Raw genomic sequence first — 55907 nt, 5'->3', positions numbered from 1 at the left:
GTGCCCCTTGCTGGGCAGCAGAGATCCGACGGACAACAGATGTGCTGGGACGGAACTGTCAGGTGCCATGTGCGACGGCGCACCGCAGGGCACTATCTGAGCGTCTCGACCATAGGCGGTTCGAATACGTCCCGCGGTGTAGCGGGAGTTGGTAGCCAGCGCCGTGGCCTCGTGCACTGCGGCTCGATCCGTCTGCCGCTCCATCCGGCGAAGGCCGGCGTACATCGCCCGCGTGGTCGGGTTCAGGCTGGCCATCAGTTCGGGTTCGTAGTCGATTCGACGCGGTTCGTCGACGTACCGGACGATCGGTGTCGTGGTGACAGAGAGCGGCACGGCGCCGCGCAGGACGGAGTCTGGGTTGGCGAAGATGATGTCGGCTCCGGCATGCTCGGCCATCTGGCCGAGCGCACGCCAAACTGCCCTCAGGTGGCGAAGGTCGAGGACCCGCTGCGGGGGTCGCAGCAGTAGAGGCAACTTGGGCGCGCGTACGTCCAGCGGCAGCACATAGGGTCGTGCCGTCACCGGAACTGAGGAGCCGGTGGTGAACTCGACCACCTCGACGCCTGCGTCGTGCAGGGCTGTGGCCTGCTCCATCAGGCGTCGCCAGGCACCGCCCTGGGTCAGGTTGTGCAGTACTGCCATCCTCACAGCGCCCTCCCGGCGATCGCATAGATACGGTCGAGGTCTTCTGTCTGGAGCAGCCATGTATGTCGCATGGCGGCTACTCGGGCGGCCTGTGCCCCGAGCTGGTCTCGCAGTTTGTCGTCAGCGATAAGAACGTTCAGCGTGTCGGCCATCGCGGCGGTGTCGCCGATCTCGACCAGACGACCGGTGATGCCGTCTTCGATCAGGGATTCCATGGCGGTGACTCGGGTAGCGAGGATGGCTCGTCCCTGCACCATCGAGCGGACGAGGATTCCGCTCGCCGGGTTGGAGCTGCGATACGGCAGTACTACCACGGCGGCGTTGGCGATCAACTCGTCGAACGCATGATCGTCGAGGTATCCCAGCCACTCGGGTGGGTTGGGGAAGGACGCGCTTCGATCGCGTAGTCGTTGAACCCAGGCCGCATGCTGACGGGACGCGGTTCCCGCAATGAGCAGGCGATAGCCCCGCCGGTCGCCGATCGTGCTCCAGGCGTCGAGTAGGTCTTCGAGACCTTTCGCCGGGCTGAGGAAGCCGCCGAAGACGATTGTGTCCGAGGCCGATGGTGCCTGTCCCGTCAACGGAGCGTCCGCCCCGTGGCCGATGATCCCGACGCGTCTCATGCCGGCGGTCTTGCAGCGCTGCGCAGCCGTCTCACTGAGCACAGCCACCGCGCCGGCTCGGCGGCGGACGAGGCTTGTCACGGCGTTATTGAGCAGCGGCGCAGCAACTTTATGCGCAATAGCGTCGCGCCAACCAACTTTCGCGGGCATGACAGCGGCGCCGGGCGCGTCGACCAGCGTCGGTGCGTCGTGCGCGACGAGTACGACGTCGCCGCGAATCAGTACCGCCAGCGCCGCGAACCAAAACGGAGCCGTTGCGGTTCGGCCGAACTCGATGTGCACCACGCTCGTTCGTTTGATCTGCCGGTATGCCTTGGCCGCGGCCCACAGCCCGGTCCAGGCTGGTGCAGCCGTTTCGGCGAGCACGATTTCACGCACGTCGCGCCCTTGGCGCCGGAACTCCCGCGCAACCTTCGTGGCGACATGAGCCACACCGCCCTCGGCAGGCAGCACGAGCAAGATGGCTGCGCCCATCACCATGTCTTGCACCTGCTTGCCGATCGGCCGATTGGTACCTGGCTCACAACCAGGTGTTGGCAGACGATGACCTTCTTGCCAGCGGCGGCAGAACAAGGGTGAAAAATCGGACTCACAACAGACTCCGATAGTGCTCAAGTGTCTTGTCGACCATGAGGTCGAGCCCGAACGCCGCCGCGTCTTTGCGCCCGTTGTCGGCGAGGCGACGTGCGTAGTCCTGGTCGCGCACGATGCTGTCGATCGCCGTGGCGAGGTCCATCGGATCGTCAGGTTTTACCAGCAAGCCGGAGCGCTCGTGAGTGAGAAACTCTTCGACACCATCGACACGAGTTGCGACGACAGGTATTCCCATCGCCATAGCTTCGAGAGCCACGTAGGCAAAAGACTCCCACCTTGATGGCAAGCACACGACCGTCGCCCGCTGTATCAAACCTGCAACGTCGTCGACCCAACCGCGCAGTTCGACGCGTCCAGGCGCTGTGTGGGACGCCAAGGTTTCCAGCGCGGCGCGTTGGGGACCCGACCCGGCGACCACGACCCGCCAGTCCTGCTGGGCTAGCGCGACGGCGTGGATCAGAACGTCGTGTCCTTTCTGCCGAATCAGCGAACCCACAGCGACGACTGTGCGGTCATGGTCCGGCGTGATCGGTGACGTGGCGGCTGGCCGGAAGTGGTGTAGGTCGACGCCGTTATGGATGGTGACAATCCTGCGCGCTGGCAACGTGTAGCGGTGCAGCTGAAACTGACGCGACCCCTCGCTGACGGCGATGATTGAGTCAACCAGGCTCAGTTGTATTCGTTTGAATACAGTCTTGGCTATGCCTGCCCCAGGTGTTCGCCGATCACTGGTGAGAGTGCGGTCGGAAGCATTGTTGCGGGGGAGGTGCTCCGTGACGACGAGGCGGCGTGCCACTCGGCGGGCACGCAACAACGCCGGCAGACTTGTTCGGTCGTACGTGTCGGCCAAATGAAGGTGCCAAACATCTGCCCGGATCGCGCCGTCCTCGAACGCTAGGAATCTGGCGCCGAGATCGGCTGCCACCGTGGCGATCTGTGACTCCCGCGGTGCCGCGAATTCCACGGTGATACCGCGCCTGATCAATCCGGCGCCAAGGTCGTGCATATGCCGGCCCACTCCGCCGGCCGTGCGTGCATCGGTCGCGAGAACCACCTTCATCGTGCACCCGCCATCATGAAGTGTCGAAGGCGGGCTGGAAGGAGGTGTACGAATTCATCGGGCCAACCGTGCAGCGCCGTCAGTACAACTACGTACAAGACTGCCGAGAGCGCCAGGGCGAGCCATGGTCGGTCGATGAACATCACGCCGACACCTACGGCGCCCGCACTCGCCAGCAGCGGTAGGAGGCTCACTCGAAGAAGCCCACCGACCGGAATTCGGTCGCGTAGCACCAGCCAGGAGCCAACGCACACAACGGCTTCGGTCAAGACTGTGAGCCACGCAGCGGTCATGATGCCGTAATGCGGTGCGAGGACAAGATTGCCCACGACGTTGACCACCAAGGCGACGGCGTTCTGGATGATCAGCCATCGAGCCTTCGCGGCGGCCATGAGCGGAACACTCAGCAGATTCACAAGCAACGCTATGGCGCCTGACAGAATGAGCACACGAAGTAAGCCGCCTACGGATGCGTACTCCGAGCCGAAGAGGATCCGCATCACGCCGGCCGCGTTGATGCCCACGCAGACGAGCGCCGGCATCACCAGGCTTACGAACCAGTGCCACAGACGGGTCATCAACGCCCCGAAGCGTGCCGGATCGCTCCAGTCGGCAGCAATCTGCGGTAACGCGACTGACATCACGAGGACTGGGAATATCGTCAGAATGCCGAGCACCTTTACTGCACTCGCGTAGTGGCCGACCTGGGTAGCTGGAAAGAGGGCCGAAAGAATGGCGATGTCGATGGAGGTATAGGCGGTGGACAGGAACGACGCCAGCCCGATCGGGTACGCCTCCCTGATGAGGCCACGCACGGTACCGGACGAAGTTCGACCCATATGCAACCAGCGTTGAGCAGCCAACAACACGAGCAAGCTGTTGACCACTGAAGTTGCCGAGGCGGCGGCCGCCAACAGTACGGCAGGAGCGTCGGCCAAAGCTGCGAACACGATCACAGAAGTGGAGGAAAAAGCGGTGATCAAGTCTATCTTCGCCATGCGGCCGACCTCGTGTCGGGCGTAGAAGAATTGACGTACAACGCTCGTCCCAGCCAAGGCAATAGCGGGCACCAACACGAGAAGAGTGCCACCACGGATTGTGTCCATGGCGAACAGCGCCGCTACGCCTACTCCGGCCGCCGCAACCAAGCACGACCAGATGGCACTGACCTTTAGCACAAGGCGGGCATAGCCGGCCTCATCTGCGCGGCCGCGCCCAATGGCCATACCGAGCACTTGGCCGAAGCCGAATTCGGTGAGGGCCGTGAACAGGTAGAAGGCAGACATCCCTGCGGCGTACTGGCCGAAGTGATCAGGCCCGAGGCATCGCACCACGACGATAGAGGAAACGGCCGACATGGCAGATCCCACGATCTTGCGAGCGATCATCAAACCGGCCGAGCCGGCGAGACTCTGCGTGGCAGTGGCAGGCCCCTTATCGCTGTCCATACCGTCGGCCGCGATGACAGACAGATCTTGAACCTTCGGCGGTGTGCCATCTCCGTCAGTCATCGCTGCCCTGCCCGGCCAGCCCGGTGATGATGCCGAGAATAGGGGCCAACGTCGCTGCCACCGGTACGTATTTGAGAATCACAATGTCTGTGAGGGCTGCCACGGCGAGGGCGGCAACCGCACCGATCAATCCGGTGGCGAGCAAGGGAGCCTTGATGTAGGCGCGGCGAAGGTCTACGGCCAGCCCAGCGGCCAGAAGGGCCAGCGCGCCGAGTCCGAGAGCGCCAGACTCGGCGAAGATCTGGAAGTATGTGGAGTGAGCGTGGGTGAATTCGCCGCTGTCCGGAGCGTCGGCCAGAAGAATGGCGTTGAGATTACCCACGCCAACCCCGGCCACTGGACTCCCACGGCCGGCCTCCAGGGCGACGTGCCAGTAGGCCTCGCGATCACGGTCACCGTCCGCCGTGGCTACTCCTTGAGCCGTGGGATCGGAGATGGACGATGCGCGCTCGATCAACGACGGGCCCCCGACGATAAGGGCACCCGCCATGAACAAGAGAGCCATCGTGCCGACGATTTGAGCGACACGCAGGCGCGATCTGGCTGGGGTGAACGCCACCACCACGAGCAGGGAAGCCAGCGCGCCCAGGGTCGCCATGCGCGAGAGTGTGAGCGCCAGGCCGAGGCCTATGGTGCCCACTGCTATCGTCGTGATTCCTGCGAAGACCCACCTGCGGCGACGCAGCAGAAGGTACAGCGCGGCTACACCGATGGGTACGGCGACCGAGAGACAGGTGCCCAAAGAGATCGGGTCGAAGTACATTCCTGTCGGCCGTGTCTTGTCGGCGAAAGCAAAGAAATAGTCGGTGCTGCGTGCGGCGACGCCCGAGTACGCGTCAAGCTCGCTACCTGTCATGTACTCCCAGATAGCGATACCGGCTTCCAAGAGCAGGGACGCGAGTCCTGCGCCCAGCAGTACCGACACGCCGCCGGCCATCTGTGTGGCGCGGGCGCAGATGACGGCAACGGCCAGTGCCGTGATCGCGACCTGGATTCTCGGCCAGACTGCATTGCCGTGCGCGAATGACGGCGCGGCCAACACGGCGGCGAACGGCACCGTCCGCCCCAGTGCGGACCAGCCAACTCGAGGCGTCAATCCGAGCAGGATCGGAACGGCGGCCAGCAGGCATACCACCGTGAGAACGCTGAAGCCGACGCCCGCGAAGCTGGCTGAAAGCGTGGCCACCGGCGCCGCGACGACAACTACAGCAGCAAGAACGAGGAATCGTTGCCTTACGATCACGAAGCCGGCAAGCAGGAGCGGCACCGCGACAGTGAGTGAGTATTTGATGGGCGACGGCGTGGAGAACGCCAGGCGCTGCGTCCAGCCAGACGCTCCGAGAAGCAGCAGCGGCGCCGCCAGCAGCAGGACGACGAGCTGCTGCGGCCCGAGCCGCAAGCGGGAAGTCGCCTGATCTCGGAAGGCGATCAGGCCGTTGGAAGCGGCGGTCATCAGCCCACCAGGGACCCACGACGGTGGATGATCGGGCCGGACTTGCGGCGGCCGCTTACCACCGCCAGTTCAGTGACCAGCACGAGGGAGGCGATCAGGGCGACGATCGTGTAGAGAATCGGTTGTGGCGACACCTTGTCGGCGACCGGTGAGACGGTCAGGGCTGTCAGTTTGACGCCAGCTCCAGTGCTGCCCTTACTGGTCTGATTGACCACGTCGATCCGCTTCAAGGTCAACGATGTGATCTGCTGCAGCGCGTTGCTGAGCTGGGTGTTGATGGCTTGTGCCTTCGAGGAGCCGGGCGCCGCCGCCCCCAAGGCCTTGGTGAGACGAACGACGTCGGCCTGGGAGGCAGCCAGCAACTTGTCCAAGTCGGCCAATTGCTGCTGCTCACTCTTCCCGGTGGACCCGAAGATCTTCTGAGTCTGAGCGACGAGGGCACTTGAAACCGCCCGGGCGCCCTTGCTCGCCTCGTCGGCCGAGTCGGCCTTCACCGTGATCCGCACAATGTTGGTGTTGGCTAGCGTGACGGCGGTAGTCCCGGCCGCAAGCCGGTCGGCCGGAATACCCGAGCGGCCGGCCGCATCAGTCGTCACTACCGAGGTTCGCGCGAATTGGGCATACTGCGAAGCCAGGTCGTTGGCACCGTTGACCGAGTCCACGCTTGTGACCGAGGACGTGCTGGCAACGAGCACGTCGCTGGTCGCGGAGTAGGTCCCTGGTAGCACCAGACTGATGCCGTAAGTGAGAGCTGCGACGACCAGCGACACGCCGATGATGGTGAATCGAGCTCGCCAGATGAGCTGAGGCCTCGTGGCTGACCTCGGCAGAATGATTTCTGCTGTTTGTTCAACTCGGCGCGTCGGATAACTCGTCATCTTCTCGTCTCTAGGCGTCGTTACAGGCTTTGTCCCGGTCGGCTTGTTCGGGCTGCGCACAGGACCAGCCTTCGGTGGCGAGTAGCTGCCGGTCGGCGGGCGGTAGCCCGGTGAACCCCCCATCCTTCTGAGGTCTCGAGTGGTATCTGGCTGCACGCTCTGCTGGCGAGCCGAAGCCAAGGAGCGGTGGCGGCCGGTCGAAAACGGGTCGGTGTCCTGTCTCATCGCCGTCGCTGCGCTGTCGCTGAATGCCTCCGAGACGTGAAGGACCTCAGTCGCTGCCGGGTCGCCGGTAGGGAAGGTGGCGGTCATTAGGACGAAACCTCTGCTTCGTGGGTCAGCTGCCGCGGGCGCCGAAGGCCTGACTGAAGGTCCAAATGAGAACCTTCATGTCCAGCCACAGGCTCCAGTGGTCGATGTAGTAGTTGTCGTGGCGGACGCGGTCGTCGATGGAGGTGTCGCCGCGCAGGCCGTTCACCTGGGCCAGGCCGGTCAGGCCGACCGTGACGCGGTGGCGGGACTGGTAGTCGGGGAAGATGGCGCTGAACTGCTCGACGTAGTGGGGTCGCTCGGGGCGCGGGCCCACGAAGGTCATGTCGCCGCGCAGGATGTTGAACAGTTGCGGCAGTTCGTCGATCGAGGTCGCGCGGATGATGCGTCCGACCCGGCCGACCCGGGAGGCCGCGACGTCCGACCAGGCCGTGTCGGAGTGGTCGGCGGGGACCGGGCGCATCGAGCGCAGCTTGTACATGGTGAAGAGCCGGCCGTCGCGACCCACCCGGACCTGCTTGAAGATGGGGTCGTGCCGGTCCTCGACGAGGATCGCGGCGACCACCAGCAGCATGAGCGGCGCCAGCAGGATCAGCAGGGCGGCGGCCAGGACGATGTCGAACAGCCGCTTGCTGAATCGCTGCCCGAGGCTCCAGCCGCGGCTGATCCGCAGGATCGGCACGCCACCGATGTGGTCGCCGATGGCGCGCGAGCTGTCCAGCGGCCACGACCGGAGGAGCAGAAACGTCGCCGGCATGCTGGAGCGGCTGCGGAGGCCGTCGAGCAGCCGGGGCCGGTCCACCGACATCTCGTCGATGAGCAAAACGCTGATCTCGTGCTTCTCGACGATGCGGGGAAGGGCGGCGAAGTCGCCGAGGTAGTGCCAGCCGCCGGCGGGGTCCTCGGCGTGGACGGGGGAGTCGGCGACGTAGCCGACCACGTTCAGTCCGTACGTCTTGTGCCGGCTCAGCACGCCGAGCACCTTCTGGGCGTGTGCGCCGCCGCCCAGGATCAACGTCGGGTGGCAGACCAGACCGGCGCTCCGGCCGATCCTGATCGCCGTGAAGATCAGGCCGCGGGCCAGCAGCATGCCGCCGATCATCAGCGCCGCGCCGGTGACGTGCCGGCGCAGCTCCAGGCCGACGCCGAGCATCGCCGGCGCGGTCAGTGCCACGCTCATCGCGACGACGAACTGGCTCACCAGCTGTGGCAGCTGGTCGAGGAGGGTGAGGTGCAGCCGGGGCCGGTAGAGGCCGGAGGACGCGTACGAGGTGACCGTGAGCAGCCAGCCCAGCAGCAACGGCCACGTCCACTGCACCCACCAACCGGCGAAGCAGGCGGCGACGACCGCGTCGCCCAGGAACAGCACCCGCCCGGTTTTGAAGTGCTCGCCGAAGCGTCGCCACGCCGACTTCGCCGGTGCGGCGATCCGGCGGTCACGGCGGGAGAGGACGTCGATGGTCGTCTTCTCCCAGGCGTCCGACCGGGCGTCCGACCGGGCGTCCGGCCTGGCCTGCGGGCGAGCCGCGACCGGGCGGCGTGGTCCGAGCTGCCGCCTGCTGCTCGACTCACTCATTCGCTTCTGCTCCTCGGTGGGGAGAGCGACGGTGTGGGTTCCGCCCGCGTCGGAGCTCATCGCCAGTCTTTCGGTGGAGTCGGTCGGCGTACGGAAATGGTGATTCCCGCAATTCAGGTCCCCATTCGGCCGCGATGCCGTGCACGGGACGAAGGAACCTTAAAGATCGCTGAAACAGAACGGCGTCAACCGTTCGGCCGATCCCAAGATCCGGCAGGTCCGAAACGGGCCAACGCGACCTTTGTGTTGCCCGCGCTTCAGGTGGGGGCATAGGCGTTCAAGCGCGCGCACCTTCGGCCGTGCTAATCGGACAAGTCCGATACGGCGCCACGTCGGCGGGAGGGCTTGTGAGCCGCGTGATCTGTCGCACCTGGAGTTTGAGCTGCTCACGGCTGTGTCGAGTGCAGGCGAGAGCGGGGAGCCTGAAAGAGGCTTACTAGTCTTCGGCTCTTTCTGGGTTTTTGGTTACGGCGGGGTTTCGAGGACTACCCCAAGGGGGCCGAACGGAGGATGCCGCCGACTTGACCGCTTTGGCGAACGACGCAAGGGTGTGGGCATGGTTTTGGCGTCCGGCTCTGGTGAAAACGAACAGCCGAGGCATCGGCGCGGACGTTTCGGGCGTCTGCCGGGATGGAAGAAGGCGCTGGCGATTCTCGCCGGGTTGCTCGTTCTGCTCGCCGGTGGAGTGGCCGGCGGCGGCTACTACCTTTACCACCGGTACGACAAAAAGGTCAGCCGTGAGGCGTTGCTGCCCGACGACAGCGATCCGGGGGCGAAGGAGCAGCGCGAGGAGAACTGGAAATCCGGGCCGCTCAACCTGCTCCTGCTGGGGTCGGACTCGCGGGCCACCGAGCCGGGGGGCAAGAGCCCGATCGGGGAGCGCTCGGACACGATCATGCTGGTGCATGTCGCCCGGGGGCGGGACAAGGCGACCATCGTCTCGATCCCGCGGGACAGCTACGTCGAGGTTCCGGCGGCCGGCGCGTGGAAGGGCGGCAAAAACAAGATCAATGCCGCCTTCGCGTTCGGTGGGGCCAAGCTCACGGCGACCACGGTCAAGCGGCTCACGGGGGTGTCCCTGGACGGCGCGATGATCGCCAACTTCGCGAGCATCCACGAGATGGTGTCGGCGGTGAACGGGGTCGACGTCTGCGTGCCCTACGACGTGCGGTCCACGTTCTCGGAGCGGGTCTGGGCGAAGGGCTGCCACGACATGGACGGCGCCGAGGCCGAGGAGTTCATGCGGCAGCGCTACGAGGTGCCGGGCGGCGACTTCGGCCGGATGTACAACCAGCAGCTGGTGGTCAAGGCGGTGATCGCCAAGGTGTCGAAGGGCGACCTGCTCAGCAACCCGATGAAGTTCGACAACCTGCTGGTCACGGCGGCGGAGGCGCTCACCGTGGACAGGAGCCTGGACGTACGGGAGCTGGCGCTCGCCGTGCGCGACATCAAGCCCGACGCGATCAGGTACGCGACGGTGCCCTACACGTCTGCCGGCCTCAGGACGCCGGCCGGCAGCGCCGTGCAGCTCGACAGGGCCAAGTCGGCGGCGATGTTCGCGGCGATCCGCAACGACACCATCGACCAGTGGCTGGCCGCGCACCCGCAGAAGGCCCCGGGCAGCTGATTCCCGGCCGGCGGGCGGCGTTAATCACGGGGCGATACGGGGCCGATCCGCCTATTCTTGCTGCGCGATGTCGACAACACCCGAACTCCGTAGCCGCCTGGCCGATCTCCTTCCCCGTGACGAGCACCGCCTCGGGCGGCGGCTGGAGGGCACCCGCCGTATCAAGGACGAGGCGGCGCGGGATGCTGCCCTGAAGGAGATCTCGGCGGAGATCGACCGGGCGGCGGAGCGGGTCGCGGCCCGGGTGGCGAGCGTGCCGCCGATCAGCTATCCGCAGTCGCTGCCGGTCAGCCTGCGCAAGGACGACATCGCCGCGGCCATCCGGGACCATCAGGTCGTCGTGGTGGCGGGCGAGACGGGCTCGGGCAAGACGACCCAGATCCCGAAGATCTGCATGGAGCTGGGGCGGGGGATCCGCGGGCAGATCGGGCACACGCAGCCGCGCCGGATCGCCGCCCGTACGGTGGCCGAGCGCATCGCCGAGGAGGTGGGGCGGCCGCTGGGCACGACCGTGGGCTACAAGGTGCGCTTCACCGACCAGGTCGGCGACGACACCATGGTCAAGGTCATGACCGACGGCATCCTGCTGGCCGAGATCCAGAACGACCGCAACCTGTACCGGTACGACACGCTCATCATCGACGAGGCGCACGAGCGCAGCCTCAACATCGACTTCATCCTGGGCTATCTGCGCGAGCTGCTGCCGCGCCGGCCCGACCTCAAGCTGATCATCACGTCGGCGACGATCGAGACGCAGCGCTTCGCCGAGCACTTCGCCGACCGCGACGGTAAGCCCGCGCCGGTGATCGAGGTGTCGGGGCGCACGTTCCCGGTCGAGGTCCGCTACCGGCCGCTGGTCACCACCTCGGAGGAGGACGAGACCGAGGAGCCGATGGACCAGGTCGACGGCATCGCCGAGGCGGTCGACGAGCTGGGCCGCGAGGGCGGCGGCGACATCCTGGTGTTCCTCTCCGGCGAGCGCGAGATCCGCGACACCGCCGACGCGCTGGCCAAGCGCAACCTGCGCAACACCGACATCGTGCCGCTGTACGGCCGGCTGTCCGCCGCCGAGCAGCACAAGGTGTTCGAACGACATTCGCAGCGCCGGGTCGTGCTGGCCACCAACGTCGCCGAGACCTCGCTGACCGTGCCGGGCATCCGGTACGTCATCGACCCGGGCACGGCCCGCATCAGCCGGTACTCGCACCGGCTCAAGGTGCAGCGGCTGCCGATCGAGCCGGTGTCGCAGGCCAGCGCCAACCAGCGCAAGGGCCGCTGCGGCCGGGTCGCCGACGGCATCTGCATCCGGCTGTACTCGGAGGAGGACTTCGAGGCGCGGCCCGAGTTCACCGAGCCGGAGATCCTGCGGACGAACCTCGCCAGCGTCATCCTGCAGATGACCAACCTGGGGCTGGGCGACCTCGCGAAGTTCCCGTTCATCGACCCGCCGGACCGGCGCAACATCACCGACGGCGTGAAGCTGCTCGAGGAGCTCGGCGCGCTCGCCGAGCGCAAGCTCACCCCGCTGGGCCGCCAGCTCGCGCAGCTGCCCGTCGACCCGCGGCTGGCGCGCATGGTCATCGAGGCCGACCGGCAGGAGTGCGTCGCCGAGGTCATGGTGATCGCGGCCGCGCTGTCCATCCAGGACCCGCGCGAGCGCCCGGCCGACAAGCAGCAGCAGGCCGACGAGAAGCACGCCCGGTTCACCGACAAGGAATCGGACTTCTTCAGCTACCTCAACCTGTGGCGCTACCTGCGCGAGAAACAGCAGGAGCTGTCCGGCAACCAGTTCCGCCGGCTGTGCCGCAGCGAGTTCCTCAACTACCTGCGCGTACGGGAGTGGCAGGACATCTACGCCCAGCTGCGCCAGGTGGCCCGGACGCTCAACCTCTCGATCGCCGAGGACCGCGAGGAGATCGCCGAGGGCCAGCACGTGCACACCGCGCTGCTGTCCGGCCTGCTCTCGCACATCGGGCTCAAGGACACCGACAAGCGCGAGTACCTGGGCGCGCGCGGCGCGAAATTCGCGATCTTCCCGGGCTCGGCGCTGTTCAAGAAGCAGCCGCGCTGGGTGATGTCGGCCGAGCTGGTCGAGACCAGCCGCCTGTGGGGCCGGGTGAACGCCCGCATCGAGCCCGAGTGGGCCGAGAAGCTCGCCCCGCACCTGGTGAAGCGCTCGTACTCGGAGCCGCACTGGGAGAAGAAGCAGGGCGCGGTCATGGCGTACGAGAAGGTGACCCTCTACGGCCTGCCCATCGTGCCGCGGCGCAAGGTCGGCTACGCCAAGGTCGACCCCGTGGTCTCGCGCGAGCTGTTCATCCGGCACGCGCTCGTCGAGGGCGACTGGGACACCCACCACAAGTTCTACGCCGACAACGCCAAGCTGCTGGCCCAGATCGAGGAGATCGAGAACAGGGCGCGGCGCCGGGACATCGCGGTCGACGACGAGACGGTGTACGCCCTCTACGACGCCCGCATCCCCGCCGACGTGGTGTCCGCGCGGCACTTCGACGCGTGGTGGAAGAAGGCCCGGCGCGACGACCCCGAGCTGCTGACGTTCACCCGCGAGCTGCTCGTGAACGCCGGCCGCGACGCCGTCGACCCCAACGCGTACCCGGACGCCTGGCTCGCGGGCGGGGTGCGGCTGCCGCTCTCGTACGAGTTCGAGCCCAACTCCCGGGCCGACGGCGTCACCGTCGAGGTGCCCATCGCGCTGCTCAACAAGCTCGACCCGGACGACTTCGGCTGGTCCGTGCCCGGCTTCCGCAAGGAGGTCGTGGTGGCGCTCATCCGGGCGCTGCCCAAGGCGTTGCGGACCAACTTCGTCCCGGTGCCGGATTGGGCGGAGGCCGTGCTCGACCGCATCCCGGCGCGCCGCGGCCCGCTGCCCGACGCGGTCGGGGGCGAGTTGCGGCGGCTCACCGGCACGATCGTGCCGCGCGACGCGTGGCGGCCCGACCAGGTGCCCGAGCACCTGCGGGTGAACTTCCGGGTGGTCGACGAGCAGGGCGCCGTGGTGGGGGAGGGTCGCGACCTCGAGGTGCTGCGGCGTTCGCTGGCGCCCAAGGTGCAGCAGACGATCTCCAAGGCGGCCGGCGACATCGAGCGGCGTGGCATCACCGCCAACGACTTCGGGGTGCTGCCGCGCCGGGTGGCGCAGATGCGCGGCGGCTACGAGGTCAACGTCTATCCGGCGCTGGTCGACGAGGGCGACAGCGTCGCGATCCGGGTCTTCGAGACCGAGGCCGAGCAGCGTACGGCCATGGTCGCGGGAACGCGGAAGCTGCTGCTGCTGACGTTGCCCCCGGCCGCGCGCTACCTGCAGGGGCGGCTCGACAACCAGGCGAAGCTCGAGCTGTCGCGCGGGAACCCGTACCGGTCGATCGCGGAGCTGCTCGACGACTGTGCCGGCGCGGCCGTCGACCGGCTGGTGACCGATGCGGGCGGGCCGGTGTGGTCCTCGATCGAGTTCGCCTCGCTGCGGGACACCGTACGGCAGGACCTGGTCGACGCCGTGGCCAACGTGGTCACGCAGGTGCGGCAGGTGCTCTCCACGGCGTACGACATCGAGCAGCGCCTGAAGTCGCAGCGGAACCCGACGCTGCTGCCCGCCCTGGCCGACGTCCGCCAGCAGCTCAAGGGCCTCGTGCACGCGGGCTTCGTGACCGAGACCGGGTGGAGGCAGCTGCACCACCTGCCCCGGTACCTGCGCGGCATCGTCTACCGGCTCGACCGGCTGGGCGCCAACCTGGCCCGCGACCGGCAGTTGATGGCGCAGCTGCACGAGATCGAGTCCGAGTACCGCGAGCTGCGCGCGGAGCTGCCGGCGGGCACCGCGGGCCTGACCGAGATCCGCTGGATGATCGAGGAGCTGCGGATCAACTTCTTCGCCCAGTCGCTCGGAACCGCCTATCCGATATCGGACAAAAGGATCTTCAAGGCGATGGACCAGCTGCCCGTGTAGCACGCTCGTAGGCGCTCGGGTGCCGTTCGGTTACCCCCCTGTCGTCCGTGCTCCCGAGGCCCTAGCGTTCTGGCCATGACGAACGAATTCCTCGCCTTCGCCCCGATCTCCGCGCTCGTTCCGGCCTCGCCGGCGACCGGCCTGCTGGACGAGATGATGGCGCGGGTGGGCGTCGACGGGATCGTCGCCGCGCTCGCCGACCCGGGTCTGCTCGCCCTGGTCGACCAGCACGCGGCCGCGGTTCGCGACGCCCTGGAGTCGGCCGGCCGCGACGCCGACGCCGACGGTCTCGCCGGGTACGCCCGCGCGATCGTCGCCGGCGCCCGCCGGATGAGCCGGGAGCTGCCCGCGCCGGGCGAGGCTCCGGCCGCCCCGGGCGAGTGGAAGGCCGCGGACTGGCACCTGCTGCGCCTCGTCGCGATCTGCATGATCGCCGAGGAGAACGGGGTGCTCTGAGCCCCTCGAACCCGCAGGGACGGCCCGCTCCGGCGGGCCGTCCCTGTTCCGTCTCCCCGCTCGTTCCCCCGTTCGGGATCGCCCACCCGGCCGCCGAATCGCCCCGAAACGCTGATAGGGGCGGTTTGCGGAGAAAACGGTCAATACGCCATCTTGTACGTATGAAGCTTGCTCTCGCGCTCGCCGCGGCCTCCGCTCTCGTCGTCCCCGCGACGCCTGCCCTCGCGGCGACCACCCCGACCACGGCGCCCACGCCTCAGCTGGTGGCCCGCTGGACGTTCGACGCCGGAGCCGTCAACGGCACCGTCGCCGACACCTCCGGCCGGGGTCCCGCGCTCACCACCCGCTCCGCCGACCAGGGCGCCGTCCGCTACGAGACCGCCACCCCCAGCGGCCGCTTCGTGTCCTTCCCCGCGGCCTGCGCCACCACCGCCACCACCTGCCCGCGCGCCCTGTTCGAGACCGCCAACGTCGCCAGCCTCAACCCCGGCACCCGGCTGTTCCGCTGGTCGGCGCGGGTGCAGGTGACCAAGGCTCAGATCACCGGCTCGGCCAACATCCTGCAGAAGGGCGTCGCCGGCACGGCGAGCCAGTGGAAGATGCAGGTCGGCCGGACCAACGGCAAGGCGCAGTGCGTCGTCACCGGCACCGGCTCGTCCACCGTCTATCTGGCGCGCTCGTCGGCCTCGGTCGCCGACGGCCAGTGGCACAAGGTGCTCTGCCAGCGCAGCGGCACCACACTCTCGGTCTGGGTGGACAACCAGCTGGGCGGCCAGACCACGATCCCGTCGACGCTGTCGATCAGCAACACGATGCCGCTGCGCATCGGCGGGCCCAACTTCAAGACCAGGACCGACATGTACCACGGCCGCCTCGACGACGTGTACGCCGAGCTGGGCTGATCGGCGGGGGCGGTTACCTCGAGGTGCCCTGAGCTCGGAAAAGTGCCTCCTTCCGGGCTCGGGGCAAGCCTCGTACGGTCGTCCGGGTAGAGATCTTCGAACCGTAGGAGGCACCGGCATGGCCGTCACCCTGATCGATCCGCCCGGACTGCCGCAGATCGACGTGTACCGGCAGGTGTCGGTGGCGACCGGCTCGCGGCTGATCCACGTCGCCGGGCAGGTGGCCTGGGCGGGCGGCGACCTCGCCACCCAGGTCGAGCAGAGCTACCTCAACCTCGCCACCGCGCTGGCCGGCGTGGGCGCCACGTTCGCCGACGTGGTCAAGCTGACCGTGCACGTCGTTGACTGGACGCCGGACCGCATGCCGGAGTTGCTGGACGGCATCGCCCGGGCGTCGGCGAAGCTGGGCGTCCCCATCGCGGCGCCCGCGTCGCTGTTCGGGATCGCGGCTCTCGACGTGCCCGAGCACCTGGTGGAGGTCGAGGCGACGGCGGTCCTGGAGTGAGCGCTCAGCCGTCGAACTTGCGGCGGGACGCCTCGATGTGCGCCAGGTGCTGCTGGGTCCAGCCGCACATGCCGTCGACGACCGTGCGCAGGGCCTGCCCGGCATCGGTGAGGCCATAGTCGACGCTGGGCGGCACGGTGGGGTGCACGGTCCGCTCCACCAGGCCGTTGCGCTCCAGCGTCCGCAGGTTCTGGGTCAGCACCTTGTGGCTGATGCCGCCGATCTCCCGGCGCAGCTCGTTGAACCGCATGGTGCGCTGCCCGAGGAACTCGATGATCAGCAGCGTCCACTTGGTGGCCACGTCGGTGAAAATCTGCCGGGCCAGCGAGTCGGCGCGGGCGAGGTCGGCGTCCGGCGGCAGCTCGGCGATCTCGGCTCGGGTACCCATGCCTCCACCGTAGATCCTGCTCTCGCCGGAGGCTCGATGCGGGCGCTCCGGGGTTTCCTGCGGTTCGGCCCCGTACCGCCGCAACATCCGGTGGACTCCGGAAGCCGACTGGGTGCATCTGTGAGTGAGGCATCGCCGTACGGCGGCGGGGCGCCCGGCGGTGAGGACCGCGGGCGCCCCGCTGCTCGCGCGGGACGACTCAGCTGCGGCGGAAGGCGTACGAGCGGCCGGTGCCCGCACTCGCGGCCCGGCCGGAACGGGCCCGCTCCGAGCGTTCGCGGGCGGCCTGGCGGCCGTCGCGGGCTCCGTGGTGCTCGGCGTCGCCGCGTCCCTTGCGGGCGGCCTTGGCGTCGTCGGCGGCGGGCGGGGTGAAGGTGGTGGACTCGTCGGGCAGGGCGACGGTGAAACGCTGACCAGGCATAGGGGCCTCCTCGGGACCCGCGCGATGCGGGGCCGGGCATGGTGGAGCCGGGGGAGATGAGCGTGGTTGCTCCGGGTGTCGGCGCGACGCGGCTCCACGGCGGCATCCCGCCGGAGCACCCGGAACCGAGCACGGAAAAGGCCCGAACGGGCCGGAGGATCAGCGCATGGGTGTCACGGTAGGCGCGGCGCGCGGGGCACGCTAGCCATTTATCAGCCGGACGCCGGCGGTCAGCATCGCCGTGGCGGCGGGGAAGTCGCGCAGCTGCGACTGGACCGTTCCGAGGCCGACGCGCAGCGCCACCGGCGGCACGCCGCGGGCCTGCAGCACGCTGCCGGTCCAGGCGACGAAGTCGGTGAACACGGCGGTCTCGCTCACGTACAGCGCGGCGGCGAGGAAGTCGACGATGTGGGCCATGTCCTCGGCGGTGGCGTCGAGCTGGCGCTGGTTGTAGTCGCGCATCGCCGGATAGGCGCCGGTGAGCTGCCGCATCGCCGTGCCGATCAGCTCGGGACGGTTGCGCACGACGTACGTGTACTCCTCGTCTGCCAGGTACGCCGGCAGCTGCGGGTCCTGGCCGTGCGGGGGCCAGTTGCGGGCCAGCCGGTACACCGCCTCCTCGGCGCCCGCGGCCCACGCGTCGGCGCCCAGGCGCTGCGCGTAGCGGCCGCCGGGCCCGAAGCCGGGACCTCCGGCGATGACCGGCACGCCGGCGGCCCGGCAGGCGGTGATGGCCGCGTGCGCCCGGGGCAGCCGGGTGGCGATCATGCAGCTCAGCGCGACCACGTCGGGGCCGGTCTGGTGCAGATGCGTGACCAGGTGAGGGCCCGGCACGTTGGCGCCCAGGAAGTCGACGCGCCAGCCGTCCAGCCGCAGCATCTCGGCAAGGATGCGGGTCGGCAGCGCGTGCCACTCACCGTCGACGCACGCGATCGTGACACGGCCGCGCGACGGCCGGACGTTCGTGCGGGCCGCGACCGCCGCCAGCGCGCGCTCGCTGATCGCGGTCGCCGCGTGCTCGCGGGCCACCGACCAGCGGTTGGCCGCCCACAGCTCGCCCACGCGGGCCTGGGTGCCGCCGATCAGGTCGATCATGATGCGTTGCGGCGGCACACCGCCGTCGAGCAGCTCGTCGACCACCTCGACGGCGCCGTACTCGTCGCCCTCGCCGACCAGCGTCAGGAACTCCTCGAACACGCCGGGGTCGTCGAGGGTGCGGCGGGAGGCGACGCTCATGAGCGCTGCCGGGCGCGCCGGTCGTTGCGCCGGGCGTCGATCGCGAACGGCGAGGTGTTGCGGGCGCCGTTGCGCAGGCTGAGCTGCGTGCGGGTGGGGGCGCGGACCGCCAGCATCGCGATGTCGTCGCGGTTGCCGCCGCCGTGCACCCAGTCGCTGACCAGCTGGCGGACGCGCTCGACGGTGGCCACGCCGGGCAGGCCCTGGCACTCGGCCAGCGCGTCGCGCAGCCGGTCGTCGCCGAACTGCTCCTCGCCGCTGGGGCCGCCGCGCGCCTCGATCAGGCCGTCGCTGAACAGCAGGCACAGCTCGCCGGGGGCCAGCTCGACGTCCGCGGGCCGCACCACCGTCCGCGGGACCGCGCCGATCAGCGTGCCGCTGACCGCGACCTCCTCGACCGTGCCGTCGGCGCGCAGCACCAGCGGCGGCGGATGGCCGCCGGTGGCCAGCGTGAGCCGCACCCGCCCGTGGTCGGCGCGCACGACCGAGCCCACCACCATGGTGACGAACCGGTGCTGGCGGCCCGACTCGAGCAGCGCCTTGTTGAGCACCCGCAGCATCTCCACGGGCGGCGCGTCGACCAGCCGCAGCGCGCGCAGCGTCTGGCGCACCTTGCCGGTGAGCACGGCCGCCTCGGGGCCCTTGCCGCACACGTCGCCGAGCGCGATCACCGTGTCGGGGCTGGTGTCGGTGGGGCCGAACACGTCGTAGAAGTCGCCGCCGATGCGCATCGCCTCGCGGGCCGCCTGGTAGGAGCCGACCAGCTCGATGCCGTCGGGCTGGGGCAGCTCGGGCGGCAGCAGGTCGGCCTGCAGCACCGCCGTGGTGTCGACCTGCTCGCGGTAGAGCCCGGCGGCGGAGATGGCAGCGCCGGCGCGGGCCGCGAAGATGCGGGTGAGGATCTCGTCCTCGGGCGTGAACGCGGCGTGCTCGCCGCGGCGGGCCAGAATGAGCGCACCGGCCGGTTCGGCGTTGCCGGGCAGCGGCGTGACCAGCAGCGCGCCGACCGGGCCCAGCTCGGCCGGCAGCAGCCACCCGGGCGCCTGGGACGGGTCGAGCCACCTGCTCGGGATCGGCGGGAAGCCGCCGAGCGCCTCGACCAGGCCGGGGACCTCGGGCAGCCGGCCCTCGCGCAGCATGCCCTCCTCGAGCGTGCCGCCCGCGACCAGCCGGACCCACTGGGTCTGCCGGCGGTTGACCGGCAGCACCACCACGGCGGCGTCGGCCAGGTGGGACACGGCGAGCTCGGCGGTGATCCGCAGGCACCGGCCCTGGTGCAGCGTCGAGGAGAGGCGGCGCCCGGCCTCGGCCAGGAACGCGGTGCGGGCCCGCTCGGCGCGCAGCGCGTCGGAGCGGGCGACCTCGTCGGTGCGGTCGCGCAGGTACCACCCGTAGTGGTCGGCGCCCAGCGCGCGCCGGTGGCCCTGCAGGTGGCGGCCCTCGTGCACGTCGGTGAACGTGTCGATGCCGGCGGCGAGCGCGCCCACCAGGCCGGCCGGTGCGCCCTCGGCGGCGCTGCGCCCGGCGACCAGGCCGGGGATCAGCGCCCGCGCGGCCGAGTTGACCATCAGGATGATGTCGTCGGCGGAGCCGCAGACCACCACCGCCTCACCGGCGGCGTCGAGCGCGGCACGGAGCAGGGCAGGTGCGGGCCCGTCGGTCAGCCTTTCGCCGGTCTCGACCGGCGATTGCGCCGTCATGGTCCCTCCTGTTCTCTCCCCGCCGTACGATCTTCGTTCGTCCCAGCGTACGTGCCCGCCGGCCGGGCTGCCGGGCGCAGGCCGCGCGGTCAGGCGGCCTCGTCGGCCAGGTCGACCACGATCGGCGCATGGTCGCTGGGGCCCTTGCCCTTGCGCGCCTCCCGGTCCACCACCGCATCCGTCACCCGCCCGGCCACCGAGTCGGTCGCGTAGACCAGGTCGATGCGCATGCCCTTGTTCTGGTGGAACATGCCGGCACGGTAATCCCAATAGGTGAACGGATGATCTCCCTTCATCGGCCGGGCGACGATGTCGCGCAGCCCCACGGCGCGGATCGCGGCCAGCGCCTCGCGCTCCGGCGGCGTCACGTGGGTGGAGCCGGCGAAGACCCGCGGGTCCCACACGTCGTCGTCGGTGGGCGCGACGTTGAAGTCGCCGGCGACCACCAGCGGCCCGGCCGCGGCCTGCGGGGCCAGCGCCGTGCGCAGCGCGGCCAGCCAGGACAGCTTGTAGGTGTAGTGCGGGTCGTCAGGGGTGCGGCCGTTGGGCACGTAGATCGAGTAGAAGCGGATGCCGCCGCAGACGGCGCTGATCGCGCGGGCCTCGGGGTCGGGGAAGCCGGGCTCGCCGTCGAAACCGTGCCGGACGTCCTCGAGCCCGGCGCGGGAGAGCAACGCGACACCGTTCCAGCGGCCCTGGCCGTACGCCGCGGTGTCGTAACCGAGGTCGCGGACCTCGGCCGCCGGGAAGCCGTCCGCGGCGACCTTGGTCTCCTGGACGCACAGCACGTCGGGTTTGGTGGTGTCGAGCCACTCCAGCAGGCGCGGCAGGCGCGCCTTGACGGAGTTGACGTTCCAGGTGGCGAAGCGCATCTGCCCAGAGTGCTACATGTCCGGGCGCCGCGCGCGCCTCAGGAGCGGCGGGTCGTGCGGGTGGCGGCCAGGATCGCGGCGGTCAGCCCGCCCGTGAGAACAAGGAGGACCGCGACCAGCCACACCACGGTTCCCTCGGTACCCACCAGCGCCGCCATGCCTTTTTCCTCTCGACGAGTAAACATGAGCCGGTTGTGATCCCCGTTACCCACGAACCCGGTGGTCGAATAATGCCCGAGTCGCGCACAGGTTGCCAGTCGTGGTGTCGCCTTTGTCAGCATGCGAGCGGCCGAGCACGACGGGTGAGGGCGCAGGCCCGCTCGGCGTGCCAGTGCCGGGCGAAATCGGCGGGCGGGACGGCCGGGCCCCACAGCCAGCCCTGAGCGCGGGTCACGCCGGCCGCGGCGAGCGCGTCACGCTGCGGCCGGGTCTCGACGCCCTTGGCGATCACGGTGAGCCCGAGGGTGCGGCCCATCGTGACGACCGCGCGCACGAGGTCGTCCGCGGGCAGCAGGGACCGGTCCAGCTTGAGGCCGGTGACGGGCAGCCGCAGCAGGCCCACCGGGGAGCCGGCGCCGAAGTCGTCGAGCAGCACCTGGCAGCCCAGCCGCCGCAGCTCGAACAGCGCGCGGCCCGGCGCCGGGGACGCCGCCTCGAAGGCCACGCAGTGCGCCGGCACCTCGTACTGCAGCAATTCGGACTCGACGGTGCGGGCCAGATCCGCGTCGGTGAGCCGGCGGGCCGAGACGTTGACCGAGAGGAAGAAGTCGTCGCCGACCGTGCCGTCGCCGCGCCACCCGGCCAGCCGGCGCAGCGCCTCGCCGCGCACCAGGTCGTCGATCGCGCCGATCAGCCCGCTGCGCTCGGCGGCCGGGACGAACGCGGCCGGCGGGACCGGGCCGTGCTCGGGGTGCACCCAGCGGGCCAGCGCCTCGGCGCCCACGGGCACACCCGTGGCCGGCTCGACGATCGGCTGGTACGCCACGCCGAGCAGCCCGTCGCGCAGTGCCGCCCCGAGGCCGTCCATCACCGGTCGGTTCGGTCGCCGCGGGGCGGAACTGAGCCCGGTCAGCGGGCCAGGGCGGTCGACGAGGGCCGCGCGGGCGCGGCGATGCGCTGCTGGGGGAGGGCACGGCCGTGGGCGAACAGCGTCGGGCTCGCGGCGCGGCGCAGGACCGTGCGGGCCACCGAGCCGAGCAGGCCGGCGTCGTGGCTGCCGCGCGGGCCCAGCACGGTCACCCGCGCGCGGGTGGAGGCGCGTACGAGGGTGGGGGCGACCGATCCGGAGAGCAGCCGCACCCGGTGGTCGCCGAGGTCGGGCACGGCCGCGACCGCCCGCTCGAGCACGTCGAGGCCCTGCTCCTCGGCGCGCAGCCCGGGCTGATCCACCACGTGCACCACCAGCACCGGGACGTTGCGGCGGGCCCCCTCGGCCGCGGCCAGGCGCAGCGCCAGCAGCGAGCACTGCGAGCCGTCGACCGCGGCGAGGATCGGCCCGGCCTGCGGGCGCGGGCCGCGCGCCACCAGCACGGGGCACCAGGAGCGCGCCACGGTCTGCACCAGCACCGAGCCCGACGGCAGCCAGGGCAGCGTCGCCAGGTCGTCGTCGCCGAGGACGACCAGTTCGGCCGCGCGGCTCAGGCGCAGCAGCACGCGATCGGCGAGCCCGTCGACCAGTTGGCCTGTCACCCGCACCCCGGGTGTGGAACGCTGGGCAGTGGCGACGGCCGCGTCGACGATCCGGGTGGCGGCGCGCCGGGCCCGGTCGTAGTTCTGATCGAGGCGGGGTGACCAGGTGAAGGCGTGCACTGTTCGCAGGTCGCGGTCGCGGGAGACGGCCTCGCGGGCGGCGAGCCGCACGGCGGCCAGCCCGGCCGACGTGCCGTTCACACCCACGACGACGGGAGACGGACTCGGTTTCGGCATGGGGCTCGCACCTCCGCTGGACTGCAACCATTATCTATACCGGTGCGCCACTCTTCGTGATCAATCCCTCAGCAGGGAGCCGCCTGATGACCCATTCAGGTTGAGGGTTTACGGTGAACTTCAAAATTTCTGGGACATCTGCCGGTGAAGTGAGGGAAATACATGACGGATGTCAAGCTCGAGCACCCTGGCGGGCAGCTGCAGATGCCGGTGCGCGAAGCCGTCGAGGGCCCGGGCGGCATCGACGTCAGCGCCCTCCTGAAGGAGACCGGTTACGTCACCCTCGACCAGGGTTTCGTCAACACCGCCTCCACCACGTCCGCCATCACCTACATCGACGGTGACGCCGGCATCCTGCGCTACCGCGGCTACCCGATCGAGCAGCTGGCCGAGAAGTCGTCCTTCCTCGAGGTCTCGTACCTGCTGATGCACGACGCGCTGCCGACGCCGCAGCAGCTCAAGGACTTCGCCGACAAGATCCGCGTGCACACCCTGCTGCAGGAGGAGATGCGCACGTTCTTCTCCGGCTTCCCTCGCGACGCGCACCCGATGGCCGTGCTGTCCTCGGCCGTCACCGCGCTGTCGACCTTCTACCAGGACGCGCTCGACCCGCTGGACGCCGAGCAGGTCGAGATCTCCGGCATCCGGCTGATGGCGAAGCTTCCGACCATCGCGGCGTACGCCTACAAGAAGTCCATCGGCCACCCGCTGCCGTACCCGGACAACACGCTCGACTACGTCGAGAACTTCCTGCGGATGACCTTCGGCCTGCCCACGGTGAACTACGACGTCGACCCCAAGGTCGCCAAGATCCTGGACATGCTGTTCATCCTGCACGCGGACCACGAGCAGAACTGTTCCACATCCACCGTCCGTCTGGTGGGGTCCGCGCAGGCCAACCTGTTCGCGTCAGTCTCCGCGGGGGTGAACGCGCTGTCCGGCCCGCTGCACGGCGGCGCCAACGCGGCGGTGCTCGAAATGCTCGAGCAGATCCGCAAGGACGGCGGCGACGTCAACTCCTTCGTCACGCGAGTGAAGAACAAGGAGAAGGGCGTCAAGCTCATGGGCTTCGGCCACCGGGTCTACAAGAACTACGACCCGCGGGCCGCCATCGTCAAGAAGGCCGCGCAGGAGATGCTGCAGACCCTCGACAAGCCCGACCCGCTGCTCGAGATCGCGTTCCAGCTCGAGGAGATCGCGCTCAGCGACGACTACTTCGTCTCGCGCAAGCTCTACCCGAACGTGGACTTCTACACGGGCCTGATCTACAAGGCGATGGGCTTCCCCACCAAGATGTTCACCGTGCTGTTCGCGCTGGGCCGCCTGCCCGGCTGGATCGCGCAGTGGGCCGAGATGATGAACGACCCGGCCACCAAGATCGGCCGGCCGCGCCAGCTCTACACCGGCGCCCCCGAGCGGGAGTTCATCGCTATCGACAAGCGCTGACCCAGCTTTCTGTTCAACGCCCCGCCGGTTGCCCGGCGGGGCGTTTTCGTACGATCAGGTCATGGAGACGTTGGAGTTTCAGGCCGAAGCCCGGCAGCTGCTGCAGTTGATGGTTCATTCGATCTATTCGAACAAGGACATCTTCCTGCGAGAGTTGATCTCGAACGCCTCGGACGCGCTGGACAAGCTGCGGCTGGCCACGCTGCAGGACGGTCTCGAGGCGGACGCCTCCGACCTGCACATCGAGCTCGAGGCCGACACCGAGGCGCGGACGCTGACCGTCCGCGACAACGGCATCGGCATGACCCGTGACGAGGTCGTCGAGCTGATCGGCACGATCGCCCGGTCCGGCACCGCCGAGCTGCTCGCCAAGCTGCGCGAGGCCAAGGACAGCCCCGAGCTGATCGGCCAGTTCGGCGTCGGGTTCTACTCGACGTTCATGGTCGCCGAAAAGGTCACGCTGGTGACCCGCAAGGCCGGCACCGAGGGCCACGGCACCCGCTGGGAGTCGACCGGCGAGGGCACGTACTCGATCGACGAGGCGCCCGGCGCGCCGGTCGGCACGAGCGTCACCGTCCACCTGCGCCCCAAGGACGAGGAGGACGCGCTCTACGACTACACCGCCGAATGGAAGATCCGCGAGATCGTCAAGAAGTACTCGGACTTCATCGCGTTCCCGATCCGGATGGGCGACCAGACGCTCAACTCCATGAAGGCGCTCTGGGCGCGGCCGCGCTCCGAGGTGTCCGACGAGGAGTACCACGAGTTCTACCGGCACATCAGCCACGACTGGTCCGAGCCGCTCGAGATCATCAACATGCGGGCCGAGGGCACCTTCGAGTACGAGGCGCTGCTGTTCCTGCCCTCGCGGGCCCCGCACGACCTGTTCCAGCGCGACGCGCGCCACGGGCTGCAGCTGTACGTCAAGCGCGTGTTCATCATGGACGACAGCCGCGAGCTGATCCCCGACTACCTGCGCTTCGTCAAGGGCGTGGTGGACGCGGCCGACCTGTCGCTCAACATCTCGCGCGAGATCCTGCAGCAGGACCGGCACATCCAGATGATCCGCCGCCGGCTGGTCAAGAAGGTGCTGTCCACGATCAAGGACCTGCTGGCCAACAACCCGGAGAAGTACGCGACGTTCTGGCGCGAGTTCGGCCGGGCGGTCAAGGAGGGCCTGCTCAACGACCCCGACAACCAGAAGGCCATCCTGGACGTCGCCACGTTCGCCTCCACCGCGGGCAGCGAGCCGACGACCCTCGCCGCGTACGTGGAGCGGATGAAGGAGGGACAGGAGGAGATCTACTTCCTGACCGGCGAGTCCCGCTCGCAGGTCGAGAACTCGCCGCACATGGAGGCGTTCCAGGCCCAGGGGTACGAGGTGCTGATCCTCACCGACCCGGTCGACGAGATCTGGGTCGAGGCGGTGCCCGACTACGACGGCCGGAAGCTCCAGTCCATCGCGCGCGGCTCGGTCGACCTGCCCAAGGACGCCGAGGAGCCCGAACCCGAGGGCGACTTCGCGCCGCTGCTGACGTTCCTCAAGTCCCGCCTCGAGGAGCAGGTCAAGGACGTACGGCTCTCGCACCGCCTGACGACCTCGCCGGCGTGCCTGGTCAGCGACGCGGACGACATCACCCCGGCGCTGGAGAAGATGTACCGGGCGATGGGGCAGGAGGGCCCGCGGGTCAAGCGGATCCTCGAGCTCAACCCCAACCACCCGCTGGTCGGCGGGCTGCGCGCGGCCCACGAGCAGCGGGCGGACGACCCGGCGCTGCCGGAGACCGCCGAGCTGCTCTACGGGACGGCGCTGCTGGCCGAGGGCGGCGACCTGGAGGACCCGGCCCGCTTCGCCAAGCTGCTCGCCGACCGGCTGGCCCGGACGGTCTAGCGGAAGTCAAGCCGTCCACAGCGCCGAGTTGTCCACAGGCCGCGCCGCAAAGATCCGCCCCCCGCGCCACAATGGCCGACGGGGGTCCCCCGGTGGAGGGTGGGCTCTGTGCGGGCTGCGGACATGATCACAGTGGTCCGAGGTGCTCCAGCCACGAGCGGGGGCCGGGGTGCTGCACGCGCACCCCGGCCACTCGGACGGCCTCGGTGACGGCGGCGTCGAGCGGCGACCCTGCGGCCAGGGCGGCGGCGAGCGCGCCGTGGAAGGCGTCGCCGGCCCCGGCGGTGTCGACGGCCTCGACGGGCGGGACGGCGATCGAGCCCGCGCCGCCGGAGCGGCTGAACCAGGTGACCGGCGCCGCGCCGTGGGTGACGACCACGTGCGGGGCGCCGATGGCGGCGGCGGTCGCGGCGTCGGGGCCGTCGGGGGCGGCGGGGTGGCGGAACGCCGCGGAACAGGCGACGACCTCGGCGTACGGGAAGATGTCCGCGAAGACCGGGCGCCACGAGCCGGCGTCGACCACCAGGCGGCCGGCGGTGCGGGCGGCGGCCGACGCGAGCGCGGGATGGTGGCCGTCGACCAGCGTGAGCGCGGCCTCCGGCAGACCTTCTTCCGGTACGGCGTGAGTGACGTCGGCGGCGTTGCGGCTCACGATGGTGCGCTCGCCGGTGGACTCGTCGACCACCACGGTGGAGACCGGCGGCAGCGCCTCGGTCCCGGCTGCGGCGTCCACCAGGCGTACGCCCCGGTCCTCGAGATTGGAGCGGACGAGGGCGCCCAGCGGGTGGGCGCCGATCGCCGTGACCAGGGTGACCGGCGTGCCCAGCGCCGCGATTGTGACCGCGGCGTTGGCGGCGGGACCGCCCGCCGCGACCTCGACCGACGTGGCTTGCGCCTTCTCGTCGGGGCCGGGCATGCGGGCGACCCGGTAGACGAGGTCGACGGTGGCCAGGCCGACGCAGAGGATCATCGGGTGTGCTCGGCGATCGCCTGCCACTGCGGCGCGGTGAGCGGGAACGGGTTGCTGCCGGCGGGCATGCGCAGGATGGGGGCGTCGCGGAAGCGCTCGTCGGCCCGCAGCGTGTCGCGGGCGACCGGCGGCGTCCCGTGCAGGACGACGGTGATCACGCCGTCGTGCGGGCCCTCGGTGACCGTGCCGACGGCCACCACGCCGCCGTCCCGGCCGCTGTGCCAGAGCACCACGTCGTCGCCGGCCTCGATCCGGTCCTGGTAGCGGCGCACCGTCCAGTCGCCGCTGCCGCAGGCGCCGCGGGCGGGGTTGTGCTGCAGCAGCCAGTGCGCCATCTAGTCGGACAGCTCGCGCAGGAAGACGCCGATGTTGCGGAAGACCTCGGCGAAGCCGTCGCCGATGCTCCGGGCGATGTCGGCCGCCGGGCCCGGGTTCGTGCCGATGTAGAAGATGATCAGTACGAGCACGATCCAGCCGAGCGCCTTCTTCATCTCTCGGCTCCCCTCCGCGCACCGGGCGTCTGCCGTACATGATCGTGGCACGCCCGCGCACGTAATCCGGGGAACTTTCACCCGCGCGCCGCGAACAGGGCCTGCGCGTTGGTCCAGCAGACGGCCGTCAGCCAGTCGGCGCCGAGCTCCAGCCGGGCCAGCGACTCGATCTGATGCTCGTACGGGTAAGGGATGTTGGGGAAGTCGCTGCCCAGCAACACCTTGCCGGCCGTCCCCAGCTCGCGCAGCCGCGGCCGCAGCTCGCGGGGGAACGGCGCCATCTGCTCGAAGAAGTCAGTGAACGCCATGGTGGTGTCGAGCCGGACGTGCTCGTAGCGCTCGGCCAGCTCGAGGAAGCCTGCATACTCGGGGGCCCCCGAGTGCGCGACGATCACGGCCAGCCGCGGGTGGCGGGCGAGCACCTCGCCGATCGGGCCGGGACCGGTGAACCCGGCCGCCACCGGCCCCGAGCCGGCGTGCACGACCACCGGGGCCCGCGCCTCGGCGAGCAGCCCCCACACCGCGTCGAGCTCGGCGGCGCGCGGGTCGAAGCCGCCGACCTGCAGGTGCAGCTTCCAGATGCGCGCGCCGCGCTCGAGGGCGTCACTCGCGTACGCCATCACGCCCGGCTCGGGGAAGAACGTGGCGCTCGGCAGGCAGCCCGGGGTGCGCGCGGCGAAGGCGAGGGTCCAGTCGTTGAGGTCGGCCGCCATGCCGGGCCGGTGGGCGTACGCCAGCGCGCTGAACGTCGTCACGCCCAGGCGCCGCAGCGTGGCGACGCGGTCGGACTCCGAGCCGCGGTAGGTGATCGGCCACGGCCGCCCGATGAGCGGGCCGGCCCGGTCGAAGTGCTCCCACACCCGGCGCTGCATGCGCGGCGGCAGGAAGTGTGTGTGCACGTCGGCGAGCCCCGGCAGCCCGTAGCGCGTCGTCAGCTCGGTCACGTCGCCATCGTACGTCTTGACAGTCGCTATGAACTGACAGCTACTCTCAATTCATGGCTACTTCCACTTCGCGCTGGTACGCGCTCGCCGCACTGGCGCTCAGCACGCTCGCGGTCGGGCTCGACACGACCGTGCTGAGCGTCGCCCTGCCCACCCTCGCCCGCGACCTCGACGCCTCCACCGGCGACCTGCAGTGGTTCACCACCTCCTACCTGCTCGTGCTCGCCGCGGCGCTGCTCCCGGCCGGCCTGCTCGGCGACCGGCTCGGCCGCAAGCGGCTGCTGATCGGCGGGCTGACGCTGTTCGGCGCCGCCTCGGTCGCCTGCGCGTACGCCCAGACCGCCGGCCAGCTCATCGCCGCCCGCGCCGTGCTGGGCCTCGCCGCGGCCGTGATCATGCCGCTGTCCGGGGCCGTGCTCACCGTGCTGTTCGAGGGCCGCGATCGGACCCGCGCGATGTCGATCTGGGTCACCGCCAGCTCGCTGGGCATCCCGCTCGGCCCGCTGCTGGGCGGCTGGCTGCTCGACAACTTCTGGTGGGGCTCGGTCTTCCTGATCAATGTGCCGGTCGTGATGGCCGGCGTGACCGCGCTGGCCGTCTGGCTGCCCTCGTCGCGCGGCGCCCGCGCCCGCATCGACGTCCCCGGCGTCCTGCTCTCCACGGCCGGGCTCGTCGCGGTCACGTACGGGATCATCGAAGCCGGCGATCGCGGCTGGTCGGACGCCCGCTCGCTGACCACCGTCGCCGCCGGGCTCGCGCTGCTGGCGGGCTTCGTGTGGTGGCAGCGCCGCGCCGCCTCCCCGCTCGTCGACCTCGCCCTGTTCCGCAACCGCGCCTTCACCGGCGGCGCCGTGCTCGCCACCGTGGCCGGCTTCGCGATGCTCGGGCTGCTGTTCTCGCTGCCGCAGCTGTTCTCGGCCGTCGGCGGCCACGACGCGTTCGGCTCCGGCCTGCGGCTGCTGCCCGTGATCGGCGGCCTGGTCGTCGGCGCGCGGCTCGCCGATCTGCTCGCCCGGCGGCTGGGCGCCCGCCTGGTGATCGCCGGCGGCCTCGTGCTGATCGCGGCCGCGTCCCTGCTCGGCGCCCGCACCACCGCGCACACCGGCTACGGCTGGACCGCCGTGTGGATCACCCTCTGCGGGGCCGGGCTGGGCCTGACCATGCCGCCCGCGCTGGACGCGGCGCTCGGGGCGCTGACCCCCGAACGCAGCGGCGTGGGCAACGCGCTGCTGCAGGCCATGCGCCAGGTCGGCGGCGCCATCGGCGTGGCCGTGCTGGGCGCCGTGCTCAACTCCGCCTACCGCGGACGGCTCGACGGCGCGCCCGCCGCCGCGCGCGAAAGCGTCACCTCGGGCGTGGCCGTGGCCTCCGGGACCGGCGACGCCGGGCTGCTCGACGCGGTGCGCGGCGCCTTCACGTACGGCATGGACCGCTCGCTGATCGTGGCCGGTGTGCTCGCCCTCGCCGGCGCCGCCCTCGCCCTCGTCGTCATGCCCGCGCGGGCCGCCGAGCCCCAGCCGGAGGTGCTGGCAGAATCGCTGCTATGACCGACGCACCCGCTGCCGCCGCCGGGCTTCGCGAGCGGAAGAAGGCGCGGACCCGCATCGCCATCCGCGACGCCGCGATGCGGTTGTTCACCGAGCAGGGCTACGCGTCCACCACCGTCGAGCAGATCGCCGAGGCGGCCGAGGTCTCGCCCAGCACCTTCTTCCGCTACTTCCCCACCAAGGAGGACGTGGTCGTCGCCGACGACTACGACCCGATGATCCTCGCCGCGATCCGCGCCCAGCCGGCCGGGATGCCGGTGCTCGAGGCGGTGCTGCAGGGCATGCGGCAGGTGTTCGGGAGCCTCACCGAGGACGAATGGGTCAGCGAGAAGCGGCGGCAGGACCTCTTCCGTACGGTCCCGGAGCTCCGCGGTCGCCAACTGCAGGCGATGGTCTCGGCCGTGGACATGCTCGCGGGCGTGATGGCCGAGCGGATGGGCCTGCCCGCCGGGAGCGCGGAGGTCCGGGGGCTCGCGGGGGCGTTCGTGGGGGTGGCGCTGGCGTTTCTGCCGCCCGGGCGGCCGGGGCACTTCGAGGAGGGGGACCTCGATCGGGTGCGGGAGGCGCTGGTGGGGTTGCGGGCGCATTTGGAGCCGTTGGAGGGCTGATCGGGGGTGGGTTGTCGGTCGCTTCTCCAGCCGGTGCCCTGCCAACCCGAGCCTGCCCCCCCAGGGGGCCCCGACCCTAGGACGACGCTATGACCCGCCGACCTTGAGTCCGTCCAGCGGCTGCTACCGCTGACCTCCCCGGTGGCTCAAGCGGCCGAGATCAGCTCGCGGGCCAAGGTGTAGTCGGGCGAGCGGTCGAGGGGTACGCCGCCGTGGTGGTAGCGGCGGGTGGTCGCCGGGTCGGCGCGCCGAGGCCGTCCCGGACGTCTTCCAGGGGAACGCCGGCGTCGCGGGCGAGGGTGGCTTAGGTGCGGCGCAGCAAAAGCGGGCTCATCCTGGTCGTCGGGATGCCGGCGGTGCGCACGTGTCGGCTGAGCCGTATCCGATCAGCGCGACGTCGGCCAGCAGGCCACCGCCGCGCAGCAGCGCCACCCCGTGCGCGGCGGCAACGACCCCGACGCCGGCCACCGCGACACCGAACAGCAGTCCACCGCCGCGCAGCACCGCCACTCCGAACACGGCGGCCGCGACACCAAGCCCGACCACCGCGACACCGGCCAGCGGGCCACCGCCGCGCAGCAGCACCGCCACCCCGACCACGCCGGCCGCGACACCAAGCCCGACAACCGTGGCGCCGGCAGGGAGCAAGCCGGCAGCCTGGAGGCTGGCGGCAAGCAGGACGGTGACGGTCAGCAGGGTGGCCGCGGCCGCGGTAAGGCCACACAGCTGCCCTGGCCCCACATCGAGCCCCTGATTGATGCTCTGCGGAAGCGGATCAGCTGATCCGATCTGTCCACAGGCGCCGAGATCGGCGCTCGAGAAGCCCTAAGCTGTGGGCGGCCGGGAGAGAGCGGCCAGCACCGACCGGGCCGCGCGTTCGGCGTTCAGCACTCGGTCGGTGACCTCGGGGCGCAGGCCGGGCTCGCCGGAGGCCACGTCGTACGCCTCGCGCATGGTCGCCACGAGGAGAGCCAGGCCCCGTGCCCGGGCGGGGTCGCCGGGCAGCGCGGCCGTCGCCGACTCGACCGCGGTGACGGCCTCGTCGAGGTGTCGGCCGGCGGCGCGGTTGCGCACCAGCAGGGCGGCGGCCAGGCCGAGCAGGCTGCCCAGCACGGTTTGCACGAGGCGGTCGCCGATCAGCTCGAGCGGCGGGGTCTCGTGGCCCAGCTCGCCGACCAGCAGGGCCAGCGGGGTGACGGCGAGCATCGCCAGGCCGTAGTTGCGGACGACCAGCAGCTCCGCGACGACCTGGGCCAGCACGATCTCGGCGACCAGCACCCACGGGCCGCCGGGGACGGCGACGGCCGCGCCGGCGATCAGCAGGCCGGCGACGGTGCCGCCGGCGCGCTGGATCGCGCGGTGCAGGGAGAGGCGCAGCGACGCGGCCTGCAGGACGGCCACGGCGGAGACGGCCGCCCAGTAGGGGTGGCCGAGGCCGGTGACGTGGGTGAGCAGGCCCGCGGCGATGCCGGCGGCGAGGGCGCCCACGGCCACGCGGGTGGCTGCCGGCCAGAGCGGTCCGCGCGGGCGTGCTGGCAGGTGGCGCAGCAGGGTGGCGGCCGCGTGGCGTTCGTTGATCTTGCGGGCTTCGATGGGGGTGGCGGCGAGGTGGGGGAGGGGGGCCCGCCGCAGGACATGATCGGCGAGGGCGCGGAGTTCGGCGGCGGCGTGCGGGGTGTGGCCGTGCACGCCGCTGAGTTCGGTCTCGGCGTGGGCGACCAGGACCTCTTCGGGGCGCGGTGGCTGGTCACCGGCGCCGTCCGGGCGGGTGCCGGGGGAGTCGGCGATAGGGCGGATGGGGCGGGCGTCGTCGGCTACGGCGCGCCAGGCGCGTTCTACCGCCAGGGAAGCTGTCTGGCGGGCGGCCACGCCGGCGGGGCCCGCGGGGGCGTCGGCGAGGGCGGCGGCTGAGCGGAGGGCCCGGGCGATGGCGAGGCGGCGGGGGGCGTCGGGGGCGATCAGGAAGCCGGACATGGTGATCAGCCACGCCACGGCGGCCGCGGCGGCGGTGAGCAGGATGGTGCGGGGCACGTCGGCGGGCTCGGTGGGCAGGGCGCTGGTGACGGCGGTGGCGAAGGCGAACATCAGGCCGCCGGGTGGGCCGGTGCGGTAGCGGTTGCACAGCGCGGTGGCGGCGGCGCCGACCAGGGCCACGGCGGCGACGCCGGCGTGCGGGGTGAGGGCGGCCAGCGTGCCGGCGGTGACGGAGAGGACCAGGCCGAGTGCGGCGGCAGCGGTGATGACGGCGCGGCGGGCGTACGGCTCGTCGCGGCCGTAGAGGGCGGTGAACGCGCCGAAGGTGGCGACGCCGGCCCACGAGGTGTGGCCGGTGGCGGCGAGGGCCACGAGCGGGATCGCCACGGCCAGGCCGGCCCGCAGCGCGAAGGCCCAGGTGGCGTCGACCGGGCGGATCCGGGCGGCGGCACGCAGGTCGTCGGGCAGAGTGCGGCGCATGCACCAGCAGCGTACCCACGGTTTGATTGAAGTGTTCTCGCGTTGGGTACGCCGCGGTCATGATCCCCCTCGCCGCCGAGGCCATCACCGACGCCGGTACGTTCCAACTCGTTCTCGCCGCGGTGCTGGGCATCGTGGTCGTCGTGCTGCTCATCGCCTGGGCGAAGTGGCATCCGTTCCTCGCGCTGATCCTCGGCTCGGCCGTGCTGGGCCTGGTGGCGGGGGCGTCGCCGGGCGACACGGTGGACTCGTTCACCACGGGGCTGGGCACCACGGTGGGCAACGTCGGCCTGCTGATCGCGCTCGGCTCGATGATCGGGGCGCTGCTCGCCGAGTCGGGCGGCGCGGACGGCATCGTGAACCGCATCGTCAACCGTTTCACCGGCTCGGCGCTGCCGTGGGCGATGGCCGGCGTGGCGGCGCTGATCGGGCTGCCGCTGTTCTTCGAGGTCGGCGTCGTGCTGCTGGTGCCGATCGTGCTGCTGGTCGCCCGCCGTACGGACATCGGCCTGCTGCGGATCGGCATTCCGGCGCTGGCCGGCCTGTCGGTGCTGCACGGGCTGGTGCCGCCGCACCCGGGCCCGCTGGTGGCGATCGCCAACCTCAATGCCGACCTGGGACTGACGCTGCTGTTCGGGCTGATCTGCGCGATCCCGACGGTCATCGTGGCGGGCCCGCTGTTCGGCAACTGGATCGCCAAGCGGGTGCCGGTGGCGACGCCGGCGCTGCTGGCGGCCGCGACCACCGGGGCCGACCGGCCGGGCGGGTCGGGGCCGGCCGGCGGTCAGGACTTCGTGGACCGCGACGACGTGGCGAACCCCGCGACCGGGCAGCCGGACCGTCCCGTGGACGAGCAGCTGCCCGCGGGACGCCGCAACCCGGGTTTCTGGCCGGCGGTGCTGACGGTGCTGGTGCCGATCGTGCTGATGCTGGCGCGCGGCATCGCGGAGCTGGTGCTCGACGAGGGCAACGGCGTGCGCGGGGCGCTCGAGGTGCTCGGCGAGCCGGTCGTGGCGCTGCTGCTGGGCGTCCTGCTGGCCATGTGGTCGCTGGGCAAGCGGGCCGGCTTCGACCGTCAGCAGACCTCGGCGGTGCTCGGCGGGGCGCTGCCCCCGGTGGCCGGCATCCTGCTGATCGTGGCGGCCGGCGGCGGGTTCAAGCAGGTGCTGGTCGACGCGGGCGTGGGCAACGTGGTCGCGGACGCGGCCCGGGACGCGAACATCAACGCGCTGCTGCTCGGCTGGCTGGTCGCGGTCGGCATCCGGATCGCGACCGGCTCGGCCACCGTCGCGACGATCACCGCGGCGGGCATCGTCTCGCCGCTGGCGGCGACGCTCGACAAGCCGACCGTGGCGCTGCTCGCGCTGGCCATCGGCGCCGGCTCGCTGTTCTTCTCGCACGTCAACGACGCGGGGTTCTGGCTGGTCAAGGAGTACTTCGGGATGACCGTCGGGCAGACGATCAAAACGTGGTCGGTGATGGAGACGATCATCTCGGTGGTGGGCTTCGCCTGCGTGATGCTGCTCAGCCTGGTGGTCTGACCGCCGGCCCCGGGAAGGCGGCGGGCAGCAGAGGCGGCCGAAAAGCGGGTCAGCCGCAGGCGCCGTCGAGCTTCTGGCCGACGGTGGTGAAGTCGCCGTCCAGGTAGGAGCGGGGCTGCGCCGCTCCCGCGGTCAGGTCGTCGCTGACTGCCTGCAGGGCGTCGCGCAGGGCGGGGTCGCTGGTGCGGGCCCGTTCGGCGTCCAGCTGCGCGGCCATGTCCTCGAACGTGCGCCGCAGCGCGGCGTCGCCCGAGGGCAGCGCGGACGCCAGCCGTACGGCGCCCTCGGTCAAGATCTTGTAGGCGGCCGAGCAGACGTACTTGGGCACGCCCGCCGAGGCGGACGGGATCGGCGCGATGCTGATCGGCGGCGGGATGGCGCCCGGCCCGATGTCGATCTCGCAGCCGGCGACCAGCAGGACGGGGAGCAGCGCGAGGAGGCGGCGGCGCGGCACGGCATCTCCTCTCGTCGATGTCGGGAACGGTCGCGAGCCAGCATAGTGGTGAGCGACACCACCCGATCGGTACGCATCCTCGCCGCGGGCGCGTAGTTAACGAGCAATGTGCCGAACATCCGAAAAAGCGTCCGCCGTAGCCTGAGCGCCGCCGTGGCCGGCGGGGTGATCGCGGCCGGTGGCGTCGCGGCCGCCGGGGTCGTGACGTCGCAGCCGGTGTCCTCGCCGTCGTTCAACGGCCCGGTCTACGCGGTGGCCTACCGCGGGTCGACCGTCTATGTGGGCGGCAACTTCACCAGCGCCATCGTGGGCGGCAAGAGCGTTTCCCGTACGCGGCTGGCCGCGCTCGACGCCCGTACCGGAGCGCTTCTCGACTGGCAGCCCACCGCCGACGCCAATGTGCGCGCCCTGGCCGTGGCCGGCGACGTGGTGTACGCGGCCGGCGACTTCGACCACGTCAACGGCACGGCCCGCGACGCGGTCGCCGGGATCGGCGCCGCCGACGGCCGGCTCACCCCGCTGCGGCACGCGGTCACCGGCCAGCCCAACGCGCTCGCCGCGGGCAACGGCCGGCTCTACGTCGGGGGCCGGATCACCGCGGTCGACGGCGTGCCGCGCGGCAACCTCGCGGCCTTCGCGCTGGCGGGCGGCGCGCTCGACCCGTGGGCGCCCACCACCGACGACGTGGTCAACGCCGTCGCGGTCGCCAACCGGCGGGTGTACGTGGGCGGGCGCTTCCACCGCACCAACCGGGTGATGTCGACGCTGCGGCTGGCGGCCGTCGACGCGACCACCGGCGTGCTCGACCCGGCGTTCGTGCCCAAGCCGGTGTCGCAGGTCTTCGGGCTGGCGGCCGACGCGACAGGTGTCTACGCGGCGCTCGGCGGGCAGGGCGGGCGCGCGGTGGCGTACACCCCGGCGGGCGCGACCCGGTGGACGCGGGTCTTCGACGGCGACGCGCAGGCGGTGGCCGTGCTCGACGGCACGACGTACGTCGGAGGGCACTTCGACAAGGCGTGCACGACCACGAACAACGGCGTGCGGGGCGTCTGCACCGACGGCTCGGTGACGCGCGGCAAGCTGGCCGCGATCGACGGCCAGGGCAACCTGCTGCCGTGGGCGCCGCAGGCCAACGGCGTGGTCGGCACGCGCCAGCTCGCGACCAGCGCGGCGCTCGGCTCGATCAGCGCGGTCGGCGACTTCACCACGGTGGGCGCCGTGCCGCGCAAGCGCTACGCGGCCTTCTCCGGGGAGGTGCGCGAGAAGGGGGCGCTGCCCGCGGAGGGCGAGACGCCGAGCGGGCCCGTGGCCTCGTACAACTTCGACTCGACCATCGCGGACGGCACCTTCGACGACGGCTCCGGGCACGAGCACCTGCTGCGCGTGGTCACCCGCAACGGCGGCAAGGTCGCGATGGAGCCGCACGACGCCGGCCAGGCCCTCACCTTCCCGCCGCGCTGCGCGGGCGCGTCGTGCCCGAGGCTGGTGCTGCAGGCCGAGGCCACCGCCGACCTCAACCCCGGCGACAAGCCGATCCGGTACGGCGCGAGCGTGCGCCTGCCCGCCGCCCCCGCCGGCGCGACGGGCCCCGACGGGCAGAACGTGCTGCAGAAGGGGTACGCGGCCGAGGGCGGCCAGTACAAGCTGCAGGTGGACGGCGTCACGGGCAAGCCGAGCTGCGTGCTGACCGACCGCTCGGGCGACATGTCGTACGTGGCCCGCAGCCGCGCGTCGATCGCCGACGACCGCTGGCACACGCTCGAGTGCCGCCGCACCGGCCCGACGCTGGCGATCCTCGTCGACGACCAGGTGGCGGCGACCACGCCCGTGCCGGAGACCCTGTCGATCGACTCGACCCAGCCGTTCAGCCTGGGCGGCAAGGGGGTCGGGGCGAACAACGACCAGTTCCACGGCGCCCTCGACGACGTCTGGATCCACATCGGCTGACAGCGGGGAAGCACCGGGCCGTCGACGCATGTCGGCGGCCCGTTGTGCTTACAGCGAGTGATCGGACCACTCGGGGTCAATGTGGAGAGTTGGGTATCCCACATAAGACAATCCGGGCGCGACCGAGTGATGACCTCGCGCCAGGGGTACTGATAACCTTCGCCCGCCGATCTACGCAGCGTGAGGAGTGGACGCATGGCGAGCTGGATCCTCGTTCCCTGCCTGGTGCGGCTGCGCTCGGAGTTCAACGCGATCGCGCCCGGCCGCGACCGGTCCAGCGACGGCTCGGTCGGGGACACGGCTCACCAGTCCGGCTCGTCCGACCACAACCCCGACGAGACCGGGACCGTGCCGATCCGCGACGCGGACCGCACCAACGAGGTGCACGCGATCGACGTGGACGTCGACCTGCGCACCCCCGGGCTCACGATGGAGAAGGTCGTGCAGTTCCTGCTCGGCCGGTGCCGGTCCGGCGCCGAGAAGCGGTTGCGCTACATCATCTACAACCGGCGCATCTGGTCGGCGAGCAACGGGTGGCGTCAGCAGCGCTACACCGGCGCCAACCCCCACGACCACCACGCGCACTTCTCATCCTCGTACTCATCGAACCTCGAGGCCTCCACGGCTTCCTGGCATCTGGAGGACATCCCCGTGGCACTCACCGCCGACGACAAGAAGTGGATTTCCGCGGAGATCGCCAAGCAGGTCAAGGCGCAGATCGACGACATCTGGGCCTACAACATCGGCCGCGCGACGGGCACGCCGACGCAGCGGGCCGACGGCGCGCTGGTGGCGGCGAACCTGCGGGCCGGCACGATCGCCAACGACCAGGTGCCCAAGCTGGCCGACGCCGTCGAGCAGCTGTCGCAGCAGGTGGCCGAGCTCAAGGCGGCCGTGACCGCCCAGCCGCAGTCCTAGCCCGTCCCGGAGCCGGTTCCCGTGGTGGAGCCGTTCTCCGGGTTGTCGTTGCCGCCGCCGCCCTCGTCGTCGTCACCGCCGGTCGGCGGCTCGGAGCCGTCGCCGCCCGGGGTCTCGGGCGGGGTGGTGGTCGGGGTCGTCGACGTGCTGGTGACCGGGTCGCTGGGAGTCTGCGAGGGCGTCTCCGACGGCCCGTCCGGCGGGGGTGCGGGCCGGGTGGTCGTCCGCGTGGTGGTCGTGGGGGCCGGGCGGGTACGCGTCCTGGTGCTCGTGGGCAGGGGCGCGTCGCCGGTGCCGACCGAGCCCTCGACCGACTGCGAGGGGGTCGTGGTGCCCGGGCTCTCGGTGTCGTCGCGGGTCAGCCCGTAGGCCAGCGCCGCGGCGGCCGCGGCCAGCACCAGCACCCCGGCCATCGCCAGCACGAGCGGGCTGCGTCGCCGGCCGCCCGGCCGGGGCAGCACGTCGGGGGGCACGGCCGGGACGACGGCCGTGGGCGCCGGCGTGGCCGCGTAGCGCGGAGCGGCCAGGATCGCGGTGGTGTCGCCGCCCGACACGGCCCGGTCGGCCGCCGCGGCCATCGCCTCGCCGTCGGCGAAGCGGTCCTGCGGGTCCTTGGCCATCGCGCGCATGACCAGCGCCTGCACGGCGGGCGGCACGTCGGCGGGCAGCGGGGGCGGCGGCTCGTTGAGGTGCTGCATCGCGATGGCGATCGGGTTGTCGCCGGTGAACGGGGCGTGCCCGGCGAGGCAGTGGTAGGCGACCACACCCAGCGCGTAGAGGTCGGCGGGCGGCCCGGTCGGCTCCTTGGAGACCTGCTCGGGAGCGATGTACATGGCCGTGCCCACGACCTCGCGGGCGCCGGTCAGCGTCGACGAGCCGGCCGAGCGGGCCACGCCGAAGTCGACCAGCACCACCGTGCCGTCGGGCTCGATGATCAGGTTGCTGGGCTTGACGTCGCGGTGCACGATGCCGGCCCGGTGGGCGGCCGCCAGCGCGCGGGCGGCCTGGGCCACCACCGACATGGTCTCGGCCGCGCTCAGCCGGCCCCGCTCGGCGATCCGCTGGTTGAGCGGCTCGCCGTCGATGCGGGCCATGACGATGTACGCGTCCGTGCCGCCCGCGGTCTCGCCGAAGTCGTACACGTCCGCGACGCCCGGGTGGTGCAGCGCGGCCATCGACCGCGCCTCGTGCCGGAAGCGCTCCTGGAAGCCGGGGTCGCCGGCCCGGTCGGCGTGCAGCGTCTTGACCGCGACGTCGCGGCCGAGCACCGTGTCGGTGGCCCGCCACACCTCGCCCATGCCGCCGGCCGCGATCCGGTCGTCCAGCCGGTATCGACCGCCGAGGATCTCCCCTGGGGCCGGCATGCCACCTCCTCAACCCGTACGCCCTGTGACGCTATCGCGCCGGTCCAACGATCACGGTCAACGTCCGGGAACGGGTGCCGAACTGAGATCGCCCGTGCGATGGATCGTCTGCCACCTCAACCGCCGGCCGGTGACCGCGGCCAGCGCCGAATGCAGCAGCACAAGGTACATCACCTGGCGGTAGACGACCTGCTGCAGGGGCAGCGTCCAGAGCGGGCGCAGCGGCTCGCGGTCGAGCCGGAACGCCAGCACCGCGGTGAGCACCTGCACCACCAGCATCGCCAGCCACCCGACGATTGTGATCTGCCGATCGAGGAACAGCAGCCCGTACACCGCCATCAGGTCGATCAGCGGCGCCAGCAGCGGCAGCAGCACACTGAACAGCGCGATGAACAGCAGCCCGCGGCGGCCGAACCGGCCCGAGGCGCCGCGGTCGAGCACCGCCCCCCGGTGCTTCCACATCGACTGCATGGTGCCGTAGCTCCACCGGTACCGCTGCTTCCAGAGCTCCCGTACGGTCTCCGGCGCCTCGGTCCACGCGCGGGCCGTCTCCTCGTACACCACCCGCCACCCGGCCCGGTGGATCGCGATGGTCAGGTCGGTGTCCTCGGCGAGCGTGTCGGTGCTCAGCCCGCCCGACTCGGTCAGCGCCGCCCGGCGGAACGCGCCCAGCGCGCCCGGGATCGTCGGGATGCAGCCGAACGTGTCGTACAGCCGCCGGTCCAGGTTGAAGCCGATCACGTACTCGATGTGCTGCCACTTGCCGATCAGCCCGCGCCGGTTGCCGACCTTGACGTTGCCGGCCACCGCGCCCACCCGCGGGTCGGCGAACGGCTGGACGAGGCGGTGGATCGCGTCGGGCTCGACCACGGTGTCCGCGTCGACCATCACGACCAGGTCGTGGCGCGAGAGCGCGACCCCGGCGTCGAGCGCGTTGGCCTTGCCGCCGTTGGGGATGCGCACGACCCGCACGTTGCCCAGGCCCAGGGCCCGTACGGCGTCGGCCGTGCCGTCGGTGGAGCCGTCGTCGACGACCAGCACCTCGACGCGGGGATGGTCCGACAGCGCGAGCGAGCGCACCGCGGGCGCGATCGTCTTCTCCTCGTTGTAGGCGGGCACCACGACGGTGACCGGCGTGCCGACCGGCAGCCCCCACGACCAGTCCGGCCCGCGCCGGTGCCGCGAGTGCCGCCACGCGAAGGCGAACAGGATCAGCGTCCGGACGACGATCAGCCCGCCCGCGGTGATCAGCAGCACCCACAGCGCCGCGAGCACGGCGTCCGCCCCGCGCACGGTCCAGACCAGCGCCCGCCCCCGCCACACCACGTCGCCGGCGGCCGGCGGGTTGACCTGCCCGCCGATCGCCGCGCTCACCGTGCTGAACCGGTAGCCGCGCTGCTTGAGCCGCGGGATCAGGCGGTCGAGCGCGGCCACCGTCTGCGACCGGTCGCCGCCCGCGTCGTGCAGCAGCACGATCTGCCCGGCCGTGCCGCGCGGGGTGAGGTTGCGGACGATCGCGTCGGCGCCGGGACGCTTCCAGTCCTCGCTGTCCATCGTGTCGAGCACGGTCAGATAGCCCTCGGCGCCGACCGCCTGCACCGTCTGCCAGTCCTTGTCGGTGAGCGCGTCGGCGAACGAGGAGTACGGCGGGCGCATCAGCCGGGTCGCCCGGCCGGTGGCGTTGGCGATCGCGAGCTGGGTCTGCGAGTTCTCCATCTCGCGGCGCCACTCGGGCAGCTCCGCCAGGTCGGGGTGGGTGAACGTGTGGCCGCCCAGCTCGTGCCCCTCGCGGGCGACCCGCGCGGCGATGCCGGGGTGGCGGGCGACCTGCGAGCCGACCACGAAGAACGTGGCGGGCACGCCGTGCTCGGCGAGCACGTCGAGGATCCGCGGCGTCCACTGCGGATCCGGCCCGTCGTCGAAGGTCAGCGCGATCGTGCGGGCGGGCATCGCGTACGTCCGCAGGTCCCCGCCGCCGGTCAGGTCGATCACCGGCCCGCCCTCACGCACGGCCTTCGGGACCCGGCCGTCGGCGGCGGAGGCCGGGGTGGTGCCGTCCGGGCTGAAGCCGGCGTCGGTGTAGACCGAGACCAGCACGACGGTGGCGAGCAGCAGCAGGACGGTCAGCCCGATCGTGCCGGCCATCACCCGGCGCCGCCGGATCCGCCGGCGGCGCCGCACCGGGGGCAGCCGCGAGGTCGACTCGCCCGGATCGCCCGGTGGCGGCGTGGCGCGGTAGACCGTCACCGCGCGCTCGGGGACGGGCGGGCCGGTGGCCGCGCCGGCTCGCCGAGCTGGGTCACCCAGATGGTGATCAGCGCGAGGATCAGCAGGATCCCGATCGCGTACGCCGTGCGGCGCAGCCACCGCCGCCGGCCGCCCGTGGGGTCGACGAACACCGGCTGCGGCGCCGCGGCGTCCACGCGGATGACGTCGGTCCGGGCGTTCTCGGGCAGGGGCGCCTTGCCCACTGCGCGCCCCACCCGGGCACGCCCCTGCGGTGTGCGCCCCACGCGCGCCCGCCCGATGCTCGGTTCCTTCGGCACACCATCGACGCTAGAAGATGCATCCTGGATGCGCACTTCCACGTAAGGCTTGTCTCACCCTCCGCGGTCAGTCGATCACCAGGCTGCGGCCCGCCGCGACGATCGCCTCCACGGAGCTGCGCGGCTGCCATCCCAGCACGCGGCGGGCCTTCTCGCTGGACATGCGGCGGGCGTAGCCGAGGTCGGGCACGATCGCCCGCAGGGCCGGGTCGGCCCGGACGACCTCGTCGGGGATGGACTCGGTCGGCACCAGCCGCGCGGCGTCGCCGAGGTGCTCGCGCAGGACGGCGCCGATCTGCGCCAGCGACATCGCGGGGTCGCTCGAGACCAGGAAACGCTCGCCCGCGGCCCCGGCGGAGGTCAGCGCGGCGACGTGCGCGCTCGCCACGTCGCGCACGTCGACGATCGGGATCCACAGGTTCGCGAAGCCCGGCATCGCCCCGGTGAGCATCTGCTGGACGATGCGGTTGGCGCCGGAGGCCGCCCGGCCCCCGGCCGGCCCCATCACCGCGACCGGCAGGATCGTGGTCAGCTCCATCGGGCCACGCTCGAAGTCCCAGGCCGCCCGCTCGGCCAGGGTCTTGCTCCGGCCGTACGCGTCGACGCCCGGACCGTCGGGCACGGTCCAGTCGTCCTCGGTGAAGACGTGGTCGTCGTGCGGGTGCCCCCAGCCCACGGCGTGGAACGCCGAGGTGAGCACCACCCGCCGGACGCCGGCGTCGCGGGCGGCCCGCAGCACGCGGGTCGTGCCCTCGACGGCCGGGACGACGAGGTCGTCCTCGTTCTCGACGGGCCCCGGCCGTACGGGGGAGGCCACGTGCAGGACGTAGTCGCAGCCCGCGACGGCCTCGGCCCACCCCGCGTCGGAGGTGAGGTCGGCGGCCACGAAGGCGACCGGGCCGTCGTCCCGCGGGGAGCGCGCGGTCGCCCGCACCTGGTAGCCGTGGTCGAGGAGCTGACGGATGCAGTGCCCGGCGATGAACCCGGAGCCGCCGGTGACAAGAACAGTGGTCATGCCCCCAAGGTGCGCCCCGGACCGCGGCGCAGGCAGAGCCTCGGTCAGCCGGGGGTCCCGCAGGACCCCCGCACGGGCCCGGGGCGCCGCCTACGGTGGGATCATGTCCACCCTGCTGGGCGAGTTCCTGCGCGCCCGCCGCGAGCTCGTCACCCCCGAGGAGGCCGGCGTCCCGGTCGTCGGCGTCCGGCGGGTGCCCGGTCTGCGCCGCGAGGAGGTCGCGATGCTGGCCGGCATCAGCGCCGACTACTACCTGCGGCTGGAACGCGGCCGCGACCGCCACCCGTCGGTGCAGGTGCTCGAGGCGCTGGCCCGCGTGCTGCGGCTCGACGACGACGCCCGGGCCTATCTGCTGGGCCTCGCGGCCGACCGCCCCCGCCACCGCCCCCGCCGGCGGCGCGAGACCGTGCCGCCCAGCACCGCCCAGCTGGTCGCGGCGCTGCCGCTGCCCGCCTTCGTGGAGGGCCGCTGCCTGGACGTGCTCGCCGCCAACCCGCTCGCGGCCGCCCTGTCGCCGCGCCTGGTCGTGGGCGGCAACCGGCTGCGCGACGTGCTGCTCGACCCCGCCGAGCAGGCCCTGTTCCGCGACTGGGAGCGCGCGGCCGCGGGGCTGGTCGCGGGCTTCCGCGAGTCGGTGGGCACCGACACCGACGACCCCCGCTTCGTCGAGCTGGTCGGCGAGATGTCGCTGGCCAGCCCCCTGTTCCGGACGCTGTGGGCGCGCCACGACGTACGCCCCCGCGCCGGCGCCGCCATGCGGTTCGACCATCCGCAGGTGGGCGAGCTGACCCTCAACCGCGAGAAGCTGCTGGTCACCGGCACGGACGGGATCATGCTCGTCGTCTATCACCCCGAGCCCGGCACGGCGGACGCCGAGAAGCTGGCCCTGCTCGCCGCGATGGCGTCCTCAGGCCACGTGCCGGGCGGGGCGCAGCAGGGTCAGCGCGCGTAGCGCCTCGGCGCGCGAGATGGGCTGGTCGTCCTCGGCCTGCACGGCCAGCGCCATCTCGATCGCCTGCCGGATCCAGGTGGTCTTGGGCACCTCGGCGGCCCGGGCGGCGGCGGCCACGGCCTGATCGAGCTCGGTCGGCAGGCGCAGCGACCGCACCACCATGACCGCCGAGCCGGCCGGGGGCAGCGCGTCGAGCAGCGCCTGCTCGTCCTCGGGCGCGGGCGGAGCATCGAAGGAGAGCCCGTCCATGAACGCGGCGACCTCGTCGGCCGTGCGGGGCAGTTCCTCGTCGTGACTCATCGGGTCTCCTCCCACCGGCCGAACTCCTCGAGCTCCTTGCCGGTCATCTCGCGTGCGCCGATGATCTTCCAAGTGCGTCCGGCGGTGGGGAAGACCGCAACGACGAGCGGTCGGCCTTCCGCGGTCCGGCTCCATACGGTGAGGACTGCCACGCCCGTGTCGCTGACTGCCCGCCGGGGCCACCTCCGCGGTGCGTCCAGCGCCTGGCGCACCTCGGCCGGGTCGATGCCGAGCAGGGCGGCCAGGGCCCAGTCGTCCCATTCGTATGGCACCCTCCCAGCGTACTACGGGCGTGATACGCCGGACCCGCGCCGAGGCAGGCCGAGGGCGAGCACGGCGCCGGCGGCGACGATCAGGGCGCCGACGACCACCGCGGGGCGCAGGCCGTCGACGAACGACTGCAGGGTGGTGTAGCCGCCGTACGAGCTGAAGATCGAGGCGAGCGCGGCCACGCCCGCCGCGACGCCGGCCTCGCGGACGGTGGTGGTGACGCCGGAGGCCACGCCGCGGTCGTTCTCCGCGACGCTGGCCAGCGCGACCGTGCTGATCGGGGCGAACGTGAGGCCCATGCCGACGCCGGCCAGCGCGAAGGCGACCACCAGGCTGCCGTACGTCACGTCGGTGCCGGTGGCCAGGCCGATCCACAGGAGGCCCGCGGCGAGGAACAGCTGGCCGGTGAAGATCAGGGCGCGCTGGCCCACGCGGTCGCCGAACAGCCCGGCCAGCGGCGCGACGATCATGGGGGCGGCCGTCCAGGGGAGCGTGCGCACACCGGCCTCGAGCGGGCTGAGGCCCTGCACCACCTGGAAGAACTGGGCCAGCAGGAACACCGCGCCGAACGCGCCGGCGGAGAAGGTCAGCGTCACGGCGCTGACCAGGCTGAAGGCGGGGGAGCGGAACAGCCGCAGCGGCAGCATCGGCGAGGGGTTGCGGGCCTGCCACGCCAGGAACGCGATCAGCAGCACGCCGCCGCCGATCAGCATCGCGAGGATGCGGCCGGAGGTCCAGCCGCGGTCGGGGCCGTCCACGACGCCCCAGATGACCAGCAGCATGCCGGCGGCCGACAGCAGCAGGCCGAGCGGGTCGAGCCGGCGGGCGCCGCCGCGGCTCTCGCCGAGCACGGTGAGCGCGAGGACGATCGCGACGACGCCGATCGGCACGTTCAGCCAGAAGATCCAGTGCCACTCGAGGCCCTCGACGACCGCGCCGCCCACGACCGGGCCGACCGCGACGCCGAGACCGTTGATCCCGCCCCAGATCCCGACCGCGGCCGTGCGCATCCGGTCCGGCACCGCCGCGGCGAGCAGCGTCAGCGCGAGCGGGGCGACCGCGGCCCCGCCCAGGCCCTGCACCGCGCGGGCGGCGGTGAGCTGCCACGGCTCGGCGGCGAGGGCCGCGGCCGCCGACGCGAGCGTGAAGACCACCAGGCCGGCCACGAACATGCGGCGTCGGCCGATGCGGTCGCCGATCGCGGCCGCGGTGAGCAGGAAGGCGGCGAACGGCAACGTGTACGCGTTGACGAACCACTGCAGGTCGGTCAGCGACGCGCCGAGGTCCGTCCGGATCACCGGCAGCGCCGTGCTCACCACGAGGTTGTCGAGCGTGACCATGAACGTCGGGATGCCGACCGCGGCCAGCACCGCGGCGAAGGGCCGGGCGGCGCGCCGCGGCGGCGTCGAAGGCGCCTCGAGGACGGTGGACATGGTTCCCCCCAGAAGTTGTTATCCACTGATAACTACGAGAGGCCACGCTAGTTATCGACTGATAACCTGTCAACCGTGACCCGGACCCGCCTCACCGCCCCCGAACGCCAGCAGCAGCTGATCGCCGCCGCCGTCACCGCGTTCAGCGCCAACGGCTACGCGGGCACGACGACCGACCAGGTCGCGCGGCTCGCGGGCGTCTCCCAGCCGTACGTGATCCGGCTGTTCCGCACCAAGCAGGAGCTGTTCCTGGCCGCGGTGCAGCATGCCGGCGACCGCATCGAGGCGGTGTGGCGCACGGCGGCCGAGCGCGAGCCCACCCTGGAGAGCCTCGGCGGCGCCTACAAGGAGCTGCTCCGGCAGCCCGAGCTGATGACGATGATGCTGCACGGTTTCGCGGCCTGCAGCGACCCGGCCGTCGGCGATCCGGTGCGGGCCTGCTTCGGCCGGCTCTACGACGTCGTGCGGGAGCTGACCGGCGCGAGCAACGAGCAGGCGCGCGACTTCTTCGCCGGCGGCATGCTGCTGACCTGCCTGGGGGCGATGCGGGTCGTCGGGCCCGGCGCCGTGCCGCCGCAGCCGTGGGCGGCCGACCTGCTGGGCACCTTCGACGACCTCTGACTACTCCATGTTGTGCCGGGTGAACACCGGCTCCCGCCAGCCCAGCATCGCCTCGGTCATCCGTACCGCGTCGACCGTCGCCCGCACGTCGTGCACCCGCACGATCCGGGCGCCGCGCAGCACGCAGAAGACGACCGCCGCAAGCGTGCCGGCGAGCCGCTCGGACTGCGGCGCGTCGAGCGTCTCGCCGATGAAGTCCTTGTTGCTGACCGCGGCCAGCATCGGGTAGCCGATCGCGGCGATCTCGTCGAGCCGCCGGGTCAGCTCGAGCGTGTGGCGGGTGTTCTTGTTGAGGTCGTGGCCCGGGTCGATGATGATCTGGTCGGGCCGCACCCCGCGCTCGAGCGCCACCGCCACCCGCTCGCGCAGGAAGGCGGCGACCTCTGCGGTCACGTCGGCGTACTGCGGCCGCGGCCACAGCGTGCGCGGCGGCGCCAGGCTGTGGGTGATGACGAGCTGGGCGTCGGTGCCGGCGACCACGTCGGCCATCGCCGGGTCGCGCAGGCCCGAGGTGTCGTTGACGACCCCCGCGCCTGCCCTGATCACCTCGGCGGCGACCTCGGGACGGAAGGTGTCGACCGAGACGACCGTACGGGCCCGGGCCGCGTCGACGACCGGCAGCACCCGCCGCAGCTCCTCGGCGGCGCTCACCTCGGGGCCGGGCGCGAACGGCACGCCGCCCACGTCGATCCAGTCGGCGCCGGCGTCGGCCGCGGCCTCGACCGCCTCGAGCGCCCTGGCGAGTGCGAACGTGCTGCCGCGGTCATGAAAGGAATCGGGAGTCCGGTTCACGATCGCCATCACCGCGACGCGCCGGGAGAAATCGTGAGGGCGGCCCGCGATCGAGCGCGTGCGGCTGGGATCTGTCACGGTTCGGCAGGGTAACAGGCAGGTGGCAGCGGTTTTTCGAGCGGTGGCGGAAAAAGAAAGGCAGCTCGTTTACCCCGGAATCCGCAGATCATGCGAACCATTTTTTTCTTCTATTGCACCTCGAAAAGTAGGTATGGCGGAGACGCACTCCGGGTAGCAAGTCGGGCGAAGGCACAACGACGAATCCCCTTTGGAGGAATCCCCATGAGTGACGTGCCATCGGGCGTTCGCGGGCCGGACGACGCCTACCCCGTCGACGTGCCGACCACGGCGGACTATCCCACTCAGACATATCCCACCGGGGCGTACAGCGACCAGTCCACGACCGGGTCGAGCACCTCCGGCGCCAAGGAGAAGGCCAAGGAGGTCGCCTCCCAGACGGGTCAGGCCGCCGGCCAGGCCGCGTCCGACGTCAAGGACACCGCCAAGGAGCAGGCCGCACGCGTCGGCCAGGAGGCCAAGGCCCAGGTCGGCAACCTCGCCTCGGACGTCCGCAACCGCGTCAGCGACCAGGCCCGCAGCCAGAACGAGCGGCTGGTGAGCTCGATCCGGCAGACCGCCGACCAGCTCGACGAGATGCGCGGCGAGCGGGGCGACTCCCCGGCCGCCGCGGTGGTCTCGCGGGTGGCCGACGGCGGCCGCCAGTTCGCCGACTACCTCGACCGCAACGGCCCCGAGGGCGTGCTGCGCGAGGTGCAGGACTTCGCCCGTCGCCGTCCCGGCGCGTTCCTGGCCACGGCGCTCGCCGCCGGCTTCGTCGTGGGCCGCCTGGGCAAGAGCGTCGCGAAGGCCGACCCGAACGCGGGCGCCGCGAAGCCGAGCACCGACTCCTTCGTGTCGGACCAGGGCTACGGCGGCTACTCGTCGACCGAGACCACGGCCACCGTGACCACGCCTCCGGTGACCACCACCACGGCCGGCTACACCACCGGCTACGCGGGCGGCACGGACGAGTACGCGACCGGCCCGGGCTACGCCAGCACCACCGAGTACAGCTCCACCGGCACCGGCACCCCGGTCGTCCGCGAGGAGTACGTGGTCGAGAGCCCGGAGCGCCCGCGATGACCGCTCCGCACCCGCACAACCGCATCGACCCCGAAGAGGTCGCCGAGACCTCGGTCGGCGAGATGATCGGCAACATCAGCAACGACCTCTCCACGCTGTTCCGGCAGGAGGTCGAGCTCGCCAAGGCCGAGCTCAAGCAGGAGGCGTCCAAGGCCGGCAAGGCCGGCGGGATGCTGGGCGGCGCCGCGTTCGCGGCCTACCTGGCCGTCGTCCTGCTCAGCTTCGCCCTGGTCTTCGCCCTGGACGCGGTCATGCCCGCGGGCTGGGCGGCGCTCATCGTGGCGGTCCTCTGGGCCGTGATCGGTGGCGTTCTGTTCCTGAACGGCAAGAAGAAGCTCAAGACCGTCGACCCCATGCCGCGCCGCACCGTCGACACGCTCAAGGAGGACGCCCAATGGCTGAAGAACCCGACCGGCTGAGGCAGCAGATCGAGGACACCCGGGCGTCGCTCACCCGCGACGTCGACCTGCTCGCCGAGAAGACCAGTCCGACCAAGGTCGCGCAGCGACGTTGGACGTCGGTGAAGGAGAAGGTAATGGGCAGCAGCGAGAGCGCCCGCAGCACTGTCAGCGACACCGCCTCGACCGTGAGCGACAAGGCCTCGTCGGTGACCAGCACGGTCAGCGACAAGGCGTCGTCGGTCGGCAGCACGGTCAGCGACAAGGCGTCCCAGGTCGGCGACGTCGCGAGCGAGAAGGCGCACCAGGCGGCCGACGCCGTGCGCAGCGCCCCGGCCGCGGTCACGTCGCAGACGCAGGGCAACCCGCTCGCGGCCGGCATCATCGCCTTCGGCGTGGGCCTGCTCGCGTCGACGCTGATCCCGGTCACCGACGCCGAGCGGCGTGCGGGCCAGCAGCTCAAGGAGCACTCCGGCGACCTCACCGACAAGGTGAAGGACGTCGCCAACGAGCTCAAGGACGACCTCTCGGGCACCGCCCAGGAGGCCGTGGGCCAGGTCAAGCAGACCGCCCAGGAGGCGGTGCAGACCACCAAGGAGACCGCGCAGTCCAACGCGCAGGACGTCAAGGAGCAGGCCAAGTCGGCCGCCTCCTGACGCTCGCACCACCTTCCGAGCCGGTTCCCCCGCGGGGACCGGCTCGGACGCGTTTGCCCCGGTGCCGGCGGGGAAGCTGAACCGGTATGAAATTCGGATACAAGCTGGCCGCGGAGGCCTTCGGACCCAAGGACCTGATCCTGCAGGCGGTCCGCGCCGAGCAGGCCGGATTCGACTTCGTCGAGATCAGCGACCACTTCCACCCGTGGCTCGACGTGCAGGGCCACTCGCCGTTCGCGTGGAACGTGCTCAGCGCGATCGCCGCGCAGACCGACCGGATCGGGCTCGCCACCGGCGTGACCTGCCCGACGGTCCGCTACCACCCCGCGATCATCGCGCAGGCCGCGGCGACCCTGGCGATCATCTCGGACAACCGCTTCACGCTGGGCATCGGCGCGGGCGAGCGGCTCAACGAGCACGTCGTCGGCCAGGGCTTCCCGAGCGTGCAGGGGCGCCACGAGCGGCTCGTGGAGGCCCTCGACATCATCAACCTGCTCTGGCAGGGCGGCTACCAGTCGTACGAGGGCAAGCACCTGCAGCTGGAGGACGCGCAGGTGTTCGACCTGCCCGACCAGCTGCCGGTCATCGCCGTGGCGGCCGGCGGCAAGAAGGCCGCGGAACTCGCCGCCACCCACGGCACGGGGCTGTTCGCCACCGAGCCGCGCGCCGACCTGGTGGAGACGTTCAAGGCCGCCGGCGGCAGCGGGCCCAAGTACGCCGAGGCGTCGGTCGCGTGGGCGCCCACCGCCGAGGAGGCCGTGAAGGCCGCGCACGAGACCACCCGCTGGGCGGTGACCGGCTGGAAGGTGATGGCCGAGCTGCCCAACCCGGTCAACTTCGAGGCGGCGTCGGCCACCGTGCGGCCCGAGGACATCGCCGAGCAGTTCGCGGTCGGGCCGGACCCGGAGCCGTACGTGAAGATGGTCGGCGAGTACAAGGACGCGGGCTTCGACCACATCGTGCTGATGAACGCCGGCCCCGACCCGGACGGCTTCATCGACTTCTTCGCGAAGGAGCTCAAGGGCAAGCTGTAACCGCCCGGTCACCCGATCAGGGGGCTTGCGGCCGGTCGGACCGGGGTATAGGCGATCTTCGTGACGTTGACGCCTGACCTTCCGACGACCACGGTCGAGACCGACGAGGTGACCGTGGTCGTGGCGACCCGCAACCGGGCCGACCGGCTGCGGGAGACGTTCCCGCACCACCGGGCCCGCACGATCCTGGTCGACAACGGCTCCGACACGCCGCCGCCGGTCTTCCCGGGCGTCGAGACCATCGCGCTCGCGGAGAACCGCGGCGCCGCGGCCCGCAACGTGGGCGTAGAACGCGCGCGGACGCCGTTCGTCGCGTTCGCGGACGACGACTCGTACTGGACCCCCGGGTCACTGACCCGCGCCGCCGAGCTGATGCGCCGGCACCCGCGCGCCGCGCTGCTGGCCGCCCGCGTGCTGGTCGGCCCGGAACAGCGCGACGACCCGGTGAACGCGCTGATGGCCGCGTCGCCGCTGGGCACCCCGCCCGGTTCGGCGGGGCCGTCGATCCTGGGCTTCCTGGCCTGCTCGATCATCGTGCGGCGCGACGCATTCCTGGCCGCGGGTGGCTTCGAGCCGCGGCTGTTCGTCTACGGCGAGGAGTCGCTGCTGGCGATGGACCTGGCCGCGGCGGGGCACGAACTGTCGTACGTCCCGGAACTGGTCGTCCGGCACCTGCCGCTGCCGTCGGGGCGCGACAACGGGGCGCGGGCGCGGGTCGAGACGCGCAACCGGGTGCTGACCGCGATGCTGCGGCGGCCGGCTGCTGTGGTCGCTCGGACTGTGGTCGCGGCCGCTCGGGAGAACCGGGGTGGGGCGGTGGACGCGCTCCGGCAGGCGGGGTGGGCGTGGCGTCACCGCCGGGTGGTGCCGGCTGCGGTCGAGGCGGATCTGCGGGCGCTGGGCTGATCGGGCGGGGGCGCTCGCCGTCCCCTTGCGCCGGTCGCCGTGGTGATGCGTCGCGCAGGGCGGCGCTCGTTGTGCTGGAGCGGCGTGCGGCTTGCTGGGCAGAGCGGTGCTCGCGGTGCTGTGCGGTGCTCGCGGTGCTGTGCGGAGTTCACAGTGTTATGCGGGCGGTGCTCACATTGCTGTGCGGCGCTCGCGGTGCTGTGGGGTGCCCGCGTTGCCGTGCGGCGCTCCCGGTGCTGTGCGGTGCCCGCGGTGCTGTGCGGTGCGCGCAGTGCCGTGCGGCGCGCGCGGTGCTGTGCGGCGCTCGCCAAGTCATGCGAGCGGTGCTCACGTCGCCGTGCGGCGATCGCGGCGCTGTGCGGTGCTCTCAATGTTATGCGAGCGGTGCTCGCGTTGCCGTGCGGCGCTCGCGGTGCTGTGCGGTGCTGTGCGGTGCGGGCGGTGCTGTGCGGTGCGCGCGGTGCGGGCGGTGCTGTGCGGTGCGGGCGGTGCTGTGCGGTGCGGGTGAAGTGTGGACGGGTGGCGGCGCGGCTGTGGACGGCGCTGCGGCGGGGCGGGCGGCCTGTGGACGACCGCAGCCGTTGATCGGCGGAAAAGCGTAGGTTCGCCGTAGGGTCGGGGGCCCCCGGGAGGGAGGGCCCCCGGTTGGGAGACGATCACCAGCCGCCGGGTGGGGCCTCCAGGTGGACGGCCTTGGTGACGGTCATCTCGTCGAGCAGCTCGGGTCCGTAGCCGAAGCCCTGCCCGCTGCCGCGCCGCGGGTGGGCGGCGCCGCCGGGCGCGCCGCCGAAGACAGCGTTGACCTTCACGGTGCCGGCGGGCAGGCGGCGCCAGGCGCGCTGGGCGTTGCTCATCGACGGGGTCAGCACGGTCGCGGCCAGCCCGTACGGGGAGTCGGCCGCGCGCTCGAGGGCCTCGTCGAACGAGTCGACGGTGACCACGGGCGCGACCGGGCCGAACGTCTCCTCGCGCATCACGGGCATGTCGTCGCTGCAGTCGGCGAGCACGGTCGGCGGGTAGTACGCGCCCGGGCCGGCCGGAGCGGCCCCGCCGCGGACGGCCCGCGCGCCCGCCTTGACGGCCTGCTGCACCTGCTCGTCGACCGAGTCGCGCATCCGTCGGTCGACCATCGGGCCGATCTGCGGGGCCCAGTTGTCGGCCTCGGCCGCGAGCGCCTCGACGAACGCGTCGGCGACCTCGCGGTGCACGTAGATGCGCTCGACGGCGACGCAGATCTGGCCGGAGTTGACGAATGCGCCGAGCGCGGCCTGCGACGCCGCCCACGCGGGGTCGACGCCGGCGTCCACGATCAGCGGGTCGCTGCCGCCGTTCTCGAGCAGGGCCTTGGCGCCGGTGCGGGCGCAGGCGGCGGCGATCGAGCGGCCGGTGGCGGTCGAGCCGACCTGGGCGACCACGTCGACGGGGGAGGCTGCGAGCGCGGCGCCGACCTGGCCGTCGCCGTTGACGAGGTTGAGCACGCCGGCGGGCAGGTGCGGGGCCATCAGCTGCACGAGGCGCCAGCCGGTGGCGGGGGTGCGCTCGCTGGGCTTGTGCACGACCGTGTTGCCGGTGACCAGCGCCGCGCCGAGCAGGCCGCAGGACACTGCGACCGGGTCGTTCCAGGGGGTGATCACGGCGACCACGCCGCGCGGGCCGAAGGCCATCAGGTCGATGGCCTCGTCGTTGCCGGCCAGCGCCCGGCCGCGGTGGGTGGGGCCGAGCTCGGCGTACTGCCGCAGCGTGCCCACTCCGGCCATAATGGACTCGCGGGCGCCGTCGACCGGCTTGCCCATCTCGGCGTTCATGATGCGGGCCAGCTCGTCGGCGGCCTGCTCGACGGCGTTCGCGGCCGCGTGCACGGCGGCCGCGCGGGCGCCCGGCGCGGTGCTCTCCCAGCCGGGTGCGGCCTCGCGCGCGGCCTGCACGGCCCGCGCCACATCGTCCTCGGAGGAGATTCGGACCCGGGTGACCGGGGTGCCGTCGGCGGGGTTCACCACGGTCAGGTCGCGGCCGGAGGCGCCGGGGGTCCAGGCGCCCGCCACGTATTGCTCCACGTCATGCATGCCCGGCCTTTGCCCTGTTGCAAGGATTCCAAACTCGCCCTTACGGGGTCTTCCCGGGCGCTATCAGTGCAGGTGAGACACCCTACTGCGGGTTTTTTTGAAGAAGTCAATGATCTTGGGAGTAAGTCGGTGATCGTGGGGTAACCGGCGGCCCATGCGAGTCCTGGGAATCAACGCGATCTTCCATGATCCGGCCGCCGCGCTGATCGTCGACGGTCAGGTGGTCGCCGCTGCCGAGGAGGAGCGGTTCAGCCGGCGCAAGCACGGCAAGCGCCCGGTGCCGTTCGCCGCGTGGGAGCTGCCCGAGCTGGCCGCGGCCTGGTGTCTCGATGAGGCCGGGCTGCGCCCCGACGACCTCGACGCGGTCGCGTACTCGTTCGACCCCGGACTGACCCGCGACGCCGCGAGCCTGGGCCTCAGCGACCCGTGGGACCACGTACGCGTCGACTACGCGCGCCGCGCGCCGCAGTTCCTGGCCGCTGCGCTGCCCAGCCTCGACCCCGAGCAGGTCCGGTTCGTGCCGCACCACGTGGCGCACGCCGCCTCGGCCGGCCTGTCGGTGCCCGAGGACAGCGCGACGCTCGTGCTCGACGGGCGTGGCGAGGTCGCCAGCCACCTGGCGGGCGCGTTCCGCGGCGGCGAGCTCGAGATCTTCAAGAGCCAGGAGCTGCCCCACTCGCTCGGGCTGCTCTACGAGGACCTGACCCGGCACCTGGGCTTCCTGCACTCCAGCGACGAGTACAAGGTGATGGCGCTCGCCTCGTACGGCAGGCCGCGGTTCCTCGACCAGTTCCGCGAGCTGGTCCGCACGACCGATGACGGCGGCTTCACGATCGAGCGCATCGACTGGGCCGCGATGGCCAAGGCCCGCACCGCCGACGGCGAGATGACCGACGCGCACGCCGACCTGGCCTCCAGCGTGCAGGTGCGGCTCGAGGAGGTGCTCGTCGAGCTGGCGAAGTGGACGTACGAGCGCTCCGGCGGCCTCAAGACCCTGACGATGGCCGGCGGCACCGCGCTCAACTGCGTGGCGAACGCCCGCATCGCGGCCGAGACCCCGTTCGAGCGGGTCTGGGTGCAGCCCGCGGCCGGCGACTCCGGCACCGCGCTGGGCGCCGCGCTCGCGGTGCAGTCCAAGAACATCCCGTTCGGCACCGCCGCGCTGGGCCGCGGCTGGACCGACGAGGAGCTCGAGGCCGAGCTGCAGCGGGCCGCGCTGCCCTACACCCGCCCCGAGTCGATCGCCGCGGAGGCCGCCAGGGTGCTCGCGGACAACGGCATCGTCGCCTGGTACCAGGGCCGCAGCGAGTACGGCCCGCGCGCGCTGGGCCACCGGTCGCTGCTCGCGCACCCCGGCGACTCCGACACCCAGACCCGCATGAACAACGTGAAGGGCCGCGAGCAGTTCCGCCCGATCGCGCCGATGGTGCGGGCCGAGCGGTTCGACGACATCTTCACCGGCGTCTACCCCAGCCCGTACATGCTGTTCGTGCATCAGGTGAAGCCGGAGTGGAAGGACCGCATCCCGGCGGTCACCCACGTCGACGGCACCGCCCGCGTGCAGACCGTCCACACCGAGACCGAGCCGCTGGTGGCCGAGATGCTCGCCGAGTTCGAGCGGCGCACCGGCATCCCCGTGGTCGTCAACACCTCGCTGAACACGGCCGGCCGCCCGATGGTGGACACGCCGCGCGAGGCGATGGAGCTGTTCGGCTCGGCGCCCGTCGACCTGCTCGCGATAGGCCCGTTCGCCGTCCACCGCGCGAAGGCCTTCGGGGCGTGACGGCGACCGTCGTGATCCCCACGCTCGGCCGGCCCAGCCTGACGGTCCTCCTCGAGGCCCTGGCTCCCGGCCTGGCGAAGCACGACCTCGAGCTGCTGCTCGTCGACGACCGGCCGGGCAACCCGCCGCCGCTCGAGCTGCCGGCCGGCGTCGAGGCGAAGGTCCTCGCCGGACCGGCGGCCGGGCCGGCGGCCGCCCGCAACGTCGGCTGGCGCGCCGCCCGGCACGACTGGGTGGCGTTCCTCGACGACGACGTGGTGCCCGACGCCGACTGGGCCGACCGGCTCGCCGACGACCTGGCCGCGGCGGGCGACGAGGTGGGCGGCATCCAGGGCGAGCTGCGGGTGCCGCTGCCGGCCGACCGGCGGCCCACCGACTGGGAGCGTGTCACCGCCGGGCTCGCCGACGGCGCCTGGATCACCGCGGACATGGCGTACCGCCGCGCCGCGCTGGAGCAGTGCGGCGGCTTCGACGAGCGGCTGCCGCGGGCGTTCCGCGAGGACGCCGAGATCGCCTACCGCGTACGCCGGGACGGCTGGACGCTGGTGCGCGGACGTCGCCGGGTGACCCACCCCGTACGGCCGGAAAGCCCGTGGGTCAGCGTGCGCACCCAGCGCGGCAACGCCGACGACGCGCTGCTGCGCCGCCTGTACGGCCCCCGGTGGCGCGAGCTGCTCGAGATCCCGCCCGGCCGCCGCCCCCGGCACGTGGCCACGACCGTCGCCGGGCTCGCCGCGATCATGGCGCTCGCCGCGGGACGGCCCCGGTTGGCCGCGCTGGCCGCGACCGCCTGGGCGGCGGGCACCGCCGAGT

At 71.8% G+C, this 55907-nt stretch carries 51 protein-coding genes (2 of these 51 only partly in view); 21 read left to right on the top strand and 30 right to left on the bottom strand.

The window, feature by feature from the left end; genetic code table 11:
• From ACSNN8_RS22985 to ACSNN8_RS22955, 7 genes are all read right to left on the bottom strand, one after another.
• Positions 1 to 642, bottom strand: the 5' portion of a protein-coding gene (locus ACSNN8_RS22985; RefSeq protein WP_436651352.1) for a glycosyltransferase family 4 protein. It extends 504 nt beyond the left edge of the window; the window shows 642 of its 1146 coding nt (coding positions 1-642); the start codon lies at positions 640 to 642; its stop codon lies off the left edge, out of view.
• A 2-nt stretch (positions 643 to 644) separates the two neighbouring features.
• Positions 645 to 1748, bottom strand: coding sequence for a glycosyltransferase family 4 protein (locus ACSNN8_RS22980; protein ID WP_436651350.1), 1104 nt, complete (start codon positions 1746 to 1748; stop codon positions 645 to 647).
• Positions 1749 to 1857: 109 nt separating this feature from the next.
• Positions 1858 to 2922, bottom strand: a complete 1065-nt coding sequence (locus tag ACSNN8_RS22975) for a glycosyltransferase family 4 protein (protein WP_436651348.1) — start codon at positions 2920 to 2922, stop codon at positions 1858 to 1860.
• Complete coding sequence (locus tag ACSNN8_RS22970) at positions 2919 to 4433, bottom strand: oligosaccharide flippase family protein (RefSeq protein ID WP_436651346.1); 1515 nt, start codon at positions 4431 to 4433, stop codon at positions 2919 to 2921. Before ACSNN8_RS22970 ends, ACSNN8_RS22975 begins: the two co-directional genes overlap by 4 nt.
• Complete coding sequence (locus ACSNN8_RS22965; RefSeq protein ID WP_436651345.1) at positions 4426 to 5886, bottom strand: O-antigen ligase family protein; 1461 nt, start codon at positions 5884 to 5886, stop codon at positions 4426 to 4428. The genes ACSNN8_RS22970 and ACSNN8_RS22965 overlap by 8 nt, the downstream gene beginning before the upstream one ends.
• The gene (locus ACSNN8_RS22960; RefSeq protein WP_436651343.1) at positions 5886 to 6764 is read right to left on the bottom strand and encodes a Wzz/FepE/Etk N-terminal domain-containing protein; all 879 of its coding nucleotides are present in this window, start codon (positions 6762 to 6764) and stop codon (positions 5886 to 5888) included. Before ACSNN8_RS22960 ends, ACSNN8_RS22965 begins: the two co-directional genes overlap by 1 nt.
• A gap of 337 nt (positions 6765 to 7101) precedes the next feature.
• On the bottom strand, positions 7102 to 8610 hold the full coding sequence (locus ACSNN8_RS22955) for an exopolysaccharide biosynthesis polyprenyl glycosylphosphotransferase (protein ID WP_436651341.1): 1509 nt from the start codon (positions 8608 to 8610) through the stop codon (positions 7102 to 7104).
• A 661-nt stretch (positions 8611 to 9271) separates the two neighbouring features.
• Here ACSNN8_RS22955 and ACSNN8_RS22950 point away from each other — a divergent pair.
• From ACSNN8_RS22950 to ACSNN8_RS22930, 5 genes are all read left to right on the top strand, one after another.
• Positions 9272 to 10237, top strand: a complete 966-nt coding sequence (locus ACSNN8_RS22950) for an LCP family protein (protein ID WP_436651340.1) — start codon at positions 9272 to 9274, stop codon at positions 10235 to 10237.
• 67 nt (positions 10238 to 10304) lie between these two features.
• Positions 10305 to 14201, top strand: a complete 3897-nt coding sequence (gene hrpA, locus ACSNN8_RS22945; RefSeq protein WP_436651339.1) for an ATP-dependent RNA helicase HrpA — start codon at positions 10305 to 10307, stop codon at positions 14199 to 14201.
• Positions 14202 to 14276: 75 nt separating this feature from the next.
• The gene (locus ACSNN8_RS22940) at positions 14277 to 14657 is read left to right on the top strand and encodes a DUF6401 family natural product biosynthesis protein (RefSeq protein ID WP_436651337.1); all 381 of its coding nucleotides are present in this window, start codon (positions 14277 to 14279) and stop codon (positions 14655 to 14657) included.
• Positions 14658 to 14818: 161 nt separating this feature from the next.
• Positions 14819 to 15559 carry a laminin G domain-containing protein gene (locus ACSNN8_RS22935; protein ID WP_436651336.1) on the top strand — a complete coding sequence of 247 codons (741 nt, stop codon included), beginning with the start codon at positions 14819 to 14821 and terminating at the stop codon, positions 15557 to 15559.
• A 118-nt stretch (positions 15560 to 15677) separates the two neighbouring features.
• Positions 15678 to 16064 carry a RidA family protein gene (locus ACSNN8_RS22930; RefSeq protein WP_436651335.1) on the top strand — a complete coding sequence of 129 codons (387 nt, stop codon included), beginning with the start codon at positions 15678 to 15680 and terminating at the stop codon, positions 16062 to 16064.
• A gap of 4 nt (positions 16065 to 16068) precedes the next feature.
• Here the strand turns inward: ACSNN8_RS22930 and ACSNN8_RS22925 are convergent, their stop codons facing one another.
• The 7 genes from ACSNN8_RS22925 to ACSNN8_RS22895 all read right to left on the bottom strand — a co-directional run bounded on the left by ACSNN8_RS22925 (position 16069) and on the right by ACSNN8_RS22895 (position 22607).
• Positions 16069 to 16452: a winged helix-turn-helix transcriptional regulator gene (locus ACSNN8_RS22925; RefSeq protein ID WP_436651333.1), complete on the bottom strand. Its 384-nt coding sequence runs from the start codon at positions 16450 to 16452 to the stop codon at positions 16069 to 16071.
• Positions 16453 to 16651: 199 nt separating this feature from the next.
• Complete coding sequence (locus tag ACSNN8_RS22920; RefSeq protein ID WP_436651332.1) at positions 16652 to 16873, bottom strand: hypothetical protein; 222 nt, start codon at positions 16871 to 16873, stop codon at positions 16652 to 16654.
• 201 nt (positions 16874 to 17074) lie between these two features.
• Positions 17075 to 18109: a cobalamin B12-binding domain-containing protein gene (locus ACSNN8_RS22915; protein ID WP_436651331.1), complete on the bottom strand. Its 1035-nt coding sequence runs from the start codon at positions 18107 to 18109 to the stop codon at positions 17075 to 17077.
• Positions 18106 to 19809: a PP2C family protein-serine/threonine phosphatase gene (locus ACSNN8_RS22910; protein ID WP_436651330.1), complete on the bottom strand. Its 1704-nt coding sequence runs from the start codon at positions 19807 to 19809 to the stop codon at positions 18106 to 18108. The genes ACSNN8_RS22915 and ACSNN8_RS22910 overlap by 4 nt, the downstream gene beginning before the upstream one ends.
• Before the next feature lie 89 nt (positions 19810 to 19898).
• Positions 19899 to 20681 carry an exodeoxyribonuclease III gene (locus tag ACSNN8_RS22905; RefSeq protein ID WP_436651328.1) on the bottom strand — a complete coding sequence of 261 codons (783 nt, stop codon included), beginning with the start codon at positions 20679 to 20681 and terminating at the stop codon, positions 19899 to 19901.
• A gap of 274 nt (positions 20682 to 20955) precedes the next feature.
• Entirely contained in the window at positions 20956 to 21708 is a 753-nt protein-coding gene (locus ACSNN8_RS22900) for an EAL domain-containing protein (RefSeq protein ID WP_436651327.1), read from the bottom strand.
• 41 nt (positions 21709 to 21749) lie between these two features.
• The gene (locus ACSNN8_RS22895) at positions 21750 to 22607 is read right to left on the bottom strand and encodes a universal stress protein (RefSeq protein ID WP_436651326.1); all 858 of its coding nucleotides are present in this window, start codon (positions 22605 to 22607) and stop codon (positions 21750 to 21752) included.
• 162 nt (positions 22608 to 22769) lie between these two features.
• On the opposite strand from ACSNN8_RS22895, the gene ACSNN8_RS22890 reads away from it, so the two are divergent.
• Positions 22770 to 24053: a citrate synthase gene (locus tag ACSNN8_RS22890; protein ID WP_436651325.1), complete on the top strand. Its 1284-nt coding sequence runs from the start codon at positions 22770 to 22772 to the stop codon at positions 24051 to 24053.
• Positions 24054 to 24114: 61 nt separating this feature from the next.
• The gene (gene htpG / locus ACSNN8_RS22885) at positions 24115 to 25944 is read left to right on the top strand and encodes a molecular chaperone HtpG (protein ID WP_436651324.1); all 1830 of its coding nucleotides are present in this window, start codon (positions 24115 to 24117) and stop codon (positions 25942 to 25944) included.
• Between the two features lie 127 nt (positions 25945 to 26071).
• On the opposite strand, the gene ACSNN8_RS22880 is transcribed toward htpG, so the two are convergent.
• The 4 genes from ACSNN8_RS22880 to ACSNN8_RS22865 form a co-directional block, all read right to left on the bottom strand.
• The gene (locus ACSNN8_RS22880; RefSeq protein WP_436651323.1) at positions 26072 to 26914 is read right to left on the bottom strand and encodes a PfkB family carbohydrate kinase; all 843 of its coding nucleotides are present in this window, start codon (positions 26912 to 26914) and stop codon (positions 26072 to 26074) included.
• Positions 26911 to 27249 (bottom strand): EVE domain-containing protein, encoded by a 339-nt coding sequence (locus ACSNN8_RS22875; RefSeq protein WP_436651322.1) that lies wholly within the window; start codon positions 27247 to 27249, stop codon positions 26911 to 26913. The genes ACSNN8_RS22880 and ACSNN8_RS22875 overlap by 4 nt, the downstream gene beginning before the upstream one ends.
• A complete protein-coding gene (locus ACSNN8_RS22870; protein WP_436651321.1) occupies positions 27250 to 27405 on the bottom strand; it encodes a hypothetical protein in 156 nt (51 codons plus the stop codon). It abuts the gene before it with no gap.
• A 77-nt stretch (positions 27406 to 27482) separates the two neighbouring features.
• Positions 27483 to 28379 (bottom strand): amidohydrolase family protein, encoded by an 897-nt coding sequence (locus ACSNN8_RS22865; RefSeq protein ID WP_436651972.1) that lies wholly within the window; start codon positions 28377 to 28379, stop codon positions 27483 to 27485.
• A 23-nt stretch (positions 28380 to 28402) separates the two neighbouring features.
• Here ACSNN8_RS22865 and ACSNN8_RS22860 point away from each other — a divergent pair, with 23 nt between their 5' ends.
• Both ACSNN8_RS22860 and ACSNN8_RS22855 read left to right on the top strand, forming a co-directional pair.
• Positions 28403 to 29896, top strand: a complete 1494-nt coding sequence (locus tag ACSNN8_RS22860; protein ID WP_436651320.1) for an MFS transporter — start codon at positions 28403 to 28405, stop codon at positions 29894 to 29896.
• Entirely contained in the window at positions 29893 to 30504 is a 612-nt protein-coding gene (locus tag ACSNN8_RS22855) for a TetR family transcriptional regulator (protein WP_436651319.1), read from the top strand. Before ACSNN8_RS22860 ends, ACSNN8_RS22855 begins: the two co-directional genes overlap by 4 nt.
• Before the next feature lie 330 nt (positions 30505 to 30834).
• Here ACSNN8_RS22855 and ACSNN8_RS22850 read toward each other — a convergent pair whose 3' ends face one another.
• Both ACSNN8_RS22850 and ACSNN8_RS22845 read right to left on the bottom strand, forming a co-directional pair.
• Positions 30835 to 31152 (bottom strand): hypothetical protein, encoded by a 318-nt coding sequence (locus tag ACSNN8_RS22850; RefSeq protein WP_436651318.1) that lies wholly within the window; start codon positions 31150 to 31152, stop codon positions 30835 to 30837.
• Positions 31153 to 31329: 177 nt separating this feature from the next.
• Positions 31330 to 32958: an FUSC family protein gene (locus tag ACSNN8_RS22845; protein ID WP_436651317.1), complete on the bottom strand. Its 1629-nt coding sequence runs from the start codon at positions 32956 to 32958 to the stop codon at positions 31330 to 31332.
• A gap of 59 nt (positions 32959 to 33017) precedes the next feature.
• Between ACSNN8_RS22845 and ACSNN8_RS22840 the strand changes: the two genes are divergently transcribed.
• Positions 33018 to 34499, top strand: a complete 1482-nt coding sequence (locus tag ACSNN8_RS22840; protein ID WP_436651316.1) for a GntP family permease — start codon at positions 33018 to 33020, stop codon at positions 34497 to 34499.
• 49 nt (positions 34500 to 34548) lie between these two features.
• On the opposite strand, the gene ACSNN8_RS22835 is transcribed toward ACSNN8_RS22840, so the two are convergent.
• Entirely contained in the window at positions 34549 to 34953 is a 405-nt protein-coding gene (locus tag ACSNN8_RS22835; RefSeq protein WP_436651315.1) for a hypothetical protein, read from the bottom strand.
• 153 nt (positions 34954 to 35106) lie between these two features.
• Here ACSNN8_RS22835 and ACSNN8_RS22830 point away from each other — a divergent pair, with 153 nt between their 5' ends.
• Both ACSNN8_RS22830 and ACSNN8_RS22825 read left to right on the top strand, forming a co-directional pair.
• Positions 35107 to 36900, top strand: coding sequence for a LamG domain-containing protein (locus ACSNN8_RS22830; RefSeq protein ID WP_436651314.1), 1794 nt, complete (start codon positions 35107 to 35109; stop codon positions 36898 to 36900).
• A 195-nt stretch (positions 36901 to 37095) separates the two neighbouring features.
• Positions 37096 to 37818, top strand: coding sequence for a hypothetical protein (locus ACSNN8_RS22825; protein ID WP_436651313.1), 723 nt, complete (start codon positions 37096 to 37098; stop codon positions 37816 to 37818).
• Here the strand turns inward: ACSNN8_RS22825 and ACSNN8_RS22820 are convergent.
• From ACSNN8_RS22820 to ACSNN8_RS22805, 4 genes are all read right to left on the bottom strand, one after another.
• The gene (locus tag ACSNN8_RS22820; RefSeq protein WP_436651312.1) at positions 37815 to 39182 is read right to left on the bottom strand and encodes a serine/threonine-protein kinase; all 1368 of its coding nucleotides are present in this window, start codon (positions 39180 to 39182) and stop codon (positions 37815 to 37817) included. The two genes, ACSNN8_RS22825 and ACSNN8_RS22820, sit on opposite strands and share 4 nt — an antisense overlap.
• Positions 39183 to 39239: 57 nt before the next feature.
• Positions 39240 to 41429 (bottom strand): bifunctional polysaccharide deacetylase/glycosyltransferase family 2 protein, encoded by a 2190-nt coding sequence (locus ACSNN8_RS22815; protein WP_436651311.1) that lies wholly within the window; start codon positions 41427 to 41429, stop codon positions 39240 to 39242.
• Positions 41426 to 41728 (bottom strand): hypothetical protein, encoded by a 303-nt coding sequence (locus ACSNN8_RS22810; protein WP_436651310.1) that lies wholly within the window; start codon positions 41726 to 41728, stop codon positions 41426 to 41428. The genes ACSNN8_RS22815 and ACSNN8_RS22810 overlap by 4 nt, the downstream gene beginning before the upstream one ends.
• A gap of 67 nt (positions 41729 to 41795) precedes the next feature.
• Positions 41796 to 42743, bottom strand: coding sequence for an SDR family oxidoreductase (locus ACSNN8_RS22805; RefSeq protein ID WP_436651309.1), 948 nt, complete (start codon positions 42741 to 42743; stop codon positions 41796 to 41798).
• A 103-nt stretch (positions 42744 to 42846) separates the two neighbouring features.
• Here ACSNN8_RS22805 and ACSNN8_RS22800 point away from each other — a divergent pair, with 103 nt between their 5' ends.
• Complete coding sequence (locus ACSNN8_RS22800; RefSeq protein WP_436651308.1) at positions 42847 to 43695, top strand: helix-turn-helix transcriptional regulator; 849 nt, start codon at positions 42847 to 42849, stop codon at positions 43693 to 43695.
• On the opposite strand, the gene ACSNN8_RS22795 is transcribed toward ACSNN8_RS22800, so the two are convergent.
• Genes ACSNN8_RS22795 through ACSNN8_RS22785 form a run of 3 tightly spaced genes read right to left on the bottom strand, consistent with a single transcriptional unit; the run spans position 43651 to position 45698 of the window.
• A complete protein-coding gene (locus ACSNN8_RS22795; RefSeq protein WP_436651307.1) occupies positions 43651 to 43995 on the bottom strand; it encodes a hypothetical protein in 345 nt (114 codons plus the stop codon). The two genes, ACSNN8_RS22800 and ACSNN8_RS22795, sit on opposite strands and share 45 nt — an antisense overlap.
• Complete coding sequence (locus ACSNN8_RS22790; RefSeq protein ID WP_436651306.1) at positions 43992 to 44267, bottom strand: hypothetical protein; 276 nt, start codon at positions 44265 to 44267, stop codon at positions 43992 to 43994. Before ACSNN8_RS22790 ends, ACSNN8_RS22795 begins: the two co-directional genes overlap by 4 nt.
• Before the next feature lie 12 nt (positions 44268 to 44279).
• Positions 44280 to 45698, bottom strand: a complete 1419-nt coding sequence (locus ACSNN8_RS22785) for a DHA2 family efflux MFS transporter permease subunit (protein WP_436651305.1) — start codon at positions 45696 to 45698, stop codon at positions 44280 to 44282.
• Positions 45699 to 45773: 75 nt separating this feature from the next.
• On the opposite strand from ACSNN8_RS22785, the gene ACSNN8_RS22780 reads away from it, so the two are divergent.
• Positions 45774 to 46319, top strand: a complete 546-nt coding sequence (locus ACSNN8_RS22780) for a TetR/AcrR family transcriptional regulator (RefSeq protein ID WP_436651304.1) — start codon at positions 45774 to 45776, stop codon at positions 46317 to 46319.
• On the opposite strand, the gene folP is transcribed toward ACSNN8_RS22780, so the two are convergent.
• Positions 46320 to 47120, bottom strand: coding sequence for a dihydropteroate synthase (folP, locus tag ACSNN8_RS22775; RefSeq protein WP_436651971.1), 801 nt, complete (start codon positions 47118 to 47120; stop codon positions 46320 to 46322).
• Positions 47121 to 47393: 273 nt separating this feature from the next.
• Here folP and ACSNN8_RS22770 point away from each other — a divergent pair, with 273 nt between their 5' ends.
• From ACSNN8_RS22770 to ACSNN8_RS22750, 5 genes are all read left to right on the top strand, one after another.
• Positions 47394 to 48254: a hypothetical protein gene (locus tag ACSNN8_RS22770; protein WP_436651303.1), complete on the top strand. Its 861-nt coding sequence runs from the start codon at positions 47394 to 47396 to the stop codon at positions 48252 to 48254.
• Positions 48251 to 48673 (top strand): phage holin family protein, encoded by a 423-nt coding sequence (locus tag ACSNN8_RS22765; protein ID WP_436651302.1) that lies wholly within the window; start codon positions 48251 to 48253, stop codon positions 48671 to 48673. The genes ACSNN8_RS22770 and ACSNN8_RS22765 overlap by 4 nt, the downstream gene beginning before the upstream one ends.
• The gene (locus tag ACSNN8_RS22760; protein ID WP_436651301.1) at positions 48649 to 49308 is read left to right on the top strand and encodes a DUF3618 domain-containing protein; all 660 of its coding nucleotides are present in this window, start codon (positions 48649 to 48651) and stop codon (positions 49306 to 49308) included. Before ACSNN8_RS22765 ends, ACSNN8_RS22760 begins: the two co-directional genes overlap by 25 nt.
• 86 nt (positions 49309 to 49394) lie before the next feature.
• Complete coding sequence (locus ACSNN8_RS22755; protein ID WP_436651300.1) at positions 49395 to 50342, top strand: TIGR03557 family F420-dependent LLM class oxidoreductase; 948 nt, start codon at positions 49395 to 49397, stop codon at positions 50340 to 50342.
• A gap of 60 nt (positions 50343 to 50402) precedes the next feature.
• Positions 50403 to 51248, top strand: a complete 846-nt coding sequence (locus tag ACSNN8_RS22750) for a glycosyltransferase family 2 protein (protein ID WP_436651299.1) — start codon at positions 50403 to 50405, stop codon at positions 51246 to 51248.
• Positions 51249 to 51904: 656 nt separating this feature from the next.
• Here the strand turns inward: ACSNN8_RS22750 and ACSNN8_RS22745 are convergent.
• Positions 51905 to 53311: an aldehyde dehydrogenase family protein gene (locus tag ACSNN8_RS22745; protein WP_436651298.1), complete on the bottom strand. Its 1407-nt coding sequence runs from the start codon at positions 53309 to 53311 to the stop codon at positions 51905 to 51907.
• 154 nt (positions 53312 to 53465) lie between these two features.
• Between ACSNN8_RS22745 and ACSNN8_RS22740 the strand changes: the two genes are divergently transcribed.
• Together ACSNN8_RS22740 and ACSNN8_RS22735 are read left to right on the top strand one after the other, a co-directional pair.
• The gene (locus tag ACSNN8_RS22740; protein ID WP_436651297.1) at positions 53466 to 55094 is read left to right on the top strand and encodes a carbamoyltransferase family protein; all 1629 of its coding nucleotides are present in this window, start codon (positions 53466 to 53468) and stop codon (positions 55092 to 55094) included.
• On the top strand, positions 55091 to 55907 hold the 5' portion of the coding sequence (locus tag ACSNN8_RS22735; protein ID WP_436651296.1) for a glycosyltransferase family 2 protein. Its footprint extends 134 nt past the window's final position; the window shows 817 of its 951 coding nt (coding positions 1-817); it begins with the start codon at positions 55091 to 55093; its stop codon lies beyond the right edge, outside the window. Before ACSNN8_RS22740 ends, ACSNN8_RS22735 begins: the two co-directional genes overlap by 4 nt.

The organism is Actinoplanes sp. URMC 104 (genome assembly GCF_051386375.1).
Taxonomy (GTDB): domain Bacteria; phylum Actinomycetota; class Actinomycetes; order Mycobacteriales; family Micromonosporaceae; genus Actinoplanes.
This window is presented reverse-complemented; position numbering and strand designations above follow the sequence as displayed.

Bases quoted from the DNA above. Each gene is read 5' to 3' on its own strand.
- ACSNN8_RS22980 (WP_436651350.1), bottom strand. From the start codon at position 1,748: ATGGTGATGGGCGCAGCCATCTTGCTCGTGCTGCCTGCCGAGGGCGGT.
- ACSNN8_RS22975 (WP_436651348.1), bottom strand. From the start codon at position 2,922: ATGAAGGTGGTTCTCGCGACCGATGCACGCACGGCCGGCGGAGTGGGC.
- ACSNN8_RS22970 (WP_436651346.1), bottom strand. From the start codon at position 4,433: ATGACTGACGGAGATGGCACACCGCCGAAGGTTCAAGATCTGTCTGTC.
- ACSNN8_RS22965 (WP_436651345.1), bottom strand. From the start codon at position 5,886: ATGACCGCCGCTTCCAACGGCCTGATCGCCTTCCGAGATCAGGCGACT.
- ACSNN8_RS22960 (WP_436651343.1), bottom strand. From the start codon at position 6,764: ATGACGAGTTATCCGACGCGCCGAGTTGAACAAACAGCAGAAATCATT.
- ACSNN8_RS22955 (WP_436651341.1), bottom strand. From the start codon at position 8,610: ATGAGTGAGTCGAGCAGCAGGCGGCAGCTCGGACCACGCCGCCCGGTC.
- hrpA (WP_436651339.1), top strand. From the start codon at position 10,305: ATGTCGACAACACCCGAACTCCGTAGCCGCCTGGCCGATCTCCTTCCC.
- ACSNN8_RS22940 (WP_436651337.1), top strand. From the start codon at position 14,277: ATGACGAACGAATTCCTCGCCTTCGCCCCGATCTCCGCGCTCGTTCCG.
- ACSNN8_RS22935 (WP_436651336.1), top strand. From the start codon at position 14,819: ATGAAGCTTGCTCTCGCGCTCGCCGCGGCCTCCGCTCTCGTCGTCCCC.
- ACSNN8_RS22930 (WP_436651335.1), top strand. From the start codon at position 15,678: ATGGCCGTCACCCTGATCGATCCGCCCGGACTGCCGCAGATCGACGTG.
- ACSNN8_RS22925 (WP_436651333.1), bottom strand. From the start codon at position 16,452: ATGGGTACCCGAGCCGAGATCGCCGAGCTGCCGCCGGACGCCGACCTC.
- ACSNN8_RS22920 (WP_436651332.1), bottom strand. From the start codon at position 16,873: ATGCCTGGTCAGCGTTTCACCGTCGCCCTGCCCGACGAGTCCACCACC.
- ACSNN8_RS22915 (WP_436651331.1), bottom strand. From the start codon at position 18,109: ATGAGCGTCGCCTCCCGCCGCACCCTCGACGACCCCGGCGTGTTCGAG.
- ACSNN8_RS22910 (WP_436651330.1), bottom strand. From the start codon at position 19,809: ATGACGGCGCAATCGCCGGTCGAGACCGGCGAAAGGCTGACCGACGGG.
- ACSNN8_RS22905 (WP_436651328.1), bottom strand. From the start codon at position 20,681: ATGCGCTTCGCCACCTGGAACGTCAACTCCGTCAAGGCGCGCCTGCCG.
- ACSNN8_RS22900 (WP_436651327.1), bottom strand. From the start codon at position 21,708: ATGGACGGCCTCGGGGCGGCACTGCGCGACGGGCTGCTCGGCGTGGCG.
- ACSNN8_RS22895 (WP_436651326.1), bottom strand. From the start codon at position 22,607: ATGCCGAAACCGAGTCCGTCTCCCGTCGTCGTGGGTGTGAACGGCACG.
- ACSNN8_RS22890 (WP_436651325.1), top strand. From the start codon at position 22,770: ATGACGGATGTCAAGCTCGAGCACCCTGGCGGGCAGCTGCAGATGCCG.
- htpG (WP_436651324.1), top strand. From the start codon at position 24,115: ATGGAGACGTTGGAGTTTCAGGCCGAAGCCCGGCAGCTGCTGCAGTTG.
- ACSNN8_RS22880 (WP_436651323.1), bottom strand. From the start codon at position 26,914: ATGATCCTCTGCGTCGGCCTGGCCACCGTCGACCTCGTCTACCGGGTC.
- ACSNN8_RS22875 (WP_436651322.1), bottom strand. From the start codon at position 27,249: ATGGCGCACTGGCTGCTGCAGCACAACCCCGCCCGCGGCGCCTGCGGC.
- ACSNN8_RS22870 (WP_436651321.1), bottom strand. From the start codon at position 27,405: ATGAAGAAGGCGCTCGGCTGGATCGTGCTCGTACTGATCATCTTCTAC.
- ACSNN8_RS22860 (WP_436651320.1), top strand. From the start codon at position 28,403: ATGGCTACTTCCACTTCGCGCTGGTACGCGCTCGCCGCACTGGCGCTC.
- ACSNN8_RS22855 (WP_436651319.1), top strand. From the start codon at position 29,893: ATGACCGACGCACCCGCTGCCGCCGCCGGGCTTCGCGAGCGGAAGAAG.
- ACSNN8_RS22845 (WP_436651317.1), bottom strand. From the start codon at position 32,958: ATGCGCCGCACTCTGCCCGACGACCTGCGTGCCGCCGCCCGGATCCGC.
- ACSNN8_RS22840 (WP_436651316.1), top strand. From the start codon at position 33,018: ATGATCCCCCTCGCCGCCGAGGCCATCACCGACGCCGGTACGTTCCAA.
- ACSNN8_RS22825 (WP_436651313.1), top strand. From the start codon at position 37,096: ATGGCGAGCTGGATCCTCGTTCCCTGCCTGGTGCGGCTGCGCTCGGAG.
- ACSNN8_RS22820 (WP_436651312.1), bottom strand. From the start codon at position 39,182: ATGCCGGCCCCAGGGGAGATCCTCGGCGGTCGATACCGGCTGGACGAC.
- ACSNN8_RS22805 (WP_436651309.1), bottom strand. From the start codon at position 42,743: ATGACCACTGTTCTTGTCACCGGCGGCTCCGGGTTCATCGCCGGGCAC.
- ACSNN8_RS22800 (WP_436651308.1), top strand. From the start codon at position 42,847: ATGTCCACCCTGCTGGGCGAGTTCCTGCGCGCCCGCCGCGAGCTCGTC.
- ACSNN8_RS22795 (WP_436651307.1), bottom strand. From the start codon at position 43,995: ATGAGTCACGACGAGGAACTGCCCCGCACGGCCGACGAGGTCGCCGCG.
- ACSNN8_RS22785 (WP_436651305.1), bottom strand. From the start codon at position 45,698: ATGTCCACCGTCCTCGAGGCGCCTTCGACGCCGCCGCGGCGCGCCGCC.
- folP (WP_436651971.1), bottom strand. From the start codon at position 47,120: ATGGCGATCGTGAACCGGACTCCCGATTCCTTTCATGACCGCGGCAGC.
- ACSNN8_RS22770 (WP_436651303.1), top strand. From the start codon at position 47,394: ATGAGTGACGTGCCATCGGGCGTTCGCGGGCCGGACGACGCCTACCCC.
- ACSNN8_RS22765 (WP_436651302.1), top strand. From the start codon at position 48,251: ATGACCGCTCCGCACCCGCACAACCGCATCGACCCCGAAGAGGTCGCC.
- ACSNN8_RS22760 (WP_436651301.1), top strand. From the start codon at position 48,649: ATGGCTGAAGAACCCGACCGGCTGAGGCAGCAGATCGAGGACACCCGG.
- ACSNN8_RS22755 (WP_436651300.1), top strand. From the start codon at position 49,395: ATGAAATTCGGATACAAGCTGGCCGCGGAGGCCTTCGGACCCAAGGAC.
- ACSNN8_RS22745 (WP_436651298.1), bottom strand. From the start codon at position 53,311: ATGCATGACGTGGAGCAATACGTGGCGGGCGCCTGGACCCCCGGCGCC.
- ACSNN8_RS22740 (WP_436651297.1), top strand. From the start codon at position 53,466: ATGCGAGTCCTGGGAATCAACGCGATCTTCCATGATCCGGCCGCCGCG.